Here is a 57,671-nt window from a genome sequence, read left to right as displayed (position 1 = left end):
TCAGCTCTGTAATTATCATCACTACGATGCTGTCTTCGATATGGACGTTCAATGACTTTGAAAACATATTTTTGATCACAGGCGGCGGTCCCTTGTATAACTCTGCAGTAATTTCTGTTTACACCTATGAAGTGGCATTCCTCCAAAATAATATGGGTAAATCACTCAGTGTGGCGGGATCGATTATTCCCATTTTACTAGTCTTGATGTTCCTTATGACCCGAAAGCTCAATAAGGAGGATTGAGGGAAGGTGGCAACGGTTATGAGAGCGTCCCAAGTACGTGCGGTTCGAAAGCTGGTTCTGATTTATTTTATCGTAGTTGTCGGTTTGATATGGACGCTGTTTCCCGTGTACTGGATGGTTAAGACCTCGTTTACGCCTAATGATCAGATGTACGATGCCAAACCAAGGTTAATTCCAACGGAAATCACGACCAAGCATTATTCGGATTTGTTCAAAGAAACGGAATTCATGGGCAATATGAAAAATAGCTTGTATGTATCCAGTCTGGCTACTTTGGTATCCTTGGTAATTAGTATTTTTGGCTCCTACAGCTTAACCCGGCTGAAGTTTCGCGGGAGAAATTTTTTGACGAAGAGCATCATTATCTGCTATCTCATGCCGGCTGCGGTGCTGTTCATTCCAATGTACGTTCTTGTGAGCAAGCTCGGCTTTGCTGACAACAAGTTCGGCTTGCTCATAATTTATCCGACATTTATCGTCCCTTATTGCTGCTATATGCTGCTCAGCTACTTCAAGGCGATTCCCAAATCGTTGGAGGAAGCGGCACTGATCGATGGCTGTAACCGGCTGCAAACGCTGTGGAAGATCATTCTTCCTATTGCTGCGCCTGGAATTGCGGTTGTCGCAACCTTTGCTTTTACAATGTCTTGGAACGAATTTTTGTATGCGCTGGTCGTTACGACGAGTCCGAGTCAGCAAACCGCTACGATTGGAATTGCCAGCTTTAAGTTTTCGGACACGTTTATTTGGGGGCTCCTCATGAGCTCATCGGTTATTGCTACCATTCCTGCTGCGGTTTTATACCTCGGAGCGCAGTCATTTGTAATCGGCGGTCTTGCGGATGGTGGAGCAAAATATTAATTTGTTGAACACAAAACCGCTTATGATGCAAGTTACACTAAAGTTGAAAATCTAAGGAGGAAGAACATGAGCTTGGATAAGTTCAAATTGGATGGCAGGGTTGCACTGATTACTGGCGGATGCCAAGGATTGGGGCTTGTATTTGCAAAGGCACTTGCCGAGGCTGGGGCTACAGTTGCGGTTACCAGCAGGGATGAAGCAAAAGCAGCGGAAGGAGCAAGGCAGATTCGTGAGGCAACCGGCGGCCAAGCCATTGGAGTAGCGGTTGATGTCACGAACGGCGATCAGGTTAGCCGAATGGCGAAGGAAACAACCCAAGCTTTGGGGCGCATTGATATACTGATCAACAATGCGGGCATTAACGTCCGTAAACCGATCCTTGATTATGACGAAGACAGCTGGGACCTTGTGCAAAGCACTAATCTGAAAGCCCCTTTCCTGTGCGCGAAGGCTGTAGTCCCTTATATGATCAAGCAGCAGTATGGAAGGATTATTAATTTGTCTTCCATGCTGGGGACTGTTGCGCTTCCGGAGCGCTCAGCCTATTGCTCGAGCAAGGGCGGATTGATTCAACTCACTAAGGTTATGGCGTTGGAATGGGCCGAACATAACATTACAGCCAACGCCGTTTGTCCTGGGCCGTTTGCTACCGATCTGAACAAGGTAGTCATAAATAATCCGGAAGCCAACCAGTTTTTCCTCGATCACCTTGCTATCAAACGTTGGGGAAACCCGGATGAGCTTACGGGACTAATCATTTATTTGGCTTCAGAAGCTTCGAGCTTTATGACCGGCTCTTCCATTGTTATCGATGGAGGCTGGACAGCACAATAACAAAGGAAACTTTAATAAGAAAGGGCTGAGGCAAATGAAATACGGACTTACGGTTTATGGGACTACCTATGATATGGGTATCCACCCGCAATCAGGCAAAAAACCGATAACACCCAAACAATTAATTGATGTTACGGAAAGCCATGGTCTGGAAGGCATTGAAATCCCTTTTCATCTATTAAAAGAACATAATCCCGATGAAGTGGCTGATTATGCCCGCTCCAAAGGCATGTTTATAAATATCGCCGCAGGCGGCTTTGATCCTCTTCCTTTATGCGAGGCGCTGCTGTATGCCAAACGTGTAGGAGCAATAACGGTACGGACGGTTGTTGGAGGAGCCAAATTCGGAGGTGACCGCAGGCATATGGCCGGTACCTGGAAGCCTTTTTTGGAGCAGATTCTCATGTCCTTCCAGGAAGCTGTTGAAACAGCAGAGCAAACGGGAGTCAATCTGGCTGTAGAAAATCATCAGGATCTTGCCTCCGAGGAATTGCTTTGGCTATGCGAAACGATTGGGTCGCAGCGATTCGGTATTAATCTCGATACGGGGAATCCTCTGGCAACTGCTGAAGAACCGAATGACTTTTTTCGCCGGGTAGCTCCTTATGTGAAAAATGTCCATTTAAAGGACTATATGATTTATTGGTACGAGGAGGGCTACAGACTGGTCAGATGTCCCCTTGGTCAAGGATCGATTGATTTCCCTGAGCTATTGAGTATCTTCTCGGAAGTTGCTCCGGAAATGACATTGTCCGTAGAACACGGTGCATTGGAGGCGCGGAATGTCAGGGTGCTTGAAGAGGATTTCTGGACGGAATATCCTGCGCGTTCCGCAAGCCAGCTAACTCGTTTGCTGCGTTATGTACATGACCACGCAAGAGGAAGCGGCGACTGGAGAACTCCGTTCGAGAGAGGGGAGTCCCCCGCTTCGATAGCCGCATACGAGCAATCGCAAATGGCAACGGCCCTTGCCTATTTGAAGTCATTGATTGTACAGTTCCGCGATAATGAAAATCTCGTGAAAAGTTGAGGGAGCAACATGAATGACCTTGATTTAAAAGGTAAAAATGCGCTTGTCACCGGCTCTAGCAGGGGTCTCGGCAGGCAATATGCCATGGACTTGGCCCGTGCGGGAGCTAATGTCATTATTCACGATGAGACGGCAATGAAGTCCGCGGAATTTAACGAAGCGGCCAGCGGGTTTCAAGTAGCCGAGGAAGCAGCCGCATTAGGTGTGAAGTCTATGTTTATAGCCGCCGATTTGGCAGATCCAGAGCAGGTTGAGCAATTAATTAAGCAGTCCATTGAAAGGCTAGGCTCCATTGATATATTAATCAATAATGCGGGTGGCGACATAGGCTCCAAGACACCTCGGCCTGAACCTAACGATTCACTGGATATTAGTGTGGAGGATATTCGGTCGGTAGTCGAGCGCAATATGTTATCTACTATGTACACTTGCAAATTTGTTGGTCAGCATATGCGTGAGCGGCGCTTCGGCAAGATTGTTAATGTGGGCTCGATCGCAGGCCATATTCCAGTTACGTCAGGCGTGATATACGCTGCTGCCAAGCTGGGTATTTCCCATTACACAAGAAGCTTGGCCCAGCAGATGCGGCCGTATGATGTGAATGTAAATTGTATTTCACCGGCCCCCACCTATACAGCCCGCTTCTCGGCGACTCGTACCGTTAATAATGAAGAAGGCCTCTCCAGGCTTCAGCGAATTGCTCATCCAGAAGACATGTCCAAAATTGTGATGTTTCTCTGCGGCCCACAAGCCGATTATTTGACTGGGGAAACGATTGTTTGCTGGAAATAAGAAAAGCCTCTGTTCGAACTCTATTCGACGAAGATACATTCGCATATTTAGATGCAGCTTTTTTTTGCAATCTTAGACTCGTTCAGCTTCGCCTCTAAAACATAATAAAAAACGCGAAGGAGCCATACAATTGAACTTTGATGGGAAAATTGCCTTAATAACAGGTGGAGCCAAAGGAATTGGCGCCTCCATCGTCAAGCAGTTTCTGGAAAATGGAGCAAAGGCTGTTATTGCGGACGCTTCTCTGGATGGGGAACAAGCGGCGGAGCAATGGCGGAGTCAAGGGAAGGAGGTCGTATACGTACAATGTGATGTCTCCCAATCAGATCAAGTTAATAATGCGGTTAGTGTTGCTGAGCAGAAGTTTGGAAGGCTGGATTTTGTAGTCAATAATGCTGGAATATTTCCGAGAGCTGATTTGCTTCAAACAGATGAGGTTTTCTGGGACCGGGTCATGGATATTAACTTAAAAGGTGTTTACCTGATGTGTAAAGCCGCGGTTCCTGTCATGATCAAGCAAGGCGGGGGATGCATTGTAAATATTGGCTCACTCCATGCGAGTGTTGGCGGAGAGGAGTTGTTCGCCTACGCTATTTCCAAAGGAGGAGTTGTTACGCTGACCCGGAATTTAGCCCGTTCATTAGCGAAGCACAATATCCGGGTAAACGGTGTACATCCAGGCTGGGTAGCTTCCCATGGGGAAAGGGCTCTCATGCGGGCAAAAGGGGAGGACGAGGACTGGCCGGAGCAGCGTTCCTCTGCCATGCCGTTTGGCAGATTGCAAACGGAGGATGACATTGCGAATTCCGTAGTGTTCCTATGCTCCGCCAATGCAGGTCAAATTACGGGTCAAATGTTGTCCGTAGACGGTGGGCTTGGCTTCAAGTTTTAACGGATATAATAAACAGAGGTTAATCCGCAGTATATGGATTAACCTCTGTTTATTATCAACTATTTCTTTAATCTGCGGCAGATGTCCTCAGTCATTTCTTTTGTTGAGGCGTTCCCACCAATATCAGGTGTTTTTATTCCATTCGATATGGTCTCCTCCATTGCTGTCAGTACCTTTTGTCCAAGCTCTTGCTGACCGAGATGGTCCAGCATCATCTTGGCCGTCCAGATTTGTCCGACTGGATTGGCGATGCCTTTGCCACAGATATCTGGAGCTGAGCCATGAACGGGTTCGAACATAGAAGGGTACTTCCCGTTCAAATTAATGTTGGCTGCCGGGGCGATGCCGATGCTGCCCATAATGGCTGCTCCGATATCAGTCAGGATGTCGCCGAATAAGTTGCTGGCAACAATAACATCAAAGATATGAGGTTTGGTGACGAAAAAGGCTGCTAATGCATCGATATGATAGGAAGCTGTTCTGGCTTCCGGATAGTCGAGGCTAACCTCTTTGAAAACTTCATCCCAGAATGGCATGGAATGGAAGATACCATTCGATTTCGTTGCACTTGTCACATGTCCTTTGCGTTTGGCCGCCAATTCAAATGCGTAGCGGATGGCTCGCTCTGTTCCTTTATGGGTAAAGATAGCGTTCTGAATAGCGATTTGATCCTCGCCTTTATGTATTCTTCCTCCGACTTCGCTATATTCACCCTCACTGTTTTCACGTACAACGATAAGATCGAAATCATTGGGATTAGTCAGTGGGGATACAATGCCATTTATAAATTTAGCTGGCCGGATGTTAATCACTTGCTCGAACTCACGACGAATTTTGATGAGCAGGCCCCATAAAGAAATATGATCAGCAACCTTGGCAGGATCTCCTACGGCTCCTAAGAAGATAGCTTCGAATGATTGTAAAGTATTCAAGCCGTCCTCTGGCATCATGATGCCATGCTTTAAATAATAATCGCAATTCCAAGGGAAATTCGTGAACTCGAATGAGATACCACCATGAACTTCGGCCACTGTATTCAATACATCAAGAGCTGCAGGAACGACCTCGTTGCCGATGCCATCACCAGGAATTACCGCAATTTCATGCTTGGACATTTCTTGTATCCTCCTAATATTATGTAGTAGTAATTTGTGCTAACGCTTTCATTGTAAAGAAGGCTTTTATGAGAGGATTATATCTATGGAGTATGCGGATGTCAACAAGATTAACGTTAATAATAAGCAGCGGTTATTACAGCTTTTTTTGTAACAAAAGTACAGTGTAATGGCTTGGCAAGTGTGGTAAAGTTTAGTTGAATGCCTGTGTAAGTGTTTCCAAAATCAGTTTTAACAAGTAAACACCTAAAAGGAGCGAGTGAAATGAAAATTGCAGCACAGCTTTACACGGTTAGAGAGTTTTTGAAAACTCCTGAGAGCATCGCTGATTCTTTGAAGAAAGTAAAGCAGATTGGATATAACGCCGTTCAAGTTTCCGGAGTAGGCCCGATTGGAAATCAAGAACTGAAAGATCTCGCAGATGGTGAACAATTGACTATTTGCGCTACTCATATTCCATACCAGGACCTGACGGAGAGATTGGATGAGGTCATTCAAAAGCACCAGTTATGGGGCTGCAAATATGTAGGACTCGGTGGAATGCCTAATGAATACCGCAGCAGCAAGGAAGGGTACATAAGCTTTGCTAAAGAAGCATCCGAAATTGGAAGAAAACTGGACGCAGCAGGACTGAAATTTATTTATCATAACCATAACTTTGAATTTGCTAAATTCGATGGAAAAACCGGTATGGAGATATTATTGGAAGAATCCGATCCGAGCGCTTTCGATTTTGAACTCGATGTTTATTGGGTACAAGCAGGCGGAGGCGACGCTGTTGAATGGGTTCGGAAGTTTGATGGCCGTATGAAGGTGGTACATTTGAAGGATATGGCGGTAACGGCTGAACGGGAGCAGTTATTTGCTGAGGTTGGTGAAGGGAACATGAATTTCCCTGCCATTTTAAACGCATGCCGTGAAATTGGTGTTGAATGGGCTGCCGTAGAGCAGGATCAAAGCTATGGACGTGACCCTTTCCAATGTCTGGAAACGAGCTTTAATAACTTGAAAAAATTAGGCGCAGTATAAATGAATGGATGGAGTTAAATGGAACAAGCTCTCTGGATTGCTACCCGGGGAGCTTGTTTTACGTTGGTATGGCAGCCGGATTGGCTTTGGACAAGGGGAGGGCGAAGCTATCCGGAGGCGAGAAGAACGGCATTCTTAAGCTGTTTTGCGTTATACATGGCTTGATCGGCTTCATGAACAAGCTCCTTGGAATGAGTAAATTGACCATGGTATACGGCCGCTCCTATGCTGACGGTAACTTGCATATCATGATGTTGTCCGAAATATAATTCCATTCCTTGAACCCGTTCACGTATGCGTTCGGCTATTGCAAGGGCCTCAGCCCCATTCGCACCTGGAAGAATAACAGCGAACTCCTCTCCACCCCATCGTCCCACCGTATCATACCTGCGTATACTGCTTCTCAAAGCCTCTGCGACAGATCTTAATACATAATCCCCGGCCAAATGACCAAATCTTGTGTTGAACCCCCGAAAATCATCAATATCAATTACCAGCATGGAAACCAGCTTTTCTGCGCTATGCTTGCCTTTGAATTCATATGAAAGTCTTTGAAATAAATATCGTCGGTTATAGAGTCCGGTTCCCTCGTCATTTATGCTTAGCTCGTAGATTCGGAATATTTGTAAAGCGAGCCATCCCCCTCCTAAAACAGCGATTAATAAGCCTAGGATCAGTCCCCAAGTACCCAAATGCTGTAAGGCAATAGAGCCAAGCATGAGCCCTGCTCCTGACGCTGCACCATAACAAGCCCATTTTCCTTTGAGGTGCATGTTAGCTCACTCCTCGATACGATCGTATTTCCGCAGTAAATCGGTTAAAGCTTCACGAAATAAAAAGGATTCTTTCTTTTTTGACTTTTCTGCCAAAGTTTTGAGACGACGCACGAGAGTGGCGGGATAATAGCAGGTCTTCATAATCATATCTTCATTGGGAGGCAGTGAAACCTGATTTCTTCCGGCTTCTTTTGCGGCCATCAAAGCGGCATTGGCGGCACGCATTAATGAATTCTCGTCTTTGCAATCCCTCGGATATTGCGCTACACCGATAGTTACACTTATGAACGGAGGGTTGTCCAACCGGATTTGAAACCGGTCTTGGGCCGCACAGATCCCAGCCCGCACATTTTCCATTTTCAAAAATGCCTGCTCAAGACTTTCACCCACCAACATAATTGCAAATTCATCCCCTGATACACGAAAAGCATATTCTCCTGCGGCTTCCTTCAACAGATTGGCTATCGTTTGCAGTACGTGATCACCGGTATCATGTCCAAATTCGTTATTGATTTCCATAAAATGATCGACATCGATCAAAGCCAGAGCAACATTTTCGTCTGATTTAATCGTTTGCTTAAGCTGAAGCTCCAAGGCTTCACGATTCATAAGTTCGGTTAATGCATCTTGTCTTGTTTTCATTACTCAATCATCTCCATAATATAAAATATTATATATATAAACATATATATGTTTATATACAACATAATCGTTAAGTTCTAATTTGTCAATAATTGGTTTATAAGCGTGCGTATTCAAATCAGCTGCACATAATTATTTTGACTTAGCTAACAATAAGATTGCATTAAAGGTAAAGGATGAGAGCGGATTGAAAATATCAAAAGCTGTAATTGTCTTTATAATGTGTATACTCCTATGTTTACCGGCTCAAAAGGCGGTATTTGCTTCCCATGCTCCTATCCCTTTGGAGGCTCTTCAAGAAGAAGGAGTATATATCGAAATTAATAAGAAAAGAAACTGGCTCACCGTATATGTTAATGGCCGCGCCATGTATGGATTCCCGGTTGCAACGGGCCGCAGAAAGGAACTTACTCCTGTCGGCGAGTTTCATATTGTGACCAAAATAGTTAAGCCCTGGTATGTAAGAAAACAAATTCCTGGCGGACATCCTCAAAACCCTTTAGGATCAAGGTGGCTGGGCATCAGTGTTAGAGGGACTGGCGGGTATACGTATGGAATCCATGGGACCAATCGCCCTTATTCCATAGGAAGCCATGCCTCATCGGGCTGCGTCCGTATGCACAACAGGGATATAGAATGGCTGTACCGTCATATTCCATTGGGCACAAAGGTCATTATTAAAGAAAAGTAAATGTACGGTGTATGAAATGAAAATCGGCGGACATACTATTATCAGCGGTGAAAAGAGAGGTGTGGTTCCGTTGAACGATTCAACGAAACATTCCAGTAATATGGTATTAGACTCCAGATAGAAGCGGAGGGATGTGCCAAAGACACGTTAGGGTAGTACCTGTACTGCAATAAAGTGAACAAGGTTTCTGACCTGGCTTTTGGAAGGTGCTCGAGGCTTTAATACAAAATCAATTCACCGCAAAAGAACCCCGAAAGGGGTTCTTTTTTTGTCGTGGACCCACAAAAAATGAGAAGTTAAGTCGAAGGAATTCAAAAGTGGGTCATAAGAACTAGTTTAATAACTTTTTTTCACACTTTTTTTACATTTATATCATAGTTTCATCATGAATGTACGCTAAGTTGATGTTATGCTGGAGCATCAGCAATCGAGCATCCGGATCCGTTATTTATAATATGTAATGATAGTAAATACTCCTTTATTGGAGCGTTTTCATCATGACAGATGGACGGACAAGAATACATGGAGGTATGGAAATGATCAGGTGGATCCAGAATGTATCCAAAAAATGGGTGGTTGCCGCCATTGCTATCATTGCAGTTGTAGCAGTTGTCGGTGCAACTCTTATTAATTGGGGAGGCGCGGGAAAGTCGGCGCAACCAGGAGCAGGCGCAGCTGCAGGTCAACGGCCGGGAGCTGGCGCAGCCAGACAATTTCCTGTAGAAACGCAGATGGTTAAGCTTGCGGATGTGGGCGGGGGGCAAGTATTTACGGGTGCTATCACACCTATTTATACAACGAACATTTCTTCTCGAGTAACCGGCAGAGTAACAGAAATCATGGTTAAACCCGGCGACAGAGTCAAGATCGGGCAGCCACTGGCCAAAATTGATACCAGCACCTTACAGCAGCAAATTGCCCAATCTGAGAGTGCTCTAACGGTAAGTGCGGCTCAATTGCAGCGCACTGCCAATGATCAAGCCAACAGTGCGGCTACGGCCGAAAAGCAGCTTGCTGTTCAACGGGCCAATCTGGATAAGGCCATTTCGGATCAGCAAAATGCAGTTGCCGCGGCGAAACAACAGGTCGCATTATCGCAGGCTAACTATAATAAAGCTCTTAATGACCAACAGAATGCGATTGCAACCGCCAAACAGCAGGTAACGATTTCCCAGCAAAATTTTAACAATGCACTTACTACATATAGTATCAATTTGGCTAATGCTCAAAATACATTGAATTCTCAGCAGGACACTATTCAAAATTCTCAGGTCAATTCGCATAACTCTTTGGACACTTTGCAATTACAGCTCGAACAGGCTCTCATAAACTTAGCCAACGTAAAAGCTTCTCAAGGCTCCAATACAACTGCGATGGACACGGCTATGCAAAAAGTGCAGTCAGCCCAGCTTGCTCTTGACCAAGCTCAGCAAACAACGCCAAGTGCACTTACTTCAGCTACTGCTGCATTATTGAAAGCACAAGGGGATTTGACGGCGGCGCAAAACTCTCAAACCGTACAGATTTCACAGGAACAGCTTAACCGTGACTCCATCTCGCTAGCCAATGCTCAAAATACGCTATCGGTAATTATGGATACGAATCAGCAGACATTGCAGAAGGACCAGCTTTCCTATGCCAATACACAGGCTACCCAAGAGCTGAGCTTGAATGTATCAAAAGCCCAGTTGGAGCAATCCGAGCAAGCGTTGGCTACAGCCAAGTCGACGGATGCGATTGCAGTGAGCAACGCTCAATACCAACAAGCAGAAACCAATCTGAGAGTGCTCAATGAGCAGCTGATAGATGGGGTGCTGCTCTCTCCTGTTGATGGAGTAGTGAGCGTGATTAATACACCAGTAGGACAAAACGCTACCAATGCCTCCAATATCGTTTCCGTTGCGGCATTAGACCCTACTCAAGCTACGGTTAATATCTCAGAGGCTAACATCGGTAAAATCAAAGTAGGCATGGAAATGAAAGTGAACGTGCCGACATTAAACAAATCGTTTGACGGAGTCGTATTAGCCATTCGTCCGACAATGGACGCTGTGACCAAAGCTTACGGCGTTGATATAAGAGTGAATGATCCCAAACAAGAGCTGCTGCCTGGTATGTTCGCGACCTCCAGTTTGAAAAGCGAAGGGCGTAAAGCAATCATGGTTCCAGCTGATGCCATCCTTAGCCAACCGAGCGGAAATGCGGCATTTGTTGTGAAGGACGGCCGAGTGAAGAAAGTGTCGGTAAAAGTAGGAACCTTAACAAGCGCACTCTTCGAAATAACAGATGGGCTTGCAGAAGGGGATGAGCTGGTAGTTAAAGGACAAGAGCTATTGTCCGATAAAGCGGCGGTTCAAGTGGTTAAACCGGGTCAAGAGGCTCAGAAGCCTCAGGGTCAACAAGGCCAAGGACAAGGACAACAAGGTCAAGGTCAGCAAGGTCAAGGTCAAGGACAACAAGGCGGACAAAGACAGCAGGGCGGTCAAGGTGGTCAGCAGCAAGGGGCTGCTGGCGGTCAGAGCGGTCAAGCGCCGCAAGGTCAGGGGCAAACGGGTGGTCAAGGACAACAAGGCGGTCAGAGGCAGCAAGGGCAACAAACCCCCTCGGCTGGTACTCCAGGCCAGCAAGGCAGTCAACCAACTAATGCAAACGGCGGAGCCTCCGGTCAAACGGGGAGAGCAGGTGGCGGTCAGTGAATTTAGCTAATTTCTCGGTCAACCGCCCTGTAACTATTTTCATGCTGATGATTGCGCTAGTTATACTGGGCTCGATCGCAGCGCCGCTTCTACCGGTTGACTTGTATCCGAATATGGAGATTCCGACAGCTAACGTTAGTGTTAACTGGCCCGGAGCTTCACCAGGTCAAGTGGAAAGTCAGGTGACTAAGCGGATTGAGGCCTCGATGGCAACGATAGCGAATGTCCAGTCTGTCTCGTCGACCTCGCGAACGGGGTCAAGTAATGTCACGGTGCAGTTTAATTTCGGCACAGATATCAGTGAAGCGACATTAACTATGCGAGACCGGCTGGACAGGGTCAAACGGCAGCTTCCTACTGATGCTGACGCTCCAGTCGTTTCCAGAGCAGACCCTAATAGCCAGCCTATTCTTAACTTGGCGTTGTACAGTAACAGTGTGGATCTGATTACACTGCGTGATTTGGCGGATAATGTTGTCAGCCCGGCAGTTCAACGCGCCAATGGAGTTGCGTCGGTGGGTGTAACAGGGGGGCGGGTTCGCCAAATTCAGCTGCTTGTAGATCAAAACAAGCTGACTCAATATGGACTGACTTTTAACCAAGTTACCTCGGCTTTAAGCAATGATAACCAATCGACAGATGCAGGTCTCGTTTATAAAGGTGAGCAACTGGTCCCTTTAACAATTAAAGGTGAATTTAAATCAACATCCGAGATTGAAAAGGTCAGAGTTTCCCTATCTCGCGGGCAGTCAATTCCTCTTGGCGAGCTGGGGAAAATAATCGATACTTATCAAGAAATTACATTCGAGTCACGCCGTAACGGAGAAAGAAGCGTCGGCATTTCGATCCTTAAGCAGTCGGATGGAAATACCGTTTCCGTTGCCGACAACATCCGTAAAGCTATGGTTGATATCGAAAAAAACCTTCCCGAAGGTGTTAAGCTGGGAGTTTTGAATGACTCCTCCAAATTTATTAAAAGCTCGATTAATACGGTTATTGAGCACACATTGCTAGGCGGCGTATTCTCGGTTATTATTTTGCTGCTGTTCTTGAACAGCATTCGTGCCACATTGATCATCGGTGTAGTTATCCCGATTTCCGTTATAAGCGCGTTCAGCATGATGTTTTTTTCCGGGCAGACGATCAATACCATCACGCTTGGCGGTTTGGCGTTAGGTTTAGGCTCGCTTGTCGACTTTGCCGTCGTCGTACTGGAAAGTATATTCCGTAAAAGGGAAGAAGGCCTATCTCCAGTTGAAGCAGCCAAGCAGGGTACTGCTGAAGTGGGAACGGCTGTTTTGGCTTCGGCAATGGCTCAAATCGCCGTATTTGCACCTACGCTATTTATTAACGGCTTAGTTAAAAACTTCTTTGTGCCTATGGCCTTGACAGTCAGCTTTTCACATATTGCTGCGTTGTTTGCTGCGATAACCTTAGTGCCGATGCTCGCTGCCAAGCTTCTGAAGAAGCATACGCATGATGAGCATCTTCCTGAAGGCAGATCCTATAACCCTGCCGTTTGGTTCGGACGCGGAATGAATCGTTTGACCAATCTATACGGAGGAGTACTGAAATGGTCCTTGGGACACCGCTGGGTTATCGTTGTTATTACTATCGGAATGCTAGGCGGAAGTGTGTATTTGGCTAAATTTGTCGGTTCGGAAATAACGCCAAAAACCGATGAAGGGCAACTGAATATTAATATGAGCTTAGCGCAAGGCACCAAATTCGAAATCACCAATGAACTGGCAACGAAAGTGGAAGGCTTAATTCAGAATATACCCGACATAGAGTCGATATTTACTACCGTCGGTGGTGGAGGCGGGGGAGCTTTTCAAAGTGCGTCAACTAACTCTGCCAATATTCAAGTAACCCTTAAGCCGCTTAATGAGCGCAAGCAGAAGACCGAACAGATTGTAGAGCAAATCCGTAATTTAACCAATGGGAATCCGGGAGCACAAATATCGGTAAATGCCCGATCCTCAATAAGACTGCCTGGTCTTGGCGGCGGTGGCGGTGCTGATATTCAAGTTAACCTGAATGGACCGGATATGACGGTATTAAGTAAACTGGGAGATATGGTCGCAGAAGAGCTGCGTGCTATTCCAACGCTTCGTAACGTACAAAATACGTTGGATCGCAACATTCCCGAGTTTGACATGACCATTGACCGTGAAGCGGCAAGCTATTATGGCATCTCCGTGCGCGAGGTTATGACTTCAATCCGTACGGCGTATCAGGGCTCGGTGGCTACTAACTTCAAAACGGGAGACACGCAAGTATCCGTTCTGGTGAAATATCCGTCGGAGTTTACGAATAACCTGGAAAACTTGAATCAAGTTGTAATTACAACGGCTTCAGGGGCGCAAATTCCGTTGAATGCTATTGCAAAAGTGGAACCAGGCTCAGGTCCTGCTCAAATCAGACATATTAACCAACAAAGGTTGGCAACGATCCAGGGCTCTGTATTCAATGCTCCCATTGGAGACGTTTCTAAGGAAGTGCAAGCAAGGCTTGACACGATTCAACCTCCAGACGGCTATACGATTACACTCGGGTCTGCGGCCGATTCGAACAGCACTTTCTCAAGCTTGTATATGATGCTTCTACTTTCTATAGTGCTGGTATATATGGTTATGGCGAGTCAATTTGAGTCATTGTATGGACCGTTTATCATCATGTTCTCATTGCCTCCGACATTTATTGGAGCCATTCTCGGTCTGTATCTAACCAACCGTACGATCAATATGAACTCTGTTATGGGGATGATCATGCTCGTCGGTATAGTAGTTAACAATGCTATAGTTTTGGTCGACTATACGAACCAGCTTCGTAAAAGAGGTTATACCTTGTATGATGCATTAATTGAGGCAGGGAAGGTGCGCTTGCGACCGATTCTCATGACTACGGCAACTACCGTATTGGCTATGCTGCCACTTGTTATAGGTTTCGGGGAAGGGGCTGAAGCTCAAGCCTCAATGGCAACAGTTGTTTCGTTCGGATTAACGCTGTCCACGATGATTACATTGCTGCTTGTTCCTGTAGTTTACACCTTGATGGATGGCCTAATGGATAAATTAAAAAGCAAATGGAAGCGGCAATCTCCTCCGGCCCTGCCAACGGACCACTAATAGAAATTGTTTACTAACTTAGTTAAGCAGGGTCAAATCGACAAATAATTATGATGGAGGAGATAAGTACTATGTCTCGGAACCGCCGTAAACAGAACACCGGCAGACGGCTTGCTTACTGGCTCGTAGTGGCGCTGCTGCTCCAAACAATATTGTTGGCAAGCAATGTATACGCTGAAGCCTCCCCTGATGGGGAGGCCGTTAAGGAAAACGCTCAGACGGATTCCACCTCTTCAACGGTTATTCCTTCTTTGGGCTATGCACAAGTCACAGGGGGATTGAGCCATACCGTAGCACTGAAAAGTGACGGCTCCGTATGGACCTGGGGGGATGCACTTCATGGAAAGCTGGGAACAGGACCTGATGTTCAGCGTTATGTTCCTACTAGAGTCAAGGAATTATTCGATATTACCGCGGTCGCCGCAGGTATGAATCATACACTTGCCTTGCGCAAGGATGGCACCGTCTGGGCATGGGGGCAAAACTCAAAGGGCCAGATTGGCGATGGCAGCAAAGAGGATCGAACCACGCCGTATCAAATTGAATATCTAAGTGATGTAGTAGCGATTGCAGCTGGAAACAATCACTCCGTAGCTTTGAAAAGCAATGGAACTATCGTTACCTGGGGTGACAATTCCAAAGGTCAATTAGGTAATGGAACCTATGATGATGTTTTGAAGCCCGCGCAATTAACTTCGATTTCTGGTATAAGAGGCATTGCAGCCGGCGGGAATCATACATTGGCGATTGCTTCTGACAAATTTGTCCTAGCGTGGGGAGATAATACTTACGGCCAGATCGGAGATGCTGAAACGCAATCTCGTACGAGCAGACCGACAAGAGTGAACTTTTCACATACGACTAAAGCTATCGCAGCCGGGAGTAATTTCTCGGTTTCATTAAAGGAAGACGGGACTATCTGGACCTGGGGTTATAATGTTTCGGGCCAGCTTGGCAACGGAAATGAAGAAGCGCGTAATTTTGCCCAAATGGTTGTAGGCATTAAAGATGCAATAAGTATTTCCGCAGGTAATTCCCATACGATCATACAGCATAAAGATGGCAGTATAAGCGGCTGGGGTCTGAATAACTACGGTCAGCTCGGTACTGGAGATTATAAAAACAGTGTTGTCGATGTAAGTATTATGAGAAATGTAGCGGTTATCGGAACCGGCCACTTTCATTCAATGGCTATTAAACCCGATGGCACCTTGTGGATGTGGGGCAACAGTGCCCTGGGCCAATTAGGCGACGGAACAGCGACTAACCGGATATTGCCGATATTGGTTCCCCGTTTCTCTATGGTTACCCTACCGCCAGAGCAAACAGTGGGCAGCTTCAGTAATTCAGTGATAAGCAAGCCCCTTGCGTCAGGGGATAGCTTTAACCTTGTGTGGAAGAACAATAAGTTATGGACCTGGGGTGAGAATTTATACGGGCAGCTAGGCTTGAGCGCAGGCAGCGCCAAGAATATGCCTGTATCGATCGATTCCGTTGATCAGATCGCAGCGGTCTCCGCAGGAACGGGACATACTTTAGTGCTCAAGAAGGATGGGACGGTATGGAGCTGGGGGCTGAATCTTAGCGGCCAGCTTGCCGATAATACGTTAATAAACAAAGGAACACCGGCTTCCTCGCCTTTACTTAGCGATGTAACGGATATTGCGGGAGGCAATCTGTTTACGATTGCTTTGAAAAAGGACGGCACGGTGTGGGCCATTGGTGACAATACTTTTGGCCAATTGGGTAATGGCAGCACCAAGTCAAGTCTGACTCCAGTTGAAATACCTGGACTGTTTAAGATTAAAGAAATCGCAGCCGGTTATAATCATGCTCTTGCTTTGGCTAATGACGGTACCGTGTGGAGTTGGGGAGACAATAGTAACGGTCAATTGGGAGACGGCTCGACGTCTTTACGCCGTAGTGCCGTGCAGTTAACGGACCTGAGCAATGTGAAGGCAATAGCGGCAGGGCGGAATCATTCGCTGGCACTTAAGAGCGATGGGACCGTCTGGGATTGGGGATACAACGCTTTTGGCCAGCTGGGGGATGATTCCACCACGAATCGTTCAGCACCTGTAAAAGCCATCGATATCAATGACGCCATCGCAATTGCAGGCGGCAATTATCATTCCTTGGTGGCCAAGTCGGATGGGACCGTCTGGGCCTGGGGCGCCAACACCTTCGGCCAGTTGGGCGACGACACGACAGCGAACCGCAAACGCGCGGTTCAAGCGAAGGACATCCGCGGCGCTTCAGCTGTCTCCGCGGGAAGCAACCATTCCGCTGCATTGTCAGCGGATGGTACGGTCTGGACATGGGGTGCCAACATGTCCGGGCAGCTGGGCGACGGTACGTTCAAGAACCGTACCGTACCTGCAGCTGTGACCGGGTTCGCGTCATCCTTCAGTGACGCGACAGGTCATTGGGCGGAAGCGGCCATTTCCGCCGCGGTGGATAAAGGCTACGTGGACGGCTATCCGGACGGCACGTTCCAGCCTGAACGAACCGTGCTGCGCGCCGAGTTCGCGAAATTAACGGCAGCAGCTCTTAAGCTGCCGGTCAATGCGCCTTCTGCCGATCAGGCGTGGTACAAACCGTACGCCGATGCGCTGCTGAAAGCGGGCTACATCGGCCAGGATGATGCAGCTTCCGATTGGATGGAGCCCATTACCCGTACAGAAATGGCGAAAATCACCGTACGCGCAACGAATAAAGAGCTGCAAACTGCGAACACGGTTGTAACGGAGCAGCTTGCAATGCTGACAGCCGTGCAAAAAGGTATACTGCAAGGCCTTGAGAATGGTGATCTTGCTCCGCAAGCTACAACGAACCGTGCTCAAGCGGTTACGATAATAGAACGTGTGCTGGCATTGAATACTGGCAGCACACTGCCAGTCGATAGCAAGGCACTGGTCAATGCGCAAAAAGCTAAATAAAAGGCAAGCTTTTCTTTATGATCTTGAAGCAAAGGCGATTTCCCTCGGGGAAATCGCCTTTGCTTTTTTTATTTATAGGCAAATGCACATTCCAACCCAAGCTCTCAGACATAGGATATAGCATTTATAAAAACATGCAGATGGGAGTCAGCACATATGCATAATTCAGCCATTGTCATCGTTCTGGTGCTTTTTATTTTATTGGCACTCTTGTTACTAGCGCTTGTTTAACGAATCGCTGCTGCCGTCATTTCAGAATTAAAGCCTTGTATGAAGTTTCAGCATACAAGGCTTTAATGTAGCGGTAAGGATTGTAGCAGCTGTAACGGCTTACATAGAATAGTTTTAGATTATTGCAACATAATACCTTTATAAACCCGCAGTCTCTCAAGCTTATATTAAGCAGGACAAGCAGACCTATAGACATTAGATGCCTGTAAGTTGGACTGGCTCATCTTGGAGGCTTATTCAATGGTTCGCTTAGGACTATTACTGATCCTTTTCTGAGGTTGGAGAAATACATAACGACCGAACTCCTTGTGCATGGTTAAGTGCCGACTAGGAGAAAATAGGATTAGACAAGAAAAAGAAGGGACGAGTTAAGATGGCTACAAAGTCAAAGCAAAAAATCACATGGACACAGCAGGAGTATCAAGACCTTGCTAAGAAGAAAGAGCCGTCAAGACCGGTTGCAAGAAATTGCTTCCGTGCTTTTTTAGTAGGAGGAATAATCTGTACGATAGGACAAGCATTGATGGAGTTATTTGTTCATGGTTTCGGATTTACGAAGGAGACAGCCGGCAATCCGACAGTTGCTGTCCTGATTGTTTTATCTGTTATTTTGACCTGCATGGGTGTATATGACAAGCTTGCTCAATGGGCTGGTGCTGGTTCTGCCGTACCCGTAACTGGATTTGCCAACTCGATGTGCTCCGCGGCTATCGAGCATAAAAGCGAGGGTCTCGTATTGGGAGTTGGTGGCAATATGTTTAAGCTGGCCGGTTCGGTTATCGTGTTCGGAACGGTAGCAGCATTTTTCGTAGGCTTGGTACACTTGATCATAAATAAGACGACAGCGGGAGGATAATCGGATGCTGCAAGGACATCAGAGTTGGGCATTTACGAATCGCCCTGTAATTCAGGCGACTGCCACTGTAGTAGGTCCAGATGAAGGAGACGGACCGCTTGCCAATGATTTCGACATTGTTCATGGTGACTTGCAGTTGGAGCAGGAAAGTTGGGAGAAAGCAGAACGCAAGCTTATGGAAGAAGCTACCGAATTGGCTGTTGAGAAAGCCGGGTTAACCAAAGAACAGGTTCAATTTTATGTCGGTGGCGATTTGATGAATCAAATAATAAGCAATACGTTTGCTGCGCGAACTTTAACCATTCCATACTTGGGTATATTTGGCGCATGCTCAACCTCAATGGAAGGATTAGCACTCGCTTCAATGATGATTAATTCGGGAGACGCCGATTATGTGATGGCCGGGACATGCAGTCATAACTGCACATCGGAAAAACAGTTCCGCTATCCGACTGAATATGGCTCGCAGAAACCGCCGACCGCTCAGTATACGGTGACTGGGGCAGGGGCGGCAGTACTGTCCAGAAAAGGGGATGGTCCGGTAGTTACAGGAGCTACAATTGGAAGAGTTATTGATATGGGTATTAAAGATCCCTTTAATATGGGAGCGGCGATGGCCCCTGCAGCTGTGGATACGTTACAGGCGCATCTTCGCGATTTCGACCGGGATCCGGGATATTACGATCTTATTGTGACTGGCGACTTGGCCAAGGTAGGGTATGAAATTGCAAATGAATTGCTGGAGAAGCATAAGATTCCAATTAGTCAAACTATTTATAAGGACTGCGGCCTGATGATTTATGACATTGAAAAGCAACCTGTAGTTTGTGCTGGTGGCAGCGGCTGTGGCTGCTCAGCTTCCGTGACCTATGGACATATAATGAAGCAGATTCGCAATGGTGACCTTAAACGGGTGTTGGTTATTGCAACAGGAGCCTTGTTGTCCCCGTTGTCGTTCCAGCAGGGAGAGAGCATCCCTTGCATTGCCCATGCTGTATCAATCGAAGGCGGGGGACATTAAATGGACACTTTTATGCATTTTGTTTGGGCTTTTGTTATTGGAGGTGCAATTTGCGTCGTTGGCCAGCTGTTAATGGATGTCGGCAAGCTGACTCCGGCTCATACTATGAGCTCACTGGTTGTAGCAGGTGCTGTTGCGGATGGTGTCGGCTGGTATGATCCTTTCATTAGATTTGCTGGTGCGGGAGCGACCGTGCCGATAACGAGCTTTGGTAACGCACTGGTTCACGGAGCCTTGCAGGAGCTGAACCAAGACGGTGCCATTGGTATTATTACCGGTATATTTAAAGTTACAAGTGCGGGGATTTCGGCCGCTATTATATTTTCTTTTCTTGCTGCAGTAGTGTGCAGACCTAGAGGCTGAAGCCGTAAGGAAGGATGGGAGTTTTCCTTGCACAGCTTTTCTTCATGCTTGCTGCCGTGAATGTCAGGGCTGTTCCAAGTGTCATTTTTTTGCAAATTTCAGCCTCATATTGTCTGTGACAGTTGTTGAAAATGAACCTTCAGTTCCCACTTATACAGTGGGTTTGAAGGTTTTTTTCACGTCCTATGAGACTCAATTACTTGGTCTATTGGACAACGAGTATGAATGTAGACGTCATTTGTACACCCAAGGCAATCATGAGGCGTATTTCAAAAAGAAGAATGCATGGTAAACAGCCAACTATAGCTCTAAACTGGAGAAAAGGCGCCTAAATGTGTATTTATACAAACAAATTCAGCATTTTTGCATGTATACGGCATTTTTTGAATCCTGTAAAATAGAAGATGAGTTATTCTACCATATTAACCATATACCCCAAGGAGGATCAGGAACATGGAGGCACTAGTCAAAGAAGACATACAAATCCTTAAGCGCATACAAGCAAATTTGGAATCTTGTATCCTTGGCAAAACAGATGAAATTAAACTGTTGCTAACAGCTATGCTTGCTGGTGGGCACGTGCTGTTGGAGGACGTTCCTGGAACAGGAAAAACGGTTCTGATTAAATCGTTAGCTAAATCAATTCATGGTCAATTTCGTCGTATCCAGTGTAATCCTGATTTACTCCCTACGGATATCACTGGGGTATCCATATATCATCCCAAGGATGAGGTGTTTGTTTTTAGACCCGGCCCAGTAATGACGCATATTTTGCTGGCGGATGAAATTAACCGCGCTACAACAAAGACACAATCAGCTCTTCTAGAAGCGATGGAAGAGGGTCATATAACGGTTGACGGGGAGACCCATCAGCTGCCTAAACCATTTTTACTGCTTGCAACTCAGAATCCGATCGATTTTGAAGGCACCTACACACTGCCTGAGGCTCAGTTGGATCGTTTTATGATGAAATTCAGCCTGGGTTATCCTGATGAAGCAACAGAGACCCGAATGATTATTTCACAGAGCGTCATTCATCCCCTAGAGAACCTTCAGCCGGTGGCAGATGTTGAGCATATCGCAGAAATCCAACAGCGAGCCAAGCATGTTCATTTGGACGATGCAGTTGCCAGCTACTTGGTAGCCGTTACCAGACAGACCCGCGAGCATGCTTCGATTTTTCTTGGAGCAAGTCCACGAGCTACTCTCGCATTAGTCCAAGCATCCAAAGCATATGCCTTAATTCAAGAGCGTGATTACGTAATACCTGATGATATAAAATTTTTAGCCCCTTTTGTTCTAGGACATCGTATCATCTTGCAAGCTGAAGCACGAATGGATGGTGCCACCGTACAGTCCGTACTTCAATCCGTTTTTCAGCAGGTTAGAGTGCCCGTACGAATGGAGAAGTGAGTATAATGAGGGAATCGATCGTACAAAAGCTTACTGAAATTCCCCGTTTGAGCAAACAATTTTGGGCAGTGTTTGTCAGTTTTGTCGGCAGCCTTGGCTTTTTACTTTTCCAAGGCGGCAAGCTGGCGCTTATGCTCTTCGTTATTATGCTGGTGCTAAGTATTTATTTGCTTCTTGGACAATGGAGCGGTATCAAAAGAACACAGGGTGTAAGAAATCTGCAAAACATGGAGCATAGCAATATGCTGGAAGCCGGCAGTACACTTGGTGTTTCCATACAGCTGCAAATTCCCGGCTTTTGGCCGATGCCCTATATTTTTGTCAAAGATCGCTTGTTTCACAAAAACGGCAGCGAGCTGGTCTTCGAGGCTACGATGGTACCGGACTGGCGCCGCCGCGGTGACTTGGAATATCGGACTCCATCGCTACGACGGGGCTCGTACACGTTTGGAGCAACAGAATGTGTAACCGAGGATATATTCGGTTTGTTCGAGCATGGCGGGATGCTGAATCTCCCCCATAGCTTTGTAGTTTTGCCGCAAACCGTTCCAATCCGCGAATGGCACCAGTTCCACCAGATGATGAAGGGGACGAACCATCACTCAACAACAACCCGCGCTGTACGTGAAACAACTCAAATCAACGGAGTACGGGAATATATGTATGGGGATCGTTTGTCACGAATTCATTGGAATGCAACTGCCAAGACCGGGACCTGGAAATCGAAGGAATTCGAAAGGGAATCTTTGCCGAAGAGCTACCTGGTTTTGGACCGGCAGCGCAAGTCCTATAAGGATTCGGAGCAATTCGAGCTTGCTGTGTCCATAGCGGCCTCGTTGTTCATGTATGGTTCGAGCCGAAGCTTGGCTTTGGGGCTCGTTTCGACGGGCTCTGACGATGTGTATTATGAGCCTAGACCGGGGCAAAACCAATTAAAAGCAGTTCAGCAGCATTTTATACATGTGGAAGCGGATGGAACGTATTCGCTTAAACAGGTTTTGAGGGAAAAGGCGCAAAATCTCGTGCCAGGCAGCTTCGTGGCTTTGATTACACCTATTCATGGCGAGGCGCTTTTGCCTATTTTCAGCTGGCTTAAGCAGCTTCAATTAAATCCTTGCCATCTATGGATTTGCTCCGAACATGACGACAAGGAAAAGTGGCTGCGTCAATTGCATTCGCTTGGAGTAGTCGGCTATGCAATCGGGTCATTGCAAGAGCTGCCGGTTGTGTTGGGAGGGCGAAACGGATGAACGAAACCACACCCTGGTGGCAGAAGTTTCTGTGGCAAAATTGGACGCACCGGTTAACCGCTCTGCTTGTCGGTCTTATCTTGTATCAGATTGTGATTTGGATTTCCAAGGAGCAGGGCACGTGGCTTCCGGAAACGGTCCTTATTGTTGAACTTGCGCTTCTGGCAACCTTTCTTTTGGAGCATATACCTAAACTTCATTGGCTTCTGCGGGGACTTATTCAACTGATTGTATTAATTGCAATAAACGTACGAGTTCTTGTTCAATATAGTGTAATTGATGAAATGCCATTCAGCAGTTTTTTTTCTTCCAAGCTTTTTTTGAACTTGTATCAGCTAACACCTTATTTATGGTTCAGCCTAAGCGCCTGGGTCATTTATTTGACCTTAATCTGGTGGGTGGAGGTTAAGTGGCGGGTTTATGCGTTAATGATCATCGGTGTGCTTGGCATGTGCATCCGAGATTCTTTCTCGACGGTATATTTATGGCCGCAGGTGGCCATGACAGTGGGCTGCGGATTATTCCTGCTAATTTTATGCCATTTTCAGCAGCTTCGCAAAAAAGATCCGACTGCCTGGAGCTATTTGGCTGATTATCCAACATCCATTGCAGTGCCTGTAATTTCATTAGTTAGTTTAACTCTGATATTCGGAGCCGCTATGCCGGAAGTTAATCCTGTGCTAACGGACCCTTATACCGCATGGCGTAATTTCCGCGGAGAGCCTGTTAACTTTACTACAGGCAAAGGTATTGAGACCGCTACATCAGCGGCTAACGGTGACGCATCTTCTGGCTACAGCCGCAGCGACGCTTCCCTTGGAGGCGGTTTTGAATACGATTATACGCCGGTAATGTCTGTAGATACGACGCATCGCAGCTATTGGCGTGGAGAGACAAGGTCGCTCTACAGCGGTAAAGGCTGGGAAGCAAGCGAGAATGACAAACGTGCTACGACAGTAGGTGTTAGAGCAGACAACGTTCTTCCGACAGATCCTAGGATGGCCGGAAGCCCGTTAAAAACGTTTGAGATTACTCAGAATATTACTATGTTATCCGAAGAAAAATACCCTGTGCTGTTTGGAGCGTATACCGTTCAAAAGCTTGTTGAAATGAACGGTGCCAAGAACGGTTTTGATCCCGTTCTATGGGCCCCTGGACAGTCTGAGCTTCGTTTCAATGAGCAGCGTCAACCCGTTTATCCGAAAACTTATACATTAGTATCCCAGATGCCAATTATCGATGAGGATGCTTTGCGTCTTGCGCCAATGGAGCCGCCTAATCGCGCGGAGCTGGCGCCTTACCTCCAGGTGCCCGAGACCGTACCGAACCGTGTAAGGCAGCTAGCGGTAGATATTACCAAGGATTCGCCAAATCCATATGACAAGGCCAAAAAAATTGAGCAATATTTACGCGAAAAGTACCCCTATACAAACAAACCGGATCTTAGTAAAGGGCGCAGCCGAGATTTTGTCGACCGTTTTTTATTTGAAATTAAGGAAGGGTACTGCGACTATTATTCTTCGGCGATGGCCGTGCTCTCGCGTTCTGTAGGGCTGCCTACCCGTTGGGTGAAAGGGTATGCCTCGGGACTATCGGCAATACAAGATGAATTTATTTATTCAATGGGTGAACAAGGGCTTGTGGATCCTGATGGGGCTGGCGTTTACACCGTTCGTAATGCGGATGCCCACTCATGGGTCGAAGTGTACTTCAGTGGTATTGGCTGGATCCCGTTTGAGCCGACCTCCGGGTTTGTACTGCCACGCGCCGTACCGGAGCAAGAGCTTACCTTTGACCCATCGACACTGCCTGATGCAGCTGCTGTGACTGAGGAGTCCAACTCATTTTATAATTCAGGTCAAGCGGCTGGTATTGGTGGCATCATTGTGCTGTTTGCCGCATTAGCTGCTTTCATTGTCTGGAAGCTGCAAGTCATTGAACTGATTCGCGAAAAGCTTGAACGTCGTCGTGCATCGTTGTTAAAGCAGAAGGTCATCGTGGAATGCGAGCGGATGCTGCGTATATGCCGTCGTAAAGGATACACGAGACTGGAGCATGAAACGCTGCGTGAAGCTGTACGCAGATGGTCGAAGCAGAGCAAGTGGCTGAAAGCGGACTTGGAGCAGGTGTTGTTCATTTTCGAGAAGGCCAAGTACAGTAGAGCTGAAATTACGGAAGAGGATTGGCAGAGTACATCACAGCTTGTTGAAAAGCTGCGCTCACAGGTTTAATTAATTCTCAATATTAATGATGAACCCCCCTCATGAACGGAATAATGAGGGGGGTTCATTTTCATTTACATGTTAAGCTGAAGCTTGCGGGTAGCTAAGATGCCCTCCAGACCGCTTGGATCGGTTTTAACCTTATGGCTTACGAATACTTCAGCTATTTCCGAAGTACGCAGCCGCAATGGCTTGGTTTCCATCTGTAATAAGTCCAGCACGACTTCAGCTACAGCTTCAGCACTTTGCGGCACAACATTCCTTTTGGAAAAGGTTTCTAGGTAGGTATCAACTATAGGTTTATATTCATCATCAAGAATTCCGCCCGTTTTTCCGATATCATTCAATACGGTATTAACAAAATTGGTCGCTATTCCACCTGGCTCAACTAAAGTGATATCAATATTAAATAAAGGCTTGTAGTAAGTAGCCATGCTCTCCAATAATCCTTCTACGGCAAATTTGCTGGCACAGTAGATTTCATTTAAAGGCTGACCAACCAGACCACCGACACTTGAAGTGGCGATGATATGTCCGGAATCCGCTTTACGCAGCAAGGGGAGCGCGGCTTGAATGGAATGAATAACGCCGTACAGGTTTGTATCGAACACACGTTGAATATCCTCAATTGTCGCTTGACCTAAAGCGCGTAGAAATCCAAACCCGGCATTGCAAAATAATACATCAAGATGGCCATGTGCTTGTTCAATGACTCTGAGAGCGTCTTGCTGAGAAGTAGGATCGGTAACATCAACTTCAAGAAAACGAAGATTTTCCTGGTTCGCATACTGCTCCTGATCACGCTGCAAATGGCGGGTTCCGGCATATACATTCCAGCCTTTGTCGGCTAATTTTAATGCGGTTGCGAGACCGACTCCTGATGATGCTCCGGTAATAAATATCGTTTTACTCATCGAGACACTCCCTATGCTCAATATTTAAATTGTTTAATAACTATACAATATATTTATTGAACAATCGTGTCAAGGATGCAAAATAAACTCCAGATCAGGGATCGGAGTCTTTTACTAGGGAGCAGCATACTGCATCTTCTTATATGGACATTTTTGATAAAAGCTCTCTTAGCGTAGCGAGCTCCTCTGATGAATAGTTGGAAAGCAATCGTTCAATTTTACTATTATAGGTTTTAATGATGACGTCTAATAATTCATAGCCTTTTTCCGTAATGTGAATATGTAGACTTCTGCGGCTGGTCGGGTGGGGCTTGCGGATCACGTAGCCTTGCTGCTCCATTTTATCCAGTAGCTGCGTCACTGCCCCGCGTGTTAAGCCGAATTCATTTGCTATATCAACGGCTCTGCATTCCGGATGTTTGCGAAGAAATTCCAGCGTATACATAATAATCGGAGTGATTTGATAGGCTGGAAGCACTTGTGTTAAATAAGCCGAGAGTGTATTTTTAATTTCCCGAAATTTATAAGTAACGGCCTGGTAATCTTCCATGGTATGCCACCTTCTTGTACGTTTAATGTCTATACATTATAGCAAATGGATAGACAGGAGAAGCAAGTGAATTTTCGAATGCTTACACGGACGTTTTATTGGATTGCGATAATAGGCTTTGTAAAGTAAAATATATTATTCGGGTTTTTGCAACAAAAAGCACATATATGGTATAGTTTGACGTATATGAGCTAGTTCTTGAGGTGAATTCGTTGCTAAATAAGCTGCTACCCCGTTTACAAGTAAACACAATTTACGACATTGACTTGAATGCTCTTTGGGAACAAGGAGTGCGCGGCATCATTACGGATCTGGATAATACGCTGGTCGGGGCTAAGGCGCCACTGGCTACACCTGAGCTGGTTGATTGGCTGAAGGTGGTTGGACAGATCGGGTTTCAAGTAGTCATTGTTTCTAATAATAACAGACTGCGTGTTTCCAAATTCGCCGAGCCATTGTCTCTGCCCTTTATCTATCGTGCCAAAAAGCCTACAAGTGCCTCATTCCGCAGAGCCTTGTCGATGATGAATATGAAACCTGAGCAGGTTGCAGTCATAGGGGATCAAATGATGACGGACGTATTGGGCGGTAACCGGATGGGGTTGTATACGATTTTAGTTTTACCGATTGCGAAGCGGGATGAAGGCTTTTTTACTAAAGTGATCAATCGCTCGCTGGAAAAGGCTGCTTTAACTTGGATGAAAAGGTAGGTAAACCATGACAGAATTGCAATCCGAACAAACGGGCTGTGCCGGCTGTGGCGTTAAGCTGCAAACCGAGAGCTCTGACAAGCTGGGCTATGTGCCGCCGCAAGCATTGGACCGTACGCCGGTCATTTGCCAAAGGTGTTTCCGTATTAAAAATTACAATGAATCTTCAGGAATTACACTAAACCATGATGACTTCTTAAAATTGTTGAGTCATGTTGGACATACAAAGTCGTTGGTGGTCAACATTGTCGATATTTTCGACTTTGAAGGAAGCTTGATCAGTGGTTTGCCGCGTTTTGTAGGCGATAATCCGGTTGTGCTATGCGTCAATAAAATCGATCTTCTGCCTAAGGTGACCAATTTTAATAAAATCGTCAACTGGGTGCGTAAGCAGGCCAAGGATTTCGGCATAAAAGTTGTTGAAGTTGTGCTGTGCTCGGCTAAGCAAAATATGGGCTTTGATCGAGTGATCCAAGCGTTGGATGAACATAGAGGCGGGCGCGATATTTATGTTGTGGGAGCTACTAATGTCGGCAAATCGACCTTGATCAATCGCTTGATCCGTGATTACAGCGACCTTGATTCCGAACTTACAACATCTCAATACCCTGGCACAACTTTGGATTTGGTGAAAATTCCTATGGAAGATGGAACCTTTATCATTGATACGCCGGGCATTGTGTATCCACATAGGCTGACAGAGCTGGTCAACAAGCAGGATTTGCAGAAGCTTATGCCGGACAAGCCTGTGAAGCCATTAGTATTTCAGCTGAACGAACGGCAGACGGTGTTTTTTGGCAGCCTGGTCCGGTTTGATTTTGTACAAGGAGCGAGGCAGTCGTTCACATTCTTTGTTTCCAACGGGATGGGAGTGCATCGCACGAAGCTGGAACGGGCAGATGAGCTGTACGATGAGCACAAGGGAGTGCTGCTCACCCCCCCTTCACGCGAAGCGTTGGAGCTGCTGCCCAAGCTTGCCAAGCATCCGGTACGAATTCCTAAAGGCAAGCTTTATGACGTCTCTATCTCCGGGCTGGGCTGGATTAAGGTGAACAGCGATGCTGGAGCGGATTTGATGATTCATGCGCCCAAAGGTGTGAAGGTTGCGGTTCGGGAATCGATTATTTAGAAAAAGAGTTCAAAAAGTCGACTTTTCAGCACCGAGAAGGTTGCAAGAAGGTTAAGAAGGAGGAGCGGAGTTTAGGTAAACTTAAATGAGTACCGGACTTCGAGCCTGAATGCAAGATTCGATGTCGAATACGCTTCCTGAGATACTTCTTGATCAAAAGGGGACTTTTTGAACAACCTCTTAAAGGAACGGGAGCTGAAGTAACACTATGGGGAAACATAGGCTGGACAGTCACACTATTATGTATGCCGTATTCGGAGATCCAATCCGTCATTCCAAATCTCCGATTATGTTAAATCGCGCTTTTGAAGAAACAGGTCTGAATGCGGCTTACGCGGCATTTCATATTTTACCGGGGCAGCTGAAGGACGCTGTGAATGGTATCCGGGCGCTGCAATTTCGCGGAGTGAACGTAACGATTCCTCATAAATTAGAAGTCATGGACTATATGGATGAGATCGATGAGGGAGCTAGAGTTGTCGGTGCTGTCAATACGATTGTTAACGATAACGGACGTTTGATCGGCTATAATACAGATGGAATAGGTTATGTCCGCTCCTTAAAGGAAGAGACAGGCATAGACTTGAACGGCAAAAAGGTACTGATGATCGGTGCAGGCGGTGCTGCTCGAGGTGTCGGCTATGCTCTTGCCAAGGAAGGCGCTGCACATATTTACTTTGCAAACCGCACTCGTGAAAAAGCGGATGAGCTGGCGCGTACGATGTCCGAATTTACTTCCACCAGCGGCATTGGTTTGGATGAAATATCCAATGTCATTGGAGAAGTAGGTCTGGTCGTCAACAATACGTCGCTTGGTATGCATCCGAATGAGGATGCAGTCCCTATGGATACATCGTTAATCGGTGAGCATCTTGTTGTCAGCGATCTCGTCTATAATCCTATCATTACACGGTTCTTGAGGGAATCCGAAGCACGCGGCGCTAAAATTCACAGCGGCTTGGGCATGTTTATTTATCAAGGAGCCTATGCTTTTGAATATTGGACCGGTGTCGCAGCTCCAACTGCCGCTATGCGTCAGGTCGTTATTGATTCGTTTAATGAGTAAGTTTTAAGGTTTATGTATTATTTTTAAGGTTTAAGGTTTACGAGGTTATGGTTCTTGACCCTCAGGCCAAGAACCTGATCTCTACCAACACACTATTTGTGTTGGGCGGACAGGTCTTGCAATTAGCCCGATGAAAGATGGGGCGGCGGAGGGCGAAGTGAAGTTTTGGAGAAACGGTAGTGGTCGCCTTTGTCCGCTTGTTGTTACCTTAGAAAAAGGTAATAATTAAAACAACAAGCGGACAACAGCGATCGGAGAAACTTTCACTTCTGCCCGCAGCCGCACCAGCCTTTTCATCAACCGAGGCTTTTTTGCCACCTCCCCCCCAACACATAACTTCACTCGAATTGAGGCAAAAACATGTTAACAGGCAAACAAAAAAGATATTTGCGCTCTATGGCGCATCACTTAAATCCAATCTTTCAAGTGGGTAAGGGCGGTATAAACGATCATTTAATCCGTCATATTGAAGAAGCACTTGAAGTGAGGGAGCTTATAAAAGTAACTGTGCTTAACAACAGCGGGGAAGACCGCAATGAGGTCGGTCAACAGCTGGCTGAAGGAGCAGGCGCGGAATTGGTTCAGGTTATTGGGAAAATAGTTGTCTTGTATAAGGAGTCCCGCGACCAAAAGACGATCGTACTGCCGAATTAACGGCAAAATCGTAAAAAAGAGGTGCAAGGATGAAGGTTGGTATCATGGGAGGAACCTTTGATCCGATCCATATAGGCCACATGATTGCGGCTCAATGCGCTTATGAGTATGAGGGATTGGATGAGGTATGGTTTATGCCGACCAATGTTCCGCCTCATAAACAGCATGCCCCCAAAGCTACCAGCCAGCAAAGATGGGATATGGTCTGCCGTGCTGTGGAAGGTCAAGCCCATTTCCGTCCGTTCGATATGGAACTGAAAAAAGGCGGCGTTTCCTACACATATGATACGGTAAGCTTGCTGCGCAGGGAGTACCCAGGCATTCATTTTTATTATATTATCGGTGCAGATATGGTTCAGTACTTGCCCAAATGGTTTAAGATTGATGAGCTGGTCAAGCTCATTTCCTTTATCGGACTGGGACGGCCGGGATACAGGCTGGAAATGGAGTCACTGCCTGCATTGCTGCGGCCAGCGGTGCAATTGGCAGAAATGCCGCAGATTGAGCTATCCTCAACAGCTATAAGGCAGCGGAAAGCCGAAGGGAAAAGTATTAAGTATTTGGTGCCTGACCGTGTATATGAATATATTGAGGGGAACGGATTTTATGGACCGTAAGCAGCTAATTGATGCGGTGAAGTCGCAAATGCCCGGCAAACGATGGGAGCATACGTTAGGTGTAATGGAGGCGGCGGTTCTATTAGCTCGCAAATACGGATGTGATCCGGATAAAGCTTATACTGCTGCAATCCTGCATGATGTCGTCAAATATTGGCCGGTTAATGACCAAGCTGATATTATACGCAATAATGGTTTGCCGGCAGATCTTCTTGATTATGACAAAGAAATTTGGCATGCGCATGCAGGTGCGTTTATAGCTAAGCGGGATTATGGTATGGACGATGAAGAAATACTTGATGCGATACGCTACCATACTACTGGACGCGAGCAGATGACCCTGTTGGATAAGGTTGTCTGTTTGGCTGATTACATCGAGCCGGGACGGGATTTTCCAGGCGTGCATAATATCCGCGAAATCGCTGAACATAGCATAGAGAGAGCGCTCCTTACCGCATTTGATGGAACGATCCTGTTTCTTTTGGAAAAAGGTAAAAAGGTGTACCCGTTAACGATATTAGCCCGTAACGACTTGATTAACGAATTAAAGCAGCAAGAGCAAACAGGCAGCTGAACTGATTATGAAGAAGATCACTTATAGTGTGTGTTCAAAAGAGAGCTTTTTGAACAACCTCTATGGGTAGACTCTCAAGGAGGAAATTGAATGAGTATAACCCCGGATAAATTGATGCCTATGATCGTAGATGCGGCTGACGACAAAAAAGCAATGAATATCGTTACCTTAAATCTGCAAGGTATTTCTTTGATTGCGGATTATTTTATTATTTGTCACGGAAATTCCGAGACGCAGGTGCAGGCCATCGCTACAGCAGTTCGTAAAAAAGCTGAGGAGAAGGATGTTCGAGTCCGCGGGATGGAAGGCATGGATACAGCGCGCTGGGTGCTGGTTGATATGGGCGACATTATCGTTCATGTGTTCCACCGCGATGACAGGGAATACTATAATATTGAGCGTCTATGGTCCGATGCGAAAGTGGTTGAGCAGGTATGAGGCTGGATGCTGGGAAGCTGTTTAGGCTTGAAGTCGCCAAAGAAATTACTCCAAATGGTTACTATGTGACAGATGGAGCTCAGGAAGTGCTTCTGCATTACAGCGAAATAGTGGGCGAGATTCAAATTGGGGATTACGTGGAAGTGTTTCTGTATTATGATACCGAGGACCGTTTGGCCGCAACAATGCGCAAACCTTTAATTTTGCTCGGAGAAGTGGCATTGCTTGAAGTGGTTGATATTCATCCGAGGTTTGGCGCTTTTCTCGAGATGGGCTTAGGACGCAATTTGCTGCTCCCTTTCAAAGAACAGCCTGAGCTAAAGGATCTAAGACCTAAGGTTGGCGACAAGGTATTCGTAATATTGAGCCACGATCGTCAAGGGCGATTGATTGCCAAAGTAGCGGGCGAGCCTGAATTGAAGCCTTTGTGTTTTGATGCGCCAGCCATGTGGAAAAATAAACAAGTGCTGGCAAGGGTGTATAAACCGCTGCAAATGGGCACTTTTGTCGTTTGTGAAGGTGGAGTTGTAGGCTTTGGCTTCATCGGGATGATTCATGATACTGATCGTACTCGACTTCTTCGTTTAGGCGAGGAAGTGGAAGTACGAGTTACCTTCATCCGCGAGGACGGCAATGTGAACTGCTCTATGAGAGCACCTAAGCAAGTCGGACGCGATGAAGATGCGGAGCGGCTCCTTGCTATATTGCGGGACAGGCCTAATGGGTCTATGCCCTACTCTGACGAAACTCCTGCTGATGTTATCAGTCAAAGGTTTCAAATCAGCAAGTCTGCTTTTAAACGGGCTCTTGGCAAGCTGATGAAGGAAGGCTTGGTTTATCAGCAAGGAAGCTGGACTCATCTTAAGCAGGATCAAGAAAATCAGGAACAAGAAAAGCTGGAGCAACCTTAAGTCCCTGTCAGGGACTTAATTTTTGTCTTCTCCTATCTAAATTTCACCAGGAAGGTTGCTGAAAAGCAATGGCTTATGATTTGTTTGCCTATCATTATGATCGTTTGATGGAGGACATGCCTTATGAGGAGTGGCTGGGTTTCTTAAGCCAATGCTGGGATAAGCACGGCCAGCCGCGCTCGATTGCCGATTTAGGATGCGGTACAGGCAGCATTGCCATTCCGTTAGCGCAGCAGGGATATGAGGTATATGGCATAGACCTGTCAGAGGATATGTTGGCAGTAGCGCAGAACAAATCGTTGGATGCGGAGCAGAGCCTTCCGTTTCCAGGTGCGGGCGGGGTGACTTGGCTTCAGCAGGATTTACGGGATTGGCAATTAATGCGTCCGGTGGATGCTGTCATTTCCTTATGTGATTGCTTCAATTATTTATTGGAGGAAGACGATGTCTCACAAGCGTTTGTACAAGCTTATTCCGGTTTAAAGGACGAAGGAGTATTCGTGTTTGACGTTCATACCCCTTTTCAGCTAAAGGCGTATGCACAGGAGCAGCCGTTTTTTCTTAACGAAGACGATATTGCCTATATTTGGACGAGTGAGCTGGATTTGGCGCGTTGTGAAATTGAGCATGCGCTTACGATTTTTGCAAAAGACAATGCCGCTGGTGCTGGAAGCATCGATGCTGTTGAGTCGAACCGATTCAGTAGGATCGATGAGTATCATGTGCAGCGAGCTTATCCGCTCGATTGGTTGAAGGAACAGCTGCTGGCAGCCGGATTCCGGGAGGTTGACTGTTACGCGGATTTTTTGTGGAAGCCGGTGACGGAAACGACGCAGCGAGCTTTTTTCGTAGCCCGAAAGTAGTTCTGCATGAACGATCTATTTCAGTGCTTTAGGATCAAACTCACGATGGTCAGTATAACTCCCCACAACGGAAGGGAAAGAATAATACCGTTAAATAATCCTGTCATGTTGAACACCTCTGCATACTGGGATAGGTTGGATGGATTAGTTGATCTATGGTTACATTCATTTTTTCCATATTATTCAGACCTTAATCAATCCGCCTGTATGCCAATCTTGAATAAGCTGCAAACGGCTCGCACAGCTCTAGTGATAGAAGGATACTTGACATGATTACCTGTTTTTACATATAATCGCTTTATATCATGACTAACGGCAGTGAAAAGAAGTAGTAGCTCAGATCCCCATTGTTCAGAGAGCCAGCGGTTCGGTGAGAGCTGGTACATGGTAAGAGTGAACTCGTCTTGGAGCCAGATGGTGAATACGCTTCTTGTTTAGAGGATTGAGTCTTTCTAAGCAGAGCGCTAACCGGATCGAATCCCCCGCGTTAAGGGGAAGAGTGAACTCGGGTAAAGCATGCCCGCAGTTAACTAGGGTGGTACCACGGGAAGCACGCCTCTCGTCCCTAGCCGTTGCGCTAGCGATGAGGGGCTTTTTTGTTGCCTAGGAATCGATTTTTGAATTTGTTGAACGAATAAGGGGGCATAACTGAAATGACACAAGAAGTTAAAGAACAGCAGGGCTATAGCCCACTGGTCATCGAACCGAAATGGCAAGCTTATTGGGAAAATAATAAATCATTTAAAGTGCTGGATGATGATAGCAAAAAGAAGTTTTACGCATTAGATATGTTTCCATACCCATCCGGAGCTGGATTGCATGTAGGCCATCCTGAAGGATACACAGCAACTGACATCGTTTCGCGGTTCAAAAGAATGCGCGGCTACAATGTTCTTCATCCGATGGGATGGGATGCGTTCGGTTTGCCTGCCGAGCAGCACGCACTTGATACGGGGCAGCATCCGCGGGATATTACATTTAAGAACATTGATAATTTCCGCCGCCAGATCAAATCGCTTGGCTTCTCTTACGATTGGGACCGTGAGGTCAGCACGACGGACCCGGATTACTACAAATGGACTCAGTGGATTTTTATCCAGCTCTATAATAAAGGACTTGCTTATGTCGATGAAGTAGCTGTGAACTGGTGTCCGGCATTGGGAACAGTACTTGCCAATGAAGAGGTTATCAACGGCTTGAGCGAGCGTGGCAACCATCCGGTTATTCGCAAGCCAATGCGTCAATGGGTTCTGCGCATTACACAGTACGCAGAGCGGCTTTTGGAGGATTTGGAGGAGCTTGATTGGTCTGAATCGATCAAGGATATGCAGCGCAACTGGATAGGGAAGTCGAAGGGAGCCGAGGTTGTATTCGAGATCGAGGGAACCGAAGGCGAAGGCTTGAAAGTATTTACTACTCGTCCCGATACACTGTTCGGAGCTACTTACTGCGTCATTGCTCCTGAGCATGAGCTGGTTGAGCGTATCACATCGCCTGAGCAGGCTGCTGCTGTTAAGGAATATCAGGAACAGGCTGCACGTAAAAGCGATCTAGAACGCACGGATTTAGCCAAAGATAAATCCGGAGTATTTACAGGCGCTTATGCCCTGAATCCGGTTAATGGCGCCAAAACCCCGATCTGGGTAGCTGATTACGTGCTTGCCGGGTACGGTACCGGTGCGATTATGGCCGTGCCTGCACATGATCAGCGTGACTGGGAGTTTGCCAAGAAGTTTGATATTGCCATCATCGAGGTTGTACAAGGCGGAGACGTAGCCAAGGAAGCCTATGCAGGGGATGGACAGCATATGAATTCAGGCTTGCTGAACGGATTGAACAATGAACAGGCGATTGCTGCAATGATTGAATGGCTGGAAGCCAATGACAAAGGGCAAGGGAAAGTAACCTACCGGTTGCGTGATTGGTTGTTCAGCCGTCAACGTTATTGGGGAGAGCCGATTCCAATTTTACATTTGGAAGACGGAACTATGAAAACTGTACCTGTGGATCAGCTGCCTTTGCTGCTGCCGGATGTCGACCAGATTGCACCTTCAGGCACAGGAGAGTCGCCGCTTGCCAACGTTACAGAGTGGGTTGAAACGATCGATACGGAAACAGGCATGAAGGCGCGCCGTGAAACGAATACGATGCCGCAATGGGCTGGAAGCTGCTGGTACTACTTGAGGTTCATCGATCCGAAAAACGATCAAGAGCTGTGCTCTCAAGAGCTGCAGAAGAAATGGCTGCCGGTTGACTTGTATATCGGTGGTGCCGAGCATGCGGTGCTTCACTTGCTGTATGCGCGCTTCTGGCACAAAGTGCTATATGATCTGGGAGTGGTATCGACCAAAGAGCCGTTCTACAAGCTGGTTAATCAGGGTATGATTCTGGGTGAAAATAACGAAAAAATGAGTAAATCCCGCGGCAATGTTATTAACCCTGACGTCATCGTGAATGAATTCGGTGCGGATACGCTGCGGATGTACGAAATGTTTATGGGCCCGTTAGAAGCTACTAAACCTTGGAATGTGAATGGCGTAGAAGGAACTCATCGCTTCTTAAGTCGGATATGGAGATTATTCGTTGGTGATGAGGGTCAACTGAATGCCAAAATCAGTGCCGATGAAACTTTAGGCAGTGAAGCATTCAAGCGTACCTGGCACCGCACAATCAAAAAAATTACGGAAGATTACGAAGCGCTTCGCTTCAACACCGTAATCAGCCAGTTGATGATTTTCATTAATGAGGCTTATAAAACAGATCGTCTGCCTAAAGAAGCCATGAACGACTTTGTTCAAATGCTTTCCCCTATCGCCCCTCATATCGCTGAAGAGCTGTGGGAGAAGCTGGGACATAAGGAATCTGTTACTTATGAAGCTTGGCCGGCATTCGATGAGGCCTGGACGGTCGATAACGAGGTTGAAATCGTGGTGCAGGTCAATGGGAAAATAGTTGAACGTGCGCTAGTTTCCAAAGATATGGATGAAGCTGCCTTAGAGGGTCTGGCTTTGGCCATGGATAAGGTTCAAGAAGCGATGGATGGCAAAAGTGTCCGTAAAGTCATTGCTGTAAAAGGCAAGCTGGTTAATATAGTCGTTGGGTAATCAATAAAAATAACCGCTCTGCTGCTATACAGGGCGGCGGTTCATACAGGAAAAGCGTGAAAGCATCACGTTATTCGACCTTCGTGCCGAAAAACCGGGCTTCCACCTTTTCCAAATCTTCTTCGTATTTGGCATGAGTTGTGTGGATCAGGTTGTTAAACAATCCGCACAGCTCTTTTTCCATCATATGGAGGCCTTCGGCTGTTATTCCTCCGGGGACTGCCACGCTTTTTTGCAAAGACTCCGGGGAGAAGCCGCCTGTGGTCAATAGCTTTCCGGTTCCAAGAGTCATTTCACTTGCTAGTTGAGTAGCTTCCTCTCTCGAAATACCGGTCTCCTCAACAGAAGCATCAATGAATTTTTGAATAAAAAAAGCTAGGAAAGCAGGACCGCAGCTGGAAAGATCGGAAGAAATGCGGGTATTCTCCTCAGATATGCGGATTGGCGCGCTGATATGAGAGAGCAGGTTTTCCAGCCGTTCAATGTCCTCATCAGCCATCCGGTCACTGTAGACGCAAAGTGTAGCTCCGCTGAATACAAAATTGGTTATGCTCGGAATAATTTTGGCGATTTTACTGCCTAGTAAGTCTTCTAGCTGCCGAATTAATACGGGGCTCGTAATGGATACAATAATTTGTTCCGGAGCAGCCTCATCTTTGATGTCGTCGATTACGGCTTTAAATTCCACAGGCTTGACACATAAAAAAAGAATATCGCAGTCACGGACGACGTCTATATTGGAACGGGCTACCTTTAGGCCCGAATAAGTTGCAGCCAATCGTTCCACTTTGGAGATTGTTCGGTTAGTCGCCACTATGTGCTCCGGATTCAAAGCTCCGGATTGGATGAACGCTTCTATGAGTATACTGCCCATGCTGCCAGTGCCTATGAATCCAACTCTCATGGCCATCCCTCCTGAATAAGTGAAGCCTTCTTAATCCCTATGATGATAGCGAGGTGATTATGACTTATTTCCTTTAAATGTAAGATGAAACAGCTGCAAATTTCGAGGGAGGGAATTTATTTTTGCGAGTGTCAGATGTCTGGGGTAACAAGATGCTGATAGTAGTATTGGGAGTAGTTGTGTCACTGACAGGGTGGTTCGGATATACGATATGGCAGAGCTCTATGCAGACGGCTTCTGAATGGAGGTCAGCTGATGATGAGATGCTCAAACTGCTTGCACAGCAAGCTGCTGCCAAGCAGAGCAAGCCGCAGGGAACGACAGATGGTCTAGCAAAAGACGGTCACCAGACCCAAGCAGCCTCTGAGAAGAGCGAATCGAAGCAGCTGGCGCCTGATCTGTCTAAGAAGGCTTCTAATGAAACGATAAAGAAGGAATCACTCAAGCCTGAAAGCATATTGAACTTAAATAAAGCTACAATGGATCAACTTACAACGCTTCCTGGTATAGGGGAAAGTAAAGCAAAAGCTATTATTGTGCACCGGGAACAGCTGGGGGGACGGTTCAAAACAGTCGAGCAGCTTCTTGACGTAAAGGGGATCGGAGACAAGGTGCTTGCCAAAATCAAGCCTTATCTTATAATAGATCCGTAACCGAATTAGAAGCGCTTTCGTTTTCCGGCTAAATGTGAGAAAATAGGATGGATAATTATTGTAATTTATTTTTCCTAAAAATGAGGGAGGCTTTTTTCAATGACGAACGAACGTAAGCTTGGCTTGGAAACATTAGCTGTTCATGCAGGACAAGAAATTGATCCAACTACAATGTCGCGTGCGGTGCCGTTATACCAAACGACTTCATACGGCTTCCGTGATACGGATCATGCCGCAAATTTATTTGCATTAAAGGAATTCGGGAACATTTATACACGCCTGATGAACCCTACAACAGATGTATTTGAGAAAAGGGTTGCTGCGTTGGAAGGAGCTCCGGCTGCACTTGCTACAGCATCAGGACAAGCTGCTATTACTTACTCCATTTTGAACATTGCGGAAGCAGGCGATGAGATCGTTTCTGCAGCCAGCATCTATGGCGGTACATATAATTTATTTTCTACAACATTGCCTAAGCTTGGCATTAAAGTAGCTTTTGTCGATCCGTCCGATCCGGAAAATTTCCGTAAGGCCATTACAGAGAAAACGAAAGCTTTGTATGCTGAATCCATTGGAAATCCGAAGGGCGATGTGTTAGATATTGCTGCTGTTGCTGCGATTGCCCATGAAAATGGCATTCCATTGATTATTGATAATACATTCCCGAGTCCTTACCTATGCCGCCCAACCGAGCATGGTGCAGATATCGTTGTTCATTCAGCGACCAAATTTATCGGAGGACATGGAACGTCAATCGGCGGCGTTATTGTGGACGGCGGCAAATTTGATTGGCAGGCAAGCGGCAAATTTCCAGGCCTGACAGAACCGGACCCAAGCTATCATGGGGTTGTATACACTACTGCAGTGGGACCGGTAGCCTACATAATTAAAGCAAGAGTTCAATTGCTGCGCGATATGGGGGCTACTATTTCTCCATTCAATTCCTTCCAACTGCTGCAAGGCTTGGAAACCTTGCATTTGCGTATGGAGCGTCACAGCTCTAATGCGTTGAAGGTAGCGCAATTCCTTGAAGCGCATGAATCTGTAGCAAGCGTGAGTTATGCTGGGCTGCCAAGCCATCCTTCCTACGAGCTTGCTCAAAAGTATTTGCCTAAAGGTCAAGGAGCGATTATGACCTTTGACATCAAGGGAGGCATCGAAGCGGGACGCAAGCTTATCAACAATGTGTCGTTGTTCTCGCATCTTGCCAATGTAGGGGATTCGAAGTCGCTGATCATCCATCCGGCAAGCACAACGCATGCGCAGTTGAGCGAGCAGGAGCAGGCAGCAGCCGGAGTATCTGCAGGAATGATTCGATTGTCGATTGGTACAGAATCGATTGATGATATTATTTATGACTTGAACCAAGCTATTCTAGCAAGCCAGAACTAAACGGAGTGTATACCTGATGACAACACGCAAAGACTGGGATACGTATTTTCTGGATATGGCATATATGGCTTCGACAAGATCGCGCTGTGGCCGCAGGCATGTAGGGGCCGTACTCGTTCAAGGGAAGAAGCTGCTCGGCGCAGCCTATAACGGAGCGCCAATGGGTGTGCCGGATTGCTCTGAAGCTGGCTGCATGCTGGTAGAGGAGTACGAGTTGGCCGATAAGGACGGAGCTGAACAGGTTGTAAAGAAGCAGCGCTGCATCCGTACGATTCATGCTGAACAGAATCTTCTGCTGTTCACGGACCCGAAGGATCGTGAGCGTTCGGTTGTTTATGTGACAGATCAGCCCTGCTGGACCTGCGCTAATATGCTGGCTAACAGCGGTATTAGCGAAATCGTGTACCATAGGCCTTACCCGAAGGACGGCGAAAAGGTTAAATCCTTAATGCAGCAAAAAGGGATCACCTTCCGTCGTCTGGAAACGTACGAGCCCCCGGTTGGAACGGTGACGGATGTACAGCATTAAAGTATAATTGCAGCGTGCTGACTGCTCCATAATCCGCGAACCATTTGTTCTATATATATGAAAATTTATCCATGAGGAAGAACCTCTTCACGCAATCGTAACGAATTGCGGGAGAGGTTCTTTTTGTTATAGCTGGAAAGGGGGACGCTTGTGAACCGTCGGCCTGTGGTTGCAGCGGCGCTGCTATGGGCAGCGGGTTATGTGCTTGCATACAACGTTCAATTGGATTGGCTGTCCTTGTACGTCAGTCTATTTACGGGAATTGCTGCAATTGGGATTTGGTTCATGCGTATGCCAGGCAGGACAGTTATGTGCAGCTTCCTTATTATTGTGATTGCTGCGGGTTATTATGAAGATTATGACCGTCATAATAAGACTAAATTGTCTATTTTCGTACAGGCAGCTGAGGAGCAAAAAGAGATTCCTTATGAGGTAGAAGGTCTGATAACTACAAAGGTTGATGTGGATGGAGATAAAGCTTCCTTTACCGTTCGCTCGGATAGTGATGAGGATGAGCTGATTGCAGTATCCGTAAAGCTGCTAAGCAAGAAAGAACAGGACATCGCTCTCACTTGGCAGCGGGGGGATCAGGTTGGCTTGAAGGGGGCCTTACAACTGCCGGGAGAGGCACGAAATTTCGGGGGCTTTGATTATCGCAGCTTTTTGCGGTTCAAGCATATTCATTGGCAGCTGCTCGTGAAAGGAGCGGATCAGGTTAAATTAGCCCAATCCAATCGATGGACCTGGGACACTGTAATGAGGTGGAATGATCAATTTAGAGAAATGCTTGGGGAGGGAATTGGTAGGGTTTTTCCAGGGAATCAAACGGGATTTATGAAGAGCATGCTGATTGGAGTGACGGATGATATGGATCCGCTGCAATTTCAGCAGTTTTCACAGCTCGGTTTGACTCATATTTTAGCGGTATCTGGTTTAAACGTAGCTATATTTTTGGCATGTTTATTATGGGTGATGCGTAGACTGCGGTTCACTAGAGAGACCTACTTGCTTACGGCTATCAGCTTGATGCCTTTTTATATTGCAGTAACTGGTGCGTCTCCGTCTATTATTCGAGCAGGTTTAATGGCGATGATAGCGTTGTATGCTGCATATAGGCATACTCTCAGGGATGGACTGCACACAGTGCTGCTGGTAGGACTCGGGATGTTGATATGGGAGCCATATTTTATGTTGGATGTGAGCTTTCAACTATCCTTTTTAGTAACCATTGGGCTAATCATAGGTGTGCCGCCTGTTAACAGTCTTTTGCCAATTCACTCTACGGTCTGGAAAAATGCTGTTTCAATCACACTTGTAGCGCAATGCATTTCATTTCCGGTTTCTATTTATTATTTCAATCAGTTTTCGCTGCTGTCATTCCTCGCTAACTTCTTCCTTGTGCCTGTGTTCAGTATGGTGACCATGCCGGGCGGAACAGCAGCTTTAATCCTAGGCTTCGCTTATGTGCCTGCTGGTAAAGTCGTTGCATGGCTAATAGCCTGGATAAACAGTCGGATATTTGATCTGGTGGACATGTCGAGTCGGTGGGATTGGTTTCAGACTATTTGGCCTACACCTGACATCGGATGGATTATTTGCTACTATGCAAGCTGGACAGCCATAGTTTGGTTTTTGCTCCAAATAAAGCGTAAAAAGAACGTGAAGCAAGGTCCAATGCTGTCGCTTGATCAATCCAGAAAGAGCAGCCATGAAATGCGAATACCAAATGCCGCTTCAATAGTTGGTTTGCCTATCTGTATTCTTTCGCTCTTGCTGCTGCTTGCCATCGCCTATAAGCCTGAGCTGTGGAACCGTGAAGGGAAGGTTGATTTTATCGATGTTGGGCAGGGGGACAGCATCATTATTACACCTCCTCATAGCCGTGAGGTTATATTAGTGGATGGAGGGGGCACAATTTCATTTCGCAAACCGGGAGATGAGTGGAAGCAGCGGAAAGATCCCTATGAGGTTGGCCGGAAGCTGCTGGTCCCATTGCTGAAGAAACGGGGCATTCAACGGATCGATTATTTGATTGTCACTCACCAAGATGCGGATCACATTGGAGGATTGCAAGCAGTAATAGAGCAAATACCGGTAAACAAGCTTATTTTCAATGGAACCTTCAAGCCGGGGCCTGGGGCGGAGAAGCTGTTCCAAACTGCTCTAGACAAACAGGTCAAGCTGGTTAAGGCTTATGCAGGAGATAGGCTTCAGGCAAATTCCGAAACGATTCTGCATGTGCTGGCCCCTGTAGCCCGGGATGGTGCCGGAGAGCTGCGGCTGGAAAAGGAGCAGAACGCGGAATCGGTTGTATTTATGATGGAAATGTCGGGGAGCAGGTGGCTATTTACCGGAGATATGGATCAGGCTTCAGAAGCAGCCGTATTACGTATGTTTGAGACAAATCGGAATCAAATAACAATCCCAAATTTTACAGCGCAAGCATACAGCACCTCCACTGCTCCGATTTCACTGCGGACCGCCGCCGCTGCTGCAACTGCAAACATAGATGTGTTAAAGATTGCTCATCACGGCAGTAAAACTTCAACAGGCACAGCCTGGCTTGATTTTTGGAAGCCTCGTATGGCGGTTATTAGCGTAGGCTTATACAACTCGTATGGTCATCCGAACCCGCAAGTTCTTGGACGCTTGGAGGAGCGGGATATGAGCATTTTGCGGACGGATAGGAACGGTGAGGTCCAGATGAGAGTCAGAGACGGTAAGATTCAGATTCGTACAAAGCTGAAAAGGAATGATGATTAAGCTCTTAATTTAAGTCTCACATTCTATTTTTGCCGCTGAAGCGAAGGACGAAATAATAAATGCCATAAATCCTCCCATGACTTCTTTTTGGGAGCTGGATGTCGTTGGGAACGGGTGACTCGAATGGACGGCTCATTTGCGGGATAAGCAGCTGTTTCTATACTATTACTCTTCATTTTATCGATTGGATTCGCCAGTTCTGCTGCTGCGGCAGCTTCAACTTGAACATGAGCAAGCTCTTCCAACTGGCGCTCTAATTCGGTCACACGATGATAGAGCTTGGCATTCTCCTGTCGAAGCTCCTTAATAAGCTCGTGCAGTAGCTTCATTGTGAGCTTCGGAAGTTTCGTTTGATCGGGATGTTCCGAAAGAGTGGTATCTTGGTTTACATACTTATTTTGATTATGGGAATCCGGCGAGATATGAAGCATCAATTCCTCATTAAGAATCACTTTTTGCATCGCGGGACTGGCCTCCTTTAATAATGAATTTGATGATGAGATATGAGTTTCATAGTATAGTTTCATAGTAAAGCAATGGTTCCAAGGATACTGTCGAAGCTCGCTGTCAAAATTGGCTAATTTATTGTACACGTATATTCCTTGAATAATCATAGGACATCTGTTATATTTCCTGATGTGAGTCTCCTAGGAGACCTCATGGGTGGGTGAGGGTTATAATTAAGAAGGATATGTGTTATGACATCAATGAAACGTTGGAAAGCTGTCTGGCTTGTATTGCTAGGCGCAGCTTCGTACGGCATTCTATCAACATTGGTTAAGCTTGGTTATCAGAACGGGTTTACACCAGCAGAGATTACAGGAAGTCAGAATTTGTTTGGATTTATCATGTTATGGTTGATTTGTTTGCCCCAGCTTCGCAAAATGAAAGGAATTACATTCGGAACGGTTCTGAAACTAATGTTTAGCGGAGCCTTTACAGGCTTGACAGGGTATTTTTATTATCTATCTTTACAGGTTCTGGATGCTTCGTTTGCGGTGCTGCTGTTATTTCAATTTACATGGATGGGAATGCTGCTAGGGTGGCTGTTGGATAAAAAAGCGCCTAACCGCTTTCAATGGTTGGCCATGATTTTTGTTTTAATTGGCACACTTCTATCCTCTGGCGTTCTTTCCGGGTCATGGGAGGGCGTTCATCTGGGTGGCGTTGTTCTGGGGTTGTTAGCCGCGGTTTGCTACACATTGTTTATTTGCTTCAGTGGCCGGGTTGCTACTCAATTTCCTCCATTGGTGCGAAGCACCTGGGTCGTGTCTGGAGCCATGACGATTGTACTTATTCTGATGCCCCCACAATTTCTATGGAACGGTTCGTTGGATAAGGGACTATGGTTTTGGGCTTGCCTGATGAGTTTGTTCGGTTTGATTTTGCCATCGTATTTTTTAGCCAAAGGAGCACCTTTTATTGAAACCGGATTAGCCTCTGTGCTTGGGGCGGTCGAACTGCCTGTTGTAATCGTATGCTCAGCACTGCTTCTCCAAGAAAGACAAGGCCCCTTGCAATGGATGGGAATCATTATTATTATAATTGGCATTTTTGTTTCCGAAAAAAAGACAGGCGGATCGCTTGCAAAAGTATCTGTAAACCCAAAAGGATAAACAATAATCAAAAAAAGAGGTGGCGGTATGTGGAGGCAAGCTATACTGGTGTTCCTATGCCTGGTACTTTCTTGTACTACTGGTTATAAGGCGACGTATGCTGCTCAATCGCAACCGAAGCCCAAAACATCAGCTGACTTCAGTGACCTCAAGGATATGGATGCTGCAATCAAGGTGAAAATAGACAGCTGGTTAGCTAAAGGATATATTGAGGGAATATCGGAGGAGCAGTTCGGGGTAAATGAGCCGATAAGTCGGGCCGAGTTCGCAAAGATTATTGCTCTTTCACTGAGATTAAAGATAGATCCTACATTGAATACGTCGAGTTTTAATGATGTATCGGTTAAGGATTCGGTCTACGGGTACGCTATTCCTTATATAGAAGCTGTCAGAAGAGCGAACATTACCGATGGAATAGGTAATAATCAGTTCAATCCTGACGGAATGCTGACTAGGGAACAGTTAGCGATATTTGTGATTCGCGGCTTAAATAAAGATGCGGATGCAGGGGAAACTATGGGAGTGGCCGATGAAACGGTTTCTCCATATGCCAAACAATATGTAGCTTTATTTATGAATTTGCTTCCTTTTCTACGTTCTGATGGGTCTTTTAATGGTACGTTACCTGCCAATCGTCGAATGCTACTGCTAAGTCTGGATTATCTCACAATAACGATTTGTGGCTGCGGTCCTTCGACCAAGCAAGTGGAGAACAGCATGTAACAGTTTTGATATTAAAAAACGGAAGGAGTTGTCCCAAAGGCCATTTTGGGACAGTCCAACCACCACTTTAACCTGTGGTCGACCGACGCCATGCAACGCCACACCGCACGCTGGGAGCTGCACGCGTGCCTTGAATATAGAGTTGCAAAAGAACCCTCAATTCCACTTTGATAGCTGGAGTGGATTTGAAGGTTCTTTTTGCACATTTATGGGACTCCATCGCTAACGTGCACCCTTTTGAGGCAGCTTCTACTTGGGTCTTCTTAGTGAAGACAGAGATGTGATCGCTATTCAATGCGTGCTAAGTTCGAGTATGGGCGTTCGGAGTTTGGTTTGGTTAGGTCATTGCATCGCAGCCTAGCGAACTTCACGGGAGCGTCAACCCGACGCAAATATCAGGAAAATGTCAGGTTAATTACTGCTAAAAATAGCGTTCCTGGCCCTCTAGCTGGAATTTCTCATGCTAATTCTATGGATTTTGGCTGATATCATCAGAATTACCTATTTTAGAGTTAGTTTTTCCAGTTAGATTGATTTCAAACGATATCCAGGCTGGATTAACATGAGGATTTCCATCTACCTCATTTCTTTCGGCAGCCGTCTGATATCCTGTGTTCCTCTAGAATGAAAAAAGGATTGATCAAGTCCAATATTTTCCATAAAGAGAAATAGTGTGCTTGGAAAGAAGATATGAGTAAAATTTCGGACTTACGAGGAAACGAGAGACGTTAACGTGCCCCAAGGGACTGAAGCTGATTTTTCATCGAGATAGTAAAGGAATAATAGATAGTGATATTAAAGTAAAGAGCTGCCCTTAAGTTGCTAAGCAACTTAAAGGCAGCTCTTTCGTATAAACTCTAAATGATATCAAACATCCCGCTATAGTTAACCGATTCACGGTACTAGTATAATGCTTTATCAATTGCGAAGCTTTGACCGCTCCATGCTTTCTGAGCTGTCCATGCGGCTTCTCCTTGCCAGAAAGGATCATCTGCAGGCAAGCCAAGAGGTAAAAATACCGCTGCGCACAAATATAAGCTGCCAGTCGATATATACGTTTCACCGACCTCAGGCTGGTGGCCGCAGAAGCCGATGGTCAGCCAGCCATTCTCATCGAAGGTGCCAGGCGCTTCAATCATTCGGCGTATGACTGCCGTCAAAGCACAGCGTACCTGAGCTGGCTCCAGGCTGGCTTCAAGCTGATGCTGGAGGGCTACCTGGCTTAGCAGTTGAAAAGCTCCGAAACGATAGGCCAGTGAGCGGCCAACAGCCGGGAACGTGCCTTCAGGCGAGATCAGGCGTTCCTGCTGAGTCGCGTAGCGTTGTGCTCGCTTAGTTACATTCTCTTTCATTCCGGCCCAGAAGGAATCTTCATGGCCTAGTGTATTAATGATATCAACCAGCATAGGTTGAATTACGAAGCTGTTATAGTAATCCGCGTGGAAGTCAGGGCCATCGCCATATATGCCGTCTCCTTTATACCAAAGCTCATGCTGCCTTAGAGCATAATCAACACGCATACGGTCCCAGTCCGTTCCTGCGCGGTACAAAGCAGCCTCAATCATTGCTGAAAACAGCAGCCAATTATTGTACCCTGGCTTTCGTGTCCGCGTTGCCTTCAATGCGTTAACAACATTATGCTGAACCCGAGGGTCAAGCTTTTCCCAAAGCTCTTGAGGAGCGCGTAGAATCGCATGGGCTAGAAAAGCCGCATCTACAATGGGCTGATACCCCTCTGAAAAATTCATAAAGTCCGGGGAGGATGGATCCGTTCCTGCATCGATAGACTGGCGCGCCCATTCCGCATAATGCTCGCGCAAACGGCCCTCTTCACCTTCACGGCTTCCTGTTTCAAGCCAAGGAGCCATTCCTGTCAGAAGTCTGCCCAGTGCTTCTAAATGAGTGAATAGGGGACGGTCATCCGTTTTTCCCTCAATAGGCATGGAGTCTTTTAAATTGCGGTTTGATAAATGATGAAGTACAGGCTGGGCAATTCTGCTCAGTGTATCAATCCAATATATGCGGTCTTCATTAGCTTGCGGCATGCAAGTTCCCTCCCGAATGTTTCGACAATAAAAGCTTCTTTTGACCATTTTATAACAAAATCAGACAGGAATCACTAGTGAACTTAACAATTATATTTGTGTAAATCTCCTTAGTTCTACAACTAGCGACATTTAATAAGTATTTGCCAATATGCTCCGTATATGTACCTTCTACTAAAAATTTGATATTCTAATAGAATAGTTAATATTAAAATGATTATATGAGTTGAAAATAGAGTGCAACATTATTGAATGAAGCAACGTTTATAAGGTTGCAAGAGAGGGGGATCTCAGTGGTAGCGCCAGAACTGATAAAGGCTGCCCAGTCGGGCGATCGCGACGCTCTAATTACCCTACTGCGAGAAATAGAAAATCATGTGTACCGGACTGCTTATTACATTCTGGGAAATGAGCAGGACGCTATGGATGCGGCACAGGAAGCATTAATACGTATTTATTCCAAAATTAATTCCTACGAAGAGAAAGCTCAGTTTAAAACATGGGTACAGCGGATTGTTACCAATTTATGCATTGATAAGTTCCGACGGACTAAGCCCACCGTTTCTATAGAACAACATGAGCTGAATTTTACTGCAAATAAAACAGTTGAAGATGAGGTTATGTCTGCGTATATTGCCCAAGATATTAGAGAGGCAATTGATAAGCTGCCGGAACATCATCGATCGGTCGTTGTGCTGCGGTATTTGCAGGATTTTTCCTACAACGAAATTGCCGAATCATTAGATTTGCCCATCAACACAGTCAAGTCTTATTTATTTAGGGCAAGGCAGCAATTACAAACGTTATTGCAGGATTACAAAAAGACCCGAAGCGATGTCATTCGCGGCTGAGCGGGAAATACCATTTTTGAATAGCCGTTCATGAATAATGGGGATTCTTGTTACTATGCTTCGTTATTGTATATGTCAGTTGTTGAATCGATCAGAAAGGTAGTGTGCGGGGATGAAGTGTCAAGAGGTGATCGAACTCATGCAGAGATACCTCGATCAGGATCTCGATGAAATGGAATATAATCAGATGCTAGGACATATGCAGCAATGCTCGGAATGCACGGAGCTGTTCCAACGGCTGGTTGCATTGTCTCATGAATTAGAGCAGCTGCCTAAAGTCACTCCGGCTTATAGTTTAGTAGATGCGATTATGCCTAAGCTGCAGCTTATTGATATGGGGATGCCAGTAGATGATGTTCCGTTGTCAGGGCACGCAGCGGCTCCGATTGCAGCTGATGCGAAGCTCGAAGATGATAACAAGTCGGATACAGAGCTAGTCAGTTGGCGTAAACGGATGCGTGGGCTGGTTTCCACACGAATTGTGGGCGGGGTAGTGGCTGCAGGTCTGGTTCTCGGATTTTTCGTCTTTGAACAACAGCAGCAGAGCGGCAGTATGAAAAACGCTGATGGGCTACTCTCCACCTCTGGTGCAGCGCAGCAAGAATCAGCGAATCAGCCTAAATCGGTTAATACGGATAAAAAGTCTGCAATCTCAGAATCCAAGTCCGATTCGCCGGCTGCAAGCTCGGCCAAGATTCCAGCGTCTCCAGCTAACAAAGAAATAAGCAAAGCGGATGATTCTGCTAAGAATGCGGCGAATACGGGATCAGATCCTAAGAAAGAAGCTTCTGTGCCGACGGAAGATAAGAGCAATAACGCGCAGCAGGGAATTCAGTCTCCGACCAAGGTTACGAGTGATGGAGGTAGTGTTCAGAATAATACTGGAGCAGCTAAGGAAGCTCCGGTACAGTCAGGCAAGGCTGAACAGGAAGCAGCGGCTGCTCAGCCTCAAGAAAAACAAGTCACGGCCATTGATCAGTATTCCCGTGCTTCAGAGCCATTAGGTGGTGTTCCAGAAGCTAACAACTCGGCCCAACAGGCTGTGCCTCCAGTAGATGCAGCCGGTGGTTCAGACGCGCACTCTTCAATGGCTATGGATTCGACTCCCAAGATATCACCAACTGTTCCTCCGGCGGCTTTAAAACAGGCTCCTGAACAGCCTAAAGCAGGATTTGCCGGACCCAATCCACAGCCTAATGTAACGGGTCTAACGGATGATATGGGAACTTCCAACTTTAGAAGCTCCATAGCCAATACATTGCCTTCTCCGGATGGGGTCTATACAGCTTTAGTTAATAGCGAACGACATGTTGTAATCGCAGATCAGCAGGGCAAAACAGTATTTACTACTAATCGTTCTGTTACTGAGAAGGATGTTGTCACTTTAGTGAAGTGGGAATCAGGAAGTATGCTGACTTATCAGATTAGTAATGACTCAGGAAAGACAATTTATGTCGTTAATGTGACAGAAAAGACAGATGTGAAAAAATAACCTGCTGTTTTATCAAAAAGAATTCACGTTCGCAGTTATTACTGCGTATGATAAACTACATTTCTTAAACGAGGTTCGTCGTATGACCATGTGAGGGCAGGTTTCTAGAGCCTATCTTCATGTGTTTATATAGATGGGTACCGTACAAAGAGGTTACGTTGAAACCGTATGGTTTTGACGTAATCTCTTTGTTGTTGTTGTTATAATATCAGAAAGCTGAGAACCGAAGGTTCGTTTTCTGATATTGCAACAAAAATTACCGCTAAAACACGAATGTATCTACGTTGAATAATCTTTGATCATGAATTTTTGTTATAATGTCAGAAAGTAAGGTCGATTCGTAGAATCGCTTTCTGACATTGCAACAAAACCAACCTCTAAAGCGCAGTCGCACATCATTGAATTGCATCGTTTGAGGTTTTGTTATAATATCAGAAAGCTAAGAACCGAAGTTTCGTTTTCTGATATTGCAACAAAAATTACCGCTAAAACACGAATGTATCTGCGTCGAATAATCTTCGATGATGAATTTTTGTTATAATGTCAGAAAGTAAGGTCGATTCGTAGAATCGCTTTTTTTGATGAAATCGCAGTTGGGAAGAGGCTGAGCCTAAAATGGATTACAAATCAACATTAAAGCAAATTCAAAAGGGTATATTTGCCCCTATCTACATATGTTACGGCGCTGAAAGTTATTTGATTCAAGAGCTGATCCATAAGCTGACAAACCAACTCATCGACCCAGAGCACAGAGCTTTTGCAGTGTCCAAGTATGATTTGACGGAAACCTCCGTGGATACCGTTATAGAAGAAGCTGAGACGCTTCCATTTATGGTTCCCAGCAAGCTGGTTATTGCGTCGAATGCACTATTTCTAACGGGTGCCAAAGAGAGCACAAAGGTGGAGCATAGGCTGGAGAGGTTAACCGATTATATGAAGTCGCCAGCCGATTTTACGGTTCTGGTGTTAACGGTGAGTGCGGATAAGCTTGATGAACGTAAAAAACTGGTGAAGTCGCTCAAGGAATCTGATTATCTGGTACCGTGCGCAACGCTGTCAGCCGATGAGTTGACCCAATGGGTTAAGCAGGGGGCGGAGAAGGCGGGGTTTACCTTTGCGCCAGGAGTGGAAGAGCAGTTTATTTTGTACACTGGTACAAGCCTAAATGCACTGTCCAGTGAGCTGGAGAAATGCGCGCTGTTTGCGGGGCGGGGGGGCGTTATAACAGCAGATGCTTTGGATCAGCTGGTGACGCGAAGCATTGAGCAAAATATATTTATTCTAATTGAGCATATCGTGCAGCTGCAGCTTGAAAAAGCCTTTACTATGCTGTCGGAGCTGCTGAGACGGAAGGAAGAACCGATCAAGATTATGGCGCTGATTGCCAGACAATTCCGCATCATGTTTCAAGTGAAGGATTTGCAGCAGCAGGGTTATTCTCAGCAGCAAATGGCATCGCAGCTAGGACTGCATCCTTATGCTGTTAAGATTGCCTCAGGGCAATCGAATCGATTCGAGCTAAAACGATTGGCTGATATTTTGGGGCAGCTGGCTGACTTGGACTATCAGATGAAGAGCGGGAAGATCGATAAAGCGCTGGGTTTGGAAATGTTTTTGCTGCGGTTAATTGCTTAAACTTAGACAGGACAGCTGAACAACAAAAAAAGGACCGTTTCCCCGAGAGGAAATCGATCCTTTTTTTCGCATTACGCCTGAGCAGAAATCAGGTTCAGCTTTTTCGCTAAGCGAGATTTTTTGCGGGCAGCGGCATTTTTATGGATTAAACCTTTGGTCGCTGCTTTATCCAGCTTTTTGCTGGCAGTGACTAGGGCTGCTTTTGCAGTGTCCACATTGCTGCTGGCTGCAGCAGTTTCAAAACTTTTTACTGCAGTGCGAAGAGCGGATTTGTGAGATGCATTGATCATACGACGCTTTTCATTTACTTTTACTCTTTTAATTGCGGATTTAATGTTCGGCATTGACGTTCACCTCCTACTACAACTTACATTAAAGCATATAGTTTTCATTTTGTTGACAACTCTAGATATTCTAACACGCCATATATCAAAATGCAATAGAGTCACTAAGACGGTTCTAACAATACTTTGCATAAGCCGCTTTGCTTTATCACACACTAAATGAGCATGCTTATGCTGAAAGGAGATGGCACGATGGATTTAAGCAATTATTCCGTTCGGACCGACCTGGCTTTAGAGGCTCATAATCTGGCCTCCCCAGCCGGTGAAGTAATTCCCGGCGTACTTACGTCATCGGAAAATATAGATGGCATTCGGATCAGTAAAACCGACATAACCACCCAGGAGGGAGCCCTTGCTATAGGCAAGCTCCCTGGTCATTATATCACAATAGAGGTACCGGAATTACGGAAGAAGGACAGTAATCTGCAGGACAGGGTTGCTACGGTGTTTGCAAGGGAGTTCGAGGCTTTTTTAGCCAAGCTTAACATAAGCCCGATGGGGAAGGTACTTATAATAGGGTTAGGCAACTGGAATGTGACACCCGATGCATTAGGTCCGATAGTTGTAGAAAATGTAATGGTCACCCGTCATTATTTTGAACTGATGCCTGGCGAGGTGAGTCCTGGATATCGTCCGGTAAGTGCTGTTGCTCCCGGTGTATTGGGAACGACTGGAATCGAGACGGGAGAAATAGTACAAGGAATCGTGGAGAAGTCAAAACCGGATTTAGTTATTGCTATCGATGCGCTCGCTTCTAGATCACTTGAAAGGGTCAATACAACCATTCAAATCGCGGATACAGGAATCCATCCGGGATCTGGTATTGGAAACAAGCGTAAAGGCCTAACAATTGATACATTAGGAGTACCTGTCATTGCAATTGGCGTACCGACGGTAGTGTATGCCTCTACTATCGTCAATAACACGATTGATATGATGCGGACGCACTTTCAACAGCAAACCGCCAATACGGCACAAATTCTCGGGCTTCTGGATGATATGGAGGAGCAGGAGAGACTTGAGCTGGTAAGGGAAGTGCTAAGCCCCATTGGCCATGACCTGCTTGTTACACCAAAGGAAATTGACGAGTTCATCGAGGATGTCGCTAATATCATCGCGAGCGGTCTGAATGCAGCCTTACATGAGGCAGTGGATGTAGATAACGTATCGGCCTACACCCATTAATTACAGGTTGTACAAAAAAGGCATTAATCCGACTGTAGGTGCAGCCGTGATTAATGCCTTTTTATTTGTATGCAGCTTCAGGTTTGAAAACGTCTAATCAATTGGGTCAAGTCCTCGGCCATGTGAGAAAGATGCGAAGAGGATGTAGCGACTTCCTCCATGGAGGCAAGCTGTTGTTGTGTTGCTGCGGAAACATTTTGCGCACCAGCTGCAGTGCCTTCCGTTATCGCTACGATTTCTGCGATTGCGGTTACTATCTGCTCGCTATTTTGCGAAATCAGCTGCAGTGACCCGTAAACGTTATTGATGCGCACATTTACTTCGCCAACCGCTGAAGAAATTTCCTCGAACGAACTTCCGGCAAATTGAACAGCTTCCAATCCTGCAGTAATTCCTGCGGCTACTTCGGTCATGCTTTTCGCCGCGGCAGCTGTTTCCTCCTGCACGGTTAAAATAATTTGCTCAACCTGCTGAGAAGAATGTGAGCTCTGTTCAGCCAGTTTACGAACCTCAGTGGCAACTACAGCGAAACCTTTGCCGTTTTCACCGGCTCTTGCAGCTTCTATACCAGCATTAAGCGCCAAAAGGTTGGTCTGAACGGCTATCGTAGTTATGACCTTGTTCATTTCTCCAATTTCATTGGATCGCTGAACTAAACGTTGAATGATCGCACTCATTTTATCGATCGTTTTATGAATAGAATCCATTTGTTGAATGGCGGATTGAACGGTCTCACTCCCAGCAGTCGCTGTTTGCGAAGCTTTCATAGACGCTCCAACTACATGATTGGTGTGCTCGGAAATTTGATTAACGCTCTCACTCATTGTATTTACGGCTTCAGCTGTTTCATTTACACTGCGGACTTGCTTTTCGCTGTCTGAGGCCATGATCTGAATGGTTTCGGCAATATGCTGTGTCGCTTGACTTGTTTGCTCTGCGCTGGCTGTTAGCTGCTCTGTTGAAGCAGACACTTGAATGGCATGATCTCCAACCTCATGGATAATTTGTTGTAAACTTTTGATCATTTCACCGAAACTTGTGCTTAATCTGCCGATCTCATCTCTGGAATCAATACGGATGCTGACAGTTAAATCGCCTTGGGCAACTTTTTCTGTAGCTTCTACCAGCCTCGAGATTGGTTTGGTAAGCATACGGGTTATCACAAAGACGGACAATGATCCGATCAGGACAGCAAGAGGCAAGACAAGGAGCAGGATACGGATATCTTTAGCTATCGTGTCCTGTAGTAAATCACTTAGTACAGCCATCTCGCACCTGTTAGATTCATTTATCGAGTCGATGGTACTGAATAGTAATTTTTTATGCTGATCGCTTTCGTCATCGAGCTTTTTATAGGTGGTTTTGAGCTCAGCGGAGGATAGGGCATTACGTTTATTAAATACCGCTTCGATTTTGTCAAAAATAGCCAGGTACGCATCGGTCGATGTTTTCAATTGAGCTGCCCACTTTTTCTCCTCATCCGTATTTACACTCTCTGTCAGCGCTTTCAATTGTTTTTTGATACTTTCTGTTTCTTCGCGGTAATTTTGGATCGATTCCTGATTCTCATTAATGATTAGATCGGCTTGGTGGCTGTATAGAATTCCGATTGTGCTTTCAAACCTTAATGCCAGCTTCTCGTCCTCTGAGCTTGCAAGCTGTTTTTTGGACAACTCGTTTATCGTGTTCAATTCGGTGTAGTTATACGCGACGATCCCTCCAAAGAGCAAGATTAACAGACCAAAGCTCAAAAGTAATTTCCATTTCAAAGACAAGTTTCTCATAGAGGTCCCCCCGGAATTTTAGTGATTATAGTCTTTAAGAAAACTATCGGAATATAGCAAATAAAGTATTAGATGAGTTTGGTTCTATCTTCTAGTAAATACTCATAGATTTGATACTAGCGGTCGGTGGTCAGTTATTTCGGTAGATAGTCTGATAGATGGCTCAGCCTTATGCTTACGAAGTAAGTTTTCTAACGAAAACTCTCAGGAGGAATGCGCATGAAATGGACAGCAGTGACTATTAATGTGAACAAATATCGTAAAGCTGGGCAGGATTTGGGTATTTATTTTCGGGTAATAACGGCTCTTGTGACAGGTTGTTTGCTGTTTTTTATAGCACTTGGATTGCTTGGGTATGCTCAAACGAAAATGAATAATTCCGCACCTGTTTCGTCTATGAAGGGGTTGGCTTCGTCGGTATCGAGTCGTTTTTTTATGGATATGATGGGAATGGAAGTGCCTTATATGCAGACAGACCGTCAGACGTTTACGTTTTCACAGTCCAATGTATCGGGATTTCTATTTTCGTTGCTCACAGACTTGAATTGGAAGGACCCGAAAACTTTCATAGCCAGAGAAATGCCCGGTTTGGCTCAAGACCGCTCGGTAGTATTGCGAAGCAGCGCAGCTACAGGTGAGGATGGGCCGGAGGATTATGGTCCGAAGGGGGATGTCATTCCGAAGAATGGCGAAGGTGGCGAGGGTTCTATAACAGCGAATCCGACGGCTCCGCCTGAAACGAACGATACGACGCATGGGCCTCAAATCCCGACTGCACAGCCTCCGAGAATGGCGGGACGTAATGTGGCCTTCATCTATCAATCCCATAATCAGGAGTCCTATTTGCCGGAGCTTGATGGGGTGAAGGATCCCGATAAAGCTTATGATCCGAAAAAAAATGTAACGTTAGTGGGTCTGAGACTGGCGCAAATGCTGGAGAAGGAAGGTATAGGAGCCGTTCATTCGGATAAAAACTATCCGGCTATCGAGAAAAGCTTCAATTACTATTATTCTTATAAATACTCTCTCAAAACATTGCAAGAAGCCAGTGCCTCCCATCCGGATCTAAAATTTTATTTTGATATTCATAGAGATTCACAGCGGAGAAGTAAGACGACCGTAGAGATTAACGGCAAAGATTATGCGCAAGTCTACTTTGTTATTGGCGGTAAAAATGCGAATTGGAAAGAAAACGAACAATTTGCTTCAGATATCCATCACGCACTGGAAAGTAAATACCCGGGTATTTCTAAAGGCTCCTTTGCTAAAGCGGCAGAAGGGAACGGGGTGTATAATCAAAATTTTTCGCCCAATAGTGTGCTGATAGAGGTTGGAGGCGTGGACAATTCCTTGGAGGAATGCTACAGAACCGTTGACCTGTTGGCTGAGGCGATTTCAGAAGTGGTGCTTAATGTGCAAAAAGTGGATGGAACACCTGCCGGAGCCAAAGACGGTAAAAAGCAAAATTAATTGCAAAAAAAAGAACGAAATCGTTCTGGGGGCGCTTAAGGGATGAGAAATAATTTTTATATCAAGCTGCTGCTGATAGTGCTGGGAATGGGATTTTGTATCTTTTTCGGGGTTGACTTAGCTACCCGCGGTGTTGAACGTATTCAGGGACCGATTGTAAAAGCGGCTCCAGAGTCAGGCGGCGTCCGTTTATGGCCGCAAGCGGAGAAGCCTCAGGATTCGAAAGCGGGTGGCGTAACAGTGGGGCCGAACGGAAGCAAGGCTGCCGGTACAGCTGGAACGACACAGGCAGCAGAAGGAAAAGGAAAAAAAGAGCCCAAGGAGGAAACGGAGCCAAAAGCCGAAATAAACGAAACCTCAGGCATTGCCAGGCTTGGGAATAAAGTCGGGGAGCTGCTGCAAATTATTGCCTACCATGGGATCCGCCTCGTCGTTTCCTTGTTCGAAATGGTTACCGGATAACCTTGCATTGATGCCTTCACTCACAACTGCTATAATTAGAGGTATTGTAAATTTGTAGGTTAGTGAGGGTCAGCGCAAATGGATATTCTAGCCAGACAGAAAAAGATTAGGAACTTTTCAATTATTGCTCACATCGACCATGGAAAATCGACGCTGGCAGACCGAATACTTGAATATACGGGAGCACTCTCCTCGCGCGAAATGCAAGAGCAGGTGTTGGATCAAATGGATCTGGAGCGCGAGCGGGGCATCACCATCAAGCTGCAGGCCGTTCGCTTAAGTTACCGTGCGGATGACGGGGAAGATTATATTTTGAATTTAATCGATACGCCTGGGCATGTCGATTTCACGTATGAGGTATCCCGCAGCCTTGCAGCCTGTGAAGGCGCACTGCTTGTGGTTGATGCGGCGCAAGGAATCGAGGCGCAAACGTTAGCTAACGTATACCTTGCGCTCGACAACAACCTGGAAATATTGCCGGTCATTAACAAAATCGATCTGCCTAGTGCAGACCCTGAGCGGGTTAAGCAGGAGATTGAGGATGTAATTGGGCTCGACACGAGCCAGGCGGTATTAGCTTCCGCCAAGGCAGGGATTGGGATCAAGGAGATCATAGAGCAGGTAGTCAAGCTTGTTCCGGCTCCAACGGGAGATCCAAGCAAGCCGCTTAAAGCGCTTATATTTGATTCTCATTATGATCCTTACAAAGGTGTAATCGTCTACGTGCGTGTTATTGACGGCTCCATCAAGTCGGGTTCCAAAATCAAGTTCATGGCAACGGAAAAAGTGTTCGAGGTTATTGAGGTCGGTGCTTTTAAACCGCGGATGTCAACCGTAGACTCGCTTGAAATTGGAGATGTTGGCTTCATCGTTGCCGGGATAAAAAACGTTGGCGATACGCGTGTCGGGGATACCGTTACCGATGCCAAAAATCCAGCGCCTGAAGCGCTGCCTGGCTACCGTAAAATCAACCCTATGGTGTTCTGCGGACTTTATCCGATCGAGACTAGCGACTATAACGACCTGCGTGAAGCTTTGGAAAAGCTGCAGTTGAACGATGCTTCACTTAGCTTCGAACCAGAGACTTCTACTGCGTTAGGCTTTGGTTTCCGCTGCGGATTCCTCGGTCTGCTGCATATGGATGTTATTCAGGAACGGATAGAACGTGAGTTCAACATCGATCTGATTACTACCGCGCCAAGCGTTGTGTTTAAAGTAACGCAAACAAATGGCGAGGTATTGAGCATCGAGAATCCGTCGTTAT

50 protein-coding genes and 1 other annotated feature (2 of these 51 cut by a window edge) are annotated in these 57,671 nt (G+C 46.1%); of the genes, 40 read left to right on the top strand and 10 right to left on the bottom strand.

Going from position 1 to position 57,671, the window contains the following annotated elements; all coding sequences use genetic code 11:
• The 6 genes from NV381_RS09835 to NV381_RS09810 all read left to right on the top strand — a co-directional run.
• On the top strand, positions 1–245 hold the final stretch of the coding sequence (locus tag NV381_RS09835) for a carbohydrate ABC transporter permease (RefSeq protein ID WP_258213105.1). Its footprint begins 634 nt before the window's first position; only the last 245 of its 879 coding nucleotides appear in the window; the start codon falls outside the window, past its left edge; the stop codon is at positions 243–245.
• A 6-nt stretch (positions 246–251) separates the two neighbouring features.
• The gene (locus NV381_RS09830) at positions 252–1,106 is read left to right on the top strand and encodes a carbohydrate ABC transporter permease (RefSeq protein ID WP_258213104.1); all 855 of its coding nucleotides are present in this window, start codon (positions 252–254) and stop codon (positions 1,104–1,106) included.
• A gap of 66 nt (positions 1,107–1,172) precedes the next feature.
• On the top strand, positions 1,173–1,940 hold the full coding sequence (locus tag NV381_RS09825) for an SDR family NAD(P)-dependent oxidoreductase (protein ID WP_258213103.1): 768 nt from the start codon (positions 1,173–1,175) through the stop codon (positions 1,938–1,940).
• Positions 1,941–1,974: 34 nt separating this feature from the next.
• On the top strand, positions 1,975–2,970 hold the full coding sequence (locus NV381_RS09820; protein WP_258213102.1) for a sugar phosphate isomerase/epimerase family protein: 996 nt from the start codon (positions 1,975–1,977) through the stop codon (positions 2,968–2,970).
• A gap of 9 nt (positions 2,971–2,979) precedes the next feature.
• On the top strand, positions 2,980–3,762 hold the full coding sequence (locus NV381_RS09815; RefSeq protein WP_258213101.1) for an SDR family NAD(P)-dependent oxidoreductase: 783 nt from the start codon (positions 2,980–2,982) through the stop codon (positions 3,760–3,762).
• A 130-nt stretch (positions 3,763–3,892) separates the two neighbouring features.
• Positions 3,893–4,654, top strand: coding sequence for an SDR family NAD(P)-dependent oxidoreductase (locus tag NV381_RS09810; RefSeq protein WP_258213100.1), 762 nt, complete (start codon positions 3,893–3,895; stop codon positions 4,652–4,654).
• Between the two features lie 59 nt (positions 4,655–4,713).
• Here the strand turns inward: NV381_RS09810 and NV381_RS09805 are convergent, their stop codons facing one another.
• Positions 4,714–5,769, bottom strand: coding sequence for a tartrate dehydrogenase (locus tag NV381_RS09805; protein WP_258213099.1), 1,056 nt, complete (start codon positions 5,767–5,769; stop codon positions 4,714–4,716).
• A gap of 264 nt (positions 5,770–6,033) precedes the next feature.
• Between NV381_RS09805 and NV381_RS09800 the strand changes: the two genes are divergently transcribed.
• Positions 6,034–6,798, top strand: a complete 765-nt coding sequence (locus NV381_RS09800) for a sugar phosphate isomerase/epimerase family protein (protein ID WP_258213098.1) — start codon at positions 6,034–6,036, stop codon at positions 6,796–6,798.
• A 107-nt stretch (positions 6,799–6,905) separates the two neighbouring features.
• On the opposite strand, the gene NV381_RS09795 is transcribed toward NV381_RS09800, so the two are convergent.
• Together NV381_RS09795 and NV381_RS09790 are read right to left on the bottom strand one after the other, a co-directional pair.
• A complete protein-coding gene (locus tag NV381_RS09795; RefSeq protein WP_258213097.1) occupies positions 6,906–7,571 on the bottom strand; it encodes a GGDEF domain-containing protein in 666 nt (221 codons plus the stop codon).
• A gap of 6 nt (positions 7,572–7,577) precedes the next feature.
• Positions 7,578–8,216 (bottom strand): GGDEF domain-containing protein, encoded by a 639-nt coding sequence (locus NV381_RS09790; protein ID WP_258213096.1) that lies wholly within the window; start codon positions 8,214–8,216, stop codon positions 7,578–7,580.
• A gap of 187 nt (positions 8,217–8,403) precedes the next feature.
• Between NV381_RS09790 and NV381_RS09785 the strand changes: the two genes are divergently transcribed.
• The 10 genes from NV381_RS09785 to NV381_RS09740 all read left to right on the top strand — a co-directional run bounded on the left by NV381_RS09785 (position 8,404) and on the right by NV381_RS09740 (position 25,038).
• Positions 8,404–8,907, top strand: coding sequence for a L,D-transpeptidase (locus NV381_RS09785; protein WP_258213095.1), 504 nt, complete (start codon positions 8,404–8,406; stop codon positions 8,905–8,907).
• Positions 8,908–9,443: 536 nt separating this feature from the next.
• Positions 9,444–11,603, top strand: a complete 2,160-nt coding sequence (locus tag NV381_RS09780) for an efflux RND transporter periplasmic adaptor subunit (protein ID WP_258213094.1) — start codon at positions 9,444–9,446, stop codon at positions 11,601–11,603.
• Entirely contained in the window at positions 11,600–14,734 is a 3,135-nt protein-coding gene (locus tag NV381_RS09775; RefSeq protein ID WP_258213093.1) for an efflux RND transporter permease subunit, read from the top strand. The genes NV381_RS09780 and NV381_RS09775 overlap by 4 nt, the downstream gene beginning before the upstream one ends.
• A gap of 71 nt (positions 14,735–14,805) precedes the next feature.
• Positions 14,806–17,673 carry an S-layer homology domain-containing protein gene (locus tag NV381_RS09770; protein WP_258213092.1) on the top strand — a complete coding sequence of 956 codons (2,868 nt, stop codon included), beginning with the start codon at positions 14,806–14,808 and terminating at the stop codon, positions 17,671–17,673.
• A gap of 604 nt (positions 17,674–18,277) precedes the next feature.
• Positions 18,278–18,760 (top strand): stage V sporulation protein AC, encoded by a 483-nt coding sequence (gene spoVAC, locus NV381_RS09765; RefSeq protein WP_258213091.1) that lies wholly within the window; start codon positions 18,278–18,280, stop codon positions 18,758–18,760.
• A 4-nt stretch (positions 18,761–18,764) separates the two neighbouring features.
• On the top strand, positions 18,765–19,781 hold the full coding sequence (gene spoVAD / locus NV381_RS09760) for a stage V sporulation protein AD (protein ID WP_258213090.1): 1,017 nt from the start codon (positions 18,765–18,767) through the stop codon (positions 19,779–19,781).
• A gap of 12 nt (positions 19,782–19,793) precedes the next feature.
• A complete protein-coding gene (spoVAE, locus tag NV381_RS09755; protein ID WP_258213272.1) occupies positions 19,794–20,144 on the top strand; it encodes a stage V sporulation protein AE in 351 nt (116 codons plus the stop codon).
• Between the two features lie 453 nt (positions 20,145–20,597).
• On the top strand, positions 20,598–21,557 hold the full coding sequence (locus tag NV381_RS09750) for an AAA family ATPase (protein ID WP_258213089.1): 960 nt from the start codon (positions 20,598–20,600) through the stop codon (positions 21,555–21,557).
• 5 nt (positions 21,558–21,562) lie between these two features.
• On the top strand, positions 21,563–22,807 hold the full coding sequence (locus NV381_RS09745; protein WP_258213088.1) for a DUF58 domain-containing protein: 1,245 nt from the start codon (positions 21,563–21,565) through the stop codon (positions 22,805–22,807).
• Positions 22,804–25,038 (top strand): transglutaminase TgpA family protein, encoded by a 2,235-nt coding sequence (locus tag NV381_RS09740; protein WP_258213087.1) that lies wholly within the window; start codon positions 22,804–22,806, stop codon positions 25,036–25,038. The genes NV381_RS09745 and NV381_RS09740 overlap by 4 nt, the downstream gene beginning before the upstream one ends.
• A 65-nt stretch (positions 25,039–25,103) precedes the next feature.
• Here the strand turns inward: NV381_RS09740 and NV381_RS09735 are convergent, their stop codons facing one another.
• Entirely contained in the window at positions 25,104–25,943 is an 840-nt protein-coding gene (locus NV381_RS09735) for an SDR family oxidoreductase (protein WP_258213086.1), read from the bottom strand.
• 139 nt (positions 25,944–26,082) lie between these two features.
• Positions 26,083–26,493: a MarR family winged helix-turn-helix transcriptional regulator gene (locus NV381_RS09730; protein ID WP_258213085.1), complete on the bottom strand. Its 411-nt coding sequence runs from the start codon at positions 26,491–26,493 to the stop codon at positions 26,083–26,085.
• Between the two features lie 212 nt (positions 26,494–26,705).
• On the opposite strand from NV381_RS09730, the gene NV381_RS09725 reads away from it, so the two are divergent.
• From NV381_RS09725 to leuS, 10 genes are all read left to right on the top strand, one after another.
• On the top strand, positions 26,706–27,203 hold the full coding sequence (locus NV381_RS09725) for a YqeG family HAD IIIA-type phosphatase (RefSeq protein WP_258213084.1): 498 nt from the start codon (positions 26,706–26,708) through the stop codon (positions 27,201–27,203).
• A 7-nt stretch (positions 27,204–27,210) separates the two neighbouring features.
• Positions 27,211–28,332: a ribosome biogenesis GTPase YqeH gene (gene yqeH / locus NV381_RS09720; RefSeq protein ID WP_258213083.1), complete on the top strand. Its 1,122-nt coding sequence runs from the start codon at positions 27,211–27,213 to the stop codon at positions 28,330–28,332.
• Positions 28,333–28,540: 208 nt separating this feature from the next.
• Positions 28,541–29,398 carry a shikimate dehydrogenase gene (locus NV381_RS09715; protein ID WP_258213082.1) on the top strand — a complete coding sequence of 286 codons (858 nt, stop codon included), beginning with the start codon at positions 28,541–28,543 and terminating at the stop codon, positions 29,396–29,398.
• A 360-nt stretch (positions 29,399–29,758) separates the two neighbouring features.
• Positions 29,759–30,052 (top strand): ribosome assembly RNA-binding protein YhbY, encoded by a 294-nt coding sequence (yhbY, locus tag NV381_RS09710; protein WP_171653702.1) that lies wholly within the window; start codon positions 29,759–29,761, stop codon positions 30,050–30,052.
• 29 nt (positions 30,053–30,081) lie between these two features.
• Positions 30,082–30,669 carry a nicotinate-nucleotide adenylyltransferase gene (locus NV381_RS09705; RefSeq protein ID WP_258213081.1) on the top strand — a complete coding sequence of 196 codons (588 nt, stop codon included), beginning with the start codon at positions 30,082–30,084 and terminating at the stop codon, positions 30,667–30,669.
• Positions 30,659–31,243 carry a bis(5'-nucleosyl)-tetraphosphatase (symmetrical) YqeK gene (gene yqeK, locus NV381_RS09700; RefSeq protein WP_258213080.1) on the top strand — a complete coding sequence of 195 codons (585 nt, stop codon included), beginning with the start codon at positions 30,659–30,661 and terminating at the stop codon, positions 31,241–31,243. Before NV381_RS09705 ends, yqeK begins: the two co-directional genes overlap by 11 nt.
• Positions 31,244–31,333: 90 nt before the next feature.
• Positions 31,334–31,681, top strand: a complete 348-nt coding sequence (gene rsfS, locus NV381_RS09695; protein WP_258213079.1) for a ribosome silencing factor — start codon at positions 31,334–31,336, stop codon at positions 31,679–31,681.
• Complete coding sequence (locus NV381_RS09690; RefSeq protein ID WP_258213078.1) at positions 31,678–32,592, top strand: S1 RNA-binding domain-containing protein; 915 nt, start codon at positions 31,678–31,680, stop codon at positions 32,590–32,592. The genes rsfS and NV381_RS09690 overlap by 4 nt, the downstream gene beginning before the upstream one ends.
• A 68-nt stretch (positions 32,593–32,660) precedes the next feature.
• Complete coding sequence (locus tag NV381_RS09685) at positions 32,661–33,455, top strand: class I SAM-dependent DNA methyltransferase (RefSeq protein ID WP_258213077.1); 795 nt, start codon at positions 32,661–32,663, stop codon at positions 33,453–33,455.
• Positions 33,456–33,764: 309 nt separating this feature from the next.
• Positions 33,765–34,025: a binding site (T-box leader), on the top strand.
• 83 nt (positions 34,026–34,108) lie between these two features.
• Positions 34,109–36,559 carry a leucine--tRNA ligase gene (gene leuS / locus NV381_RS09680; RefSeq protein ID WP_258213076.1) on the top strand — a complete coding sequence of 817 codons (2,451 nt, stop codon included), beginning with the start codon at positions 34,109–34,111 and terminating at the stop codon, positions 36,557–36,559.
• Between the two features lie 70 nt (positions 36,560–36,629).
• Here leuS and comER read toward each other — a convergent pair whose 3' ends face one another.
• A complete protein-coding gene (gene comER, locus NV381_RS09675; RefSeq protein WP_258213075.1) occupies positions 36,630–37,463 on the bottom strand; it encodes a late competence protein ComER in 834 nt (277 codons plus the stop codon).
• Positions 37,464–37,591: 128 nt separating this feature from the next.
• Between comER and NV381_RS09670 the strand changes: the two genes are divergently transcribed.
• The 4 genes from NV381_RS09670 (at position 37,592) to NV381_RS09655 (ending at position 42,800) form a co-directional block, all read left to right on the top strand.
• On the top strand, positions 37,592–38,116 hold the full coding sequence (locus NV381_RS09670) for a helix-hairpin-helix domain-containing protein (protein ID WP_258213271.1): 525 nt from the start codon (positions 37,592–37,594) through the stop codon (positions 38,114–38,116).
• 99 nt (positions 38,117–38,215) lie between these two features.
• On the top strand, positions 38,216–39,508 hold the full coding sequence (locus NV381_RS09665; RefSeq protein ID WP_258213074.1) for a homocysteine synthase: 1,293 nt from the start codon (positions 38,216–38,218) through the stop codon (positions 39,506–39,508).
• A gap of 16 nt (positions 39,509–39,524) precedes the next feature.
• A complete protein-coding gene (locus NV381_RS09660; RefSeq protein ID WP_258213073.1) occupies positions 39,525–40,037 on the top strand; it encodes a deoxycytidylate deaminase in 513 nt (170 codons plus the stop codon).
• A 150-nt stretch (positions 40,038–40,187) separates the two neighbouring features.
• On the top strand, positions 40,188–42,800 hold the full coding sequence (locus NV381_RS09655; RefSeq protein ID WP_258213072.1) for a DNA internalization-related competence protein ComEC/Rec2: 2,613 nt from the start codon (positions 40,188–40,190) through the stop codon (positions 42,798–42,800).
• Positions 42,801–42,823: 23 nt separating this feature from the next.
• Here the strand turns inward: NV381_RS09655 and NV381_RS09650 are convergent, their stop codons facing one another.
• On the bottom strand, positions 42,824–43,261 hold the full coding sequence (locus NV381_RS09650; RefSeq protein ID WP_258213071.1) for a hypothetical protein: 438 nt from the start codon (positions 43,259–43,261) through the stop codon (positions 42,824–42,826).
• A 237-nt stretch (positions 43,262–43,498) separates the two neighbouring features.
• Here NV381_RS09650 and NV381_RS09645 point away from each other — a divergent pair, with 237 nt between their 5' ends.
• Positions 43,499–44,416: an EamA family transporter gene (locus NV381_RS09645; protein ID WP_258213070.1), complete on the top strand. Its 918-nt coding sequence runs from the start codon at positions 43,499–43,501 to the stop codon at positions 44,414–44,416.
• 27 nt (positions 44,417–44,443) lie between these two features.
• Positions 44,444–45,139: an S-layer homology domain-containing protein gene (locus NV381_RS09640; RefSeq protein WP_258213069.1), complete on the top strand. Its 696-nt coding sequence runs from the start codon at positions 44,444–44,446 to the stop codon at positions 45,137–45,139.
• 902 nt (positions 45,140–46,041) lie between these two features.
• On the opposite strand, the gene NV381_RS09635 is transcribed toward NV381_RS09640, so the two are convergent.
• On the bottom strand, positions 46,042–47,184 hold the full coding sequence (locus NV381_RS09635) for a DUF2264 domain-containing protein (protein WP_258213068.1): 1,143 nt from the start codon (positions 47,182–47,184) through the stop codon (positions 46,042–46,044).
• Positions 47,185–47,477: 293 nt separating this feature from the next.
• On the opposite strand from NV381_RS09635, the gene NV381_RS09630 reads away from it, so the two are divergent.
• The 3 genes from NV381_RS09630 to holA all read left to right on the top strand — a co-directional run bounded on the left by NV381_RS09630 (position 47,478) and on the right by holA (position 51,162).
• A complete protein-coding gene (locus tag NV381_RS09630) occupies positions 47,478–48,035 on the top strand; it encodes an RNA polymerase sigma factor (protein ID WP_258213067.1) in 558 nt (185 codons plus the stop codon).
• Positions 48,036–48,147: 112 nt separating this feature from the next.
• Positions 48,148–49,527, top strand: coding sequence for an anti-sigma factor family protein (locus NV381_RS09625; RefSeq protein WP_258213066.1), 1,380 nt, complete (start codon positions 48,148–48,150; stop codon positions 49,525–49,527).
• Between the two features lie 615 nt (positions 49,528–50,142).
• Positions 50,143–51,162 carry a DNA polymerase III subunit delta gene (gene holA / locus NV381_RS09620; RefSeq protein ID WP_258213065.1) on the top strand — a complete coding sequence of 340 codons (1,020 nt, stop codon included), beginning with the start codon at positions 50,143–50,145 and terminating at the stop codon, positions 51,160–51,162.
• A gap of 71 nt (positions 51,163–51,233) precedes the next feature.
• Here the strand turns inward: holA and rpsT are convergent, their stop codons facing one another.
• Positions 51,234–51,506 (bottom strand): 30S ribosomal protein S20, encoded by a 273-nt coding sequence (gene rpsT / locus NV381_RS09615; protein ID WP_258213064.1) that lies wholly within the window; start codon positions 51,504–51,506, stop codon positions 51,234–51,236.
• A gap of 192 nt (positions 51,507–51,698) precedes the next feature.
• Here rpsT and gpr point away from each other — a divergent pair, with 192 nt between their 5' ends.
• Positions 51,699–52,691: a GPR endopeptidase gene (gene gpr, locus NV381_RS09610; protein WP_258213063.1), complete on the top strand. Its 993-nt coding sequence runs from the start codon at positions 51,699–51,701 to the stop codon at positions 52,689–52,691.
• Positions 52,692–52,768: 77 nt separating this feature from the next.
• Here gpr and NV381_RS09605 read toward each other — a convergent pair whose 3' ends face one another.
• Positions 52,769–54,475: a methyl-accepting chemotaxis protein gene (locus NV381_RS09605; RefSeq protein ID WP_258213062.1), complete on the bottom strand. Its 1,707-nt coding sequence runs from the start codon at positions 54,473–54,475 to the stop codon at positions 52,769–52,771.
• 219 nt (positions 54,476–54,694) lie between these two features.
• On the opposite strand from NV381_RS09605, the gene NV381_RS09600 reads away from it, so the two are divergent.
• From NV381_RS09600 to lepA, 3 genes are all read left to right on the top strand, one after another.
• Entirely contained in the window at positions 54,695–55,945 is a 1,251-nt protein-coding gene (locus tag NV381_RS09600) for a stage II sporulation protein P (protein WP_258213061.1), read from the top strand.
• Positions 55,946–55,987: 42 nt separating this feature from the next.
• Positions 55,988–56,407: a hypothetical protein gene (locus tag NV381_RS09595; RefSeq protein ID WP_258213060.1), complete on the top strand. Its 420-nt coding sequence runs from the start codon at positions 55,988–55,990 to the stop codon at positions 56,405–56,407.
• A gap of 78 nt (positions 56,408–56,485) precedes the next feature.
• On the top strand, positions 56,486–57,671 hold the 5' portion of the coding sequence (lepA, locus tag NV381_RS09590) for a translation elongation factor 4 (RefSeq protein ID WP_258213059.1). Its footprint extends 626 nt past the window's final position; only the first 1,186 of its 1,812 coding nucleotides appear in the window; its start codon is at positions 56,486–56,488; its stop codon lies off the right edge, out of view.

It is taken from the genome of Paenibacillus radicis (ex Xue et al. 2023) (genome assembly GCF_024722015.1).
Taxonomy (GTDB): Bacteria; Bacillota; Bacilli; order Paenibacillales; family NBRC-103111; genus Paenibacillus_S.
The sequence above is the reverse complement of the archived record's forward strand: the minus strand, read 5'-3'. Positions and strand labels throughout refer to the sequence as shown.

Excerpts from the sequence above, each read along its gene's own strand:
- NV381_RS09740 (WP_258213087.1), top strand. The coding sequence starts at position 22,804 with ATGAACGAAACCACACCCTGGTGGCAGAAGTTTCTGTGGCAAAATTGG.
- yhbY (WP_171653702.1), top strand. The coding sequence starts at position 29,759 with ATGTTAACAGGCAAACAAAAAAGATATTTGCGCTCTATGGCGCATCAC.
- NV381_RS09665 (WP_258213074.1), top strand. The coding sequence starts at position 38,216 with ATGACGAACGAACGTAAGCTTGGCTTGGAAACATTAGCTGTTCATGCA.
- NV381_RS09640 (WP_258213069.1), top strand. The coding sequence starts at position 44,444 with ATGTGGAGGCAAGCTATACTGGTGTTCCTATGCCTGGTACTTTCTTGT.
- NV381_RS09660 (WP_258213073.1), top strand. The coding sequence starts at position 39,525 with ATGACAACACGCAAAGACTGGGATACGTATTTTCTGGATATGGCATAT.
- NV381_RS09715 (WP_258213082.1), top strand. The coding sequence starts at position 28,541 with ATGGGGAAACATAGGCTGGACAGTCACACTATTATGTATGCCGTATTC.
- gpr (WP_258213063.1), top strand. The coding sequence starts at position 51,699 with ATGGATTTAAGCAATTATTCCGTTCGGACCGACCTGGCTTTAGAGGCT.
- NV381_RS09595 (WP_258213060.1), top strand. The coding sequence starts at position 55,988 with ATGAGAAATAATTTTTATATCAAGCTGCTGCTGATAGTGCTGGGAATG.
- NV381_RS09635 (WP_258213068.1), bottom strand. The coding sequence starts at position 47,184 with ATGCCGCAAGCTAATGAAGACCGCATATATTGGATTGATACACTGAGC.
- NV381_RS09730 (WP_258213085.1), bottom strand. The coding sequence starts at position 26,493 with ATGGAAGATTACCAGGCCGTTACTTATAAATTTCGGGAAATTAAAAAT.
- rsfS (WP_258213079.1), top strand. The coding sequence starts at position 31,334 with ATGAGTATAACCCCGGATAAATTGATGCCTATGATCGTAGATGCGGCT.
- holA (WP_258213065.1), top strand. The coding sequence starts at position 50,143 with ATGGATTACAAATCAACATTAAAGCAAATTCAAAAGGGTATATTTGCC.
- NV381_RS09780 (WP_258213094.1), top strand. The coding sequence starts at position 9,444 with ATGATCAGGTGGATCCAGAATGTATCCAAAAAATGGGTGGTTGCCGCC.
- rpsT (WP_258213064.1), bottom strand. The coding sequence starts at position 51,506 with ATGCCGAACATTAAATCCGCAATTAAAAGAGTAAAAGTAAATGAAAAG.
- yqeK (WP_258213080.1), top strand. The coding sequence starts at position 30,659 with ATGGACCGTAAGCAGCTAATTGATGCGGTGAAGTCGCAAATGCCCGGC.
- spoVAE (WP_258213272.1), top strand. The coding sequence starts at position 19,794 with ATGCATTTTGTTTGGGCTTTTGTTATTGGAGGTGCAATTTGCGTCGTT.
- NV381_RS09815 (WP_258213101.1), top strand. The coding sequence starts at position 2,980 with ATGAATGACCTTGATTTAAAAGGTAAAAATGCGCTTGTCACCGGCTCT.
- spoVAD (WP_258213090.1), top strand. The coding sequence starts at position 18,765 with ATGCTGCAAGGACATCAGAGTTGGGCATTTACGAATCGCCCTGTAATT.
- NV381_RS09805 (WP_258213099.1), bottom strand. The coding sequence starts at position 5,769 with ATGTCCAAGCATGAAATTGCGGTAATTCCTGGTGATGGCATCGGCAAC.
- NV381_RS09600 (WP_258213061.1), top strand. The coding sequence starts at position 54,695 with ATGAAATGGACAGCAGTGACTATTAATGTGAACAAATATCGTAAAGCT.
- NV381_RS09825 (WP_258213103.1), top strand. The coding sequence starts at position 1,173 with ATGAGCTTGGATAAGTTCAAATTGGATGGCAGGGTTGCACTGATTACT.
- NV381_RS09645 (WP_258213070.1), top strand. The coding sequence starts at position 43,499 with ATGACATCAATGAAACGTTGGAAAGCTGTCTGGCTTGTATTGCTAGGC.
- NV381_RS09690 (WP_258213078.1), top strand. The coding sequence starts at position 31,678 with ATGAGGCTGGATGCTGGGAAGCTGTTTAGGCTTGAAGTCGCCAAAGAA.
- NV381_RS09795 (WP_258213097.1), bottom strand. The coding sequence starts at position 7,571 with ATGCACCTCAAAGGAAAATGGGCTTGTTATGGTGCAGCGTCAGGAGCA.
- NV381_RS09650 (WP_258213071.1), bottom strand. The coding sequence starts at position 43,261 with ATGCAAAAAGTGATTCTTAATGAGGAATTGATGCTTCATATCTCGCCG.
- leuS (WP_258213076.1), top strand. The coding sequence starts at position 34,109 with ATGACACAAGAAGTTAAAGAACAGCAGGGCTATAGCCCACTGGTCATC.
- NV381_RS09605 (WP_258213062.1), bottom strand. The coding sequence starts at position 54,475 with ATGAGAAACTTGTCTTTGAAATGGAAATTACTTTTGAGCTTTGGTCTG.
- comER (WP_258213075.1), bottom strand. The coding sequence starts at position 37,463 with ATGAGAGTTGGATTCATAGGCACTGGCAGCATGGGCAGTATACTCATA.
- NV381_RS09790 (WP_258213096.1), bottom strand. The coding sequence starts at position 8,216 with ATGAAAACAAGACAAGATGCATTAACCGAACTTATGAATCGTGAAGCC.
- NV381_RS09735 (WP_258213086.1), bottom strand. The coding sequence starts at position 25,943 with ATGAGTAAAACGATATTTATTACCGGAGCATCATCAGGAGTCGGTCTC.
- yqeH (WP_258213083.1), top strand. The coding sequence starts at position 27,211 with ATGACAGAATTGCAATCCGAACAAACGGGCTGTGCCGGCTGTGGCGTT.
- NV381_RS09745 (WP_258213088.1), top strand. The coding sequence starts at position 21,563 with ATGAGGGAATCGATCGTACAAAAGCTTACTGAAATTCCCCGTTTGAGC.
- NV381_RS09770 (WP_258213092.1), top strand. The coding sequence starts at position 14,806 with ATGTCTCGGAACCGCCGTAAACAGAACACCGGCAGACGGCTTGCTTAC.
- spoVAC (WP_258213091.1), top strand. The coding sequence starts at position 18,278 with ATGGCTACAAAGTCAAAGCAAAAAATCACATGGACACAGCAGGAGTAT.
- NV381_RS09750 (WP_258213089.1), top strand. The coding sequence starts at position 20,598 with ATGGAGGCACTAGTCAAAGAAGACATACAAATCCTTAAGCGCATACAA.
- NV381_RS09800 (WP_258213098.1), top strand. The coding sequence starts at position 6,034 with ATGAAAATTGCAGCACAGCTTTACACGGTTAGAGAGTTTTTGAAAACT.
- NV381_RS09625 (WP_258213066.1), top strand. The coding sequence starts at position 48,148 with ATGAAGTGTCAAGAGGTGATCGAACTCATGCAGAGATACCTCGATCAG.
- NV381_RS09705 (WP_258213081.1), top strand. The coding sequence starts at position 30,082 with ATGAAGGTTGGTATCATGGGAGGAACCTTTGATCCGATCCATATAGGC.
- NV381_RS09685 (WP_258213077.1), top strand. The coding sequence starts at position 32,661 with ATGGCTTATGATTTGTTTGCCTATCATTATGATCGTTTGATGGAGGAC.
- NV381_RS09820 (WP_258213102.1), top strand. The coding sequence starts at position 1,975 with ATGAAATACGGACTTACGGTTTATGGGACTACCTATGATATGGGTATC.